The sequence below is a fragment of the Streptomyces sp. NPDC058534 genome (genome assembly GCF_042717365.1).
Lineage (GTDB): Bacteria > Actinomycetota > Actinomycetes > Streptomycetales > Streptomycetaceae > Streptomyces.
This window is the reverse complement of sequence record NZ_JBHXNW010000042.1, coordinates 1-54,100: the sequence shown is the minus strand read 5'-3', so window position 1 is coordinate 54,100 and position 54,100 is coordinate 1. Positions and strand designations below refer to the sequence as shown.

Genomic DNA, 54,100 nt, shown 5'->3' with positions numbered 1-54,100 from the left:
GCACCAGCAGCAGCAGCGCCAGACGATCCGTCGCCGCCCCCCGACCGGTACGCGTACCGATCAGCCCGGCCGGGGTCACCCGGCCGTCGCGGTGCTTCCAGCCCGGCGCCATCACGGCCTCCAGCAGCCGCTGCAGCGTCGCGTACTCCTTCTTCCCGAGGTTCAGCGGGTGCCCGACGACATCCTGCGCCGCCCACAGAGGCAGCACCCTGCACTCCAGGCCGATGTCCTCGCGGTACTCGCCCTTCTCGGTCTCCACCGACACCACGCCCGAGCGGCGCAGCATCGGCACCACGTCGGAGGCCGCGTAGGACGCGGACATGCCGATCCACCGGCCCAGCTCGGAGGTGTGGATCTTCACCACACCGGTCTCCGACGGCGTCCGCGACGCCAGCACCAGCACCGCCAGGCGCACCGCGTCCGGCGCACCGTCCAGGCCGGCCAGGTCCAGCAGCGTGCGCACCGCGCCACCCAGACGGGCGCGGGCATCCCGCCCGAGCGACAGCGGATGACCCGCCGCCCGCTCCGGGACCGGCCCGGCCGGTACGGACAACTCCGTACGGGGGCGCGTGAACGCAGCGGCCCGTGCCGCCACGGCGCTCATCGGCCCACCGCCCCGAGAGCAGTGGGCACCACCAGGGCCGAAGCCGTCTGCATCGTCATCGGGCCGGTGTACACGCCAAAGCGGACACCCCCCTGAGCAGCCGGAACACGCGATTCGTCATCCACCCACCGACCCACCACCGAGCGGCCTGTGGACAGAGGACGCAGAGCCCCGATCACCCCCGGCGCTCCCGCCCGGCGGGCAACAATCTTGGAAACCGTCCCGCCACACGGGAAGCTGCCCCTGCGGGCGCCGCCGTCGACGGAGTTGTTGAAAACCTCCGCGAGGGGGTGCATGAGCGGGGCAGCCAACGCCGCGACCGAGACCTTCGAGGACGCTCTGAAACCGCTGCTCTTGTAGCTTCCTACCGGAAATCCAACTTCCGGTACGAACCGCGTAAAGGTGGGCGAACTGTACGCCGATCCCGTCACACGGGACGACCGCCGCGCCTGAACTGGGGTGAAACGGACAGGGTCGAGCTGACAGGGGGACACCACTTCGGGCACTATGAGAAACGACCTGCTCTCCATATAGCTGGACCGACCCGAGCCCCTCCGGGCTGGATCTGCCAGATGTGTGGATGTGTCGGGTAAGCCCCCTTCGTGAGAAGCGGGCGGACTCCGATCGGGAGGGGGGAGATTTCTCCTCTTCTCTTGGTCCTGGTGAATCGCGAAGCCCCTGTGGTGGGGGCCCGCGATGGAACGGGTAGTGCGCCGGCCTTACGACCGGGGTGTTGCTCGTCACCGGCGGAGCCTGGTGTGGCTGTGGTGGCCGCATTGGTGACTTCGGGTGGCCCTGATAAGGGGCCGGGTACAGATGAGCGGCTTGATAGGCCGCGGCTCAGGACCAGCGCTAACTGGGATCTGAGCGACCGACTCGGGTTATGAGCCCGGTCGGAGACGGGCCGCGCGAGGCCAGCGGGAGGTTAGCCCGCTTCTTGGCGCGCGCGGCCGATGGCCGCTAGGTCATCCCGACCCCCCTTCGGAGGACGGCGTCGCGCTGCCCTCATTCGCTTTTGCGGCCTCGGGAAAGCGCTCCGCGAGGCCCTTGAGGAGGCGCAAGTAGTTCTCGCGGTGCGGGCGTCGAGGACTGGTCTGGCCCAACTCCCAGCGCGTGACCGCGACCCTCTTCACACCCACGGCGTCCGCGATGTCCTGCTGAGTGAGGCCGGCCGCGAGGCGCAGCTTCGCGCGCACACGCGGAGACGGCAGAGCCTCGGGCAGGCCGTTCAGCAGAGCGTCGACCCGCTGCGAGCGGTCCGAGTCGGACATAGCCAAGCCTTCCATGATCGTTGTAACTACGAAAGATACACGATCTGATCTCCGTTTGGGAGAAGCGGTCGGCGCGAGCTGAGTTCCGTTCCGCGCCCGGTAGGGTCCGTGCCCGTGTCCCGCTTCGCATTCTTCGACCTGGACGGCACGCTGGCCGACCGGCAGTCGGCGCTCAGCGACGCTGTGAGCGGCCTGTGCCGGGCCCACGCCCTGGCCCTGGACGCTGAACAGTGGCTGCGTACCGAGCTGGTCGACCGTGCGAACGCGGCGGACTTTGTCCGCCTGCGGGAGGTCTTCGGCCTTGAGGCGTCGGCCGCGCAGTTGTGGCAGGACTACGTCAGTCTCATGGCGGTCGCCGTCACCTGCCGCCCCGAAGTCCTCGAGGGACTTGCCCGTCTGCGCGCAGCCGCATGGACGATCGGCGTCATCACCAACGGGGCTGGCGACATTCAGCGCGCCAAGCTCGCCGGAACCGGCCTCGCGGGCCTGATTGATGGCGTCGCAGTCTCGGGTGACCTGGAGATTCGCAAGCCGGACCTGCGCCTTTTCGAACTCGCGGCGACCCGTTGCGGGGTCAGCCTCGCGGCTGGCGGCTGGATGGTCGGCGACAACCCCACTGGGGACATCGGCGGTGGCCACCAGGCTGGCCTGCGCACCATCTGGTTGCGCGGCCGCCCCTGGCCCGAGGGACTCTCCCCCGCGCACCACGTCGTCGACGACGTCACCGACGCCATCACCATCCTGCTCAACGAGACCTCGGAGTAGCACCTTGGACCAGCCGACCGTCGGAATCCTCCACCCCGGCAGCATGGGTGCCGCCGTCGCCGCCTGCGCCGCGACCAACGCGGACGCGGTCCTTTGGTGCGAGACGGGGCGCAGCACCGCGTCGGCGGCGCGCGCTGTCCGGTTCGGCCTGACGCCGGTGGTCGAACTAGCCGAGCTGCTGGACCGCAGCGACATCGTCGTCAGCCTCTGCCCGCCGGCCGCTGCCGAGGACCTGGCCCACGACGTCGCCGAGCACCGCTTTGCCGGGGTGTACGTGGAGGCGAACGCCGTCAGCCCCGTGCGGACCCAGCGGATTGCCGCCCTGCTCTCGCCGACCGCAACCGTCGTGGACGGCGGCGTCGTCGGCTCCCCGCCAGTCGGCGGCAAGGCGCCGACCCTGTATCTGTCCGGGCCCGCTGAGGTGACCCCCTGCATCGAGGCGCTGTTCGCGGACACCGCGGTCCAGGCCGTGGTTCTGGGCACGGAGGTGGGGAAGGCGTCCGCGCTGAAGTTGTCGTACGCCAGCTTCCAGAAGACATCGAGGCTGCTGGTGGCGCTTGCGGTCGGCATGGCACGCGAGCACGGCGTCGACCGGGAGCTCATCGAGGTCGCTTCCCGGCGCACTGACTCGTACCTTGCGGAACCGGAGTACGTCGCCAAGACAGCGGCCCGCGCTTGGCGCTGGGGCCCGGAGCTGGAGGAAGCTGCCGACACGCTCGCGGCCGCCGGCCTTCCGCCGGAGATGCTGCGCGCGGCCGCGTCCACGCTGGCACGGTGGAACGACGCCAAGGACGACGGCTCGCTCACGCTCACCGACGCCTTGGACCGACTCGCCCAGCCGTAGCCCGCACTCATGCCGTCGCCGCTCCCGCCCGCTGCACCAGCAGTTGGTCGATAAGCCGCGCCGCCTCCTGCGGCCCCGACGCCGTGGTCTCCACGGTCAGGTCCCAGACCATGCCCGGATGCGAGTCCAGGTCCTCGCGGGTCGCGTCCCACGCCGCCAGGCGTGCCGCGGTGTCGCTGTCGCCGCGCCCCGCTGACCGCTGCTCGGTCACCTCGCGCGGGCACCACAGCAGCACCACCGACCAGTCGGCCGGGCAGCCGTCGACCAGCGCGCGGATGCCGTCGATCTGCCCGAGGTGCACTACCGGCACCCCGGCCGCGAACGCTGCGTCGACTCCGGGCCGGTCGATCGCGTACGTGTTGCCGTACCGCGCGTTCGCGTAGACGACGTCGCCCGCGGCCTCCAGCTCGTGCAGCTGCTCAGCGGTGCCCATCCGGTAGCCGGCCGACTTGCCCGTCCCGACCTTGAGCCGGGCGAACTGCGCGTACTTCGAGTGCAGCTCGGTGAGCGCAGTGGTGACGGTGTCCTTGCCCGACGCTGGCGGGCCGTACAGGATCACGCCCTGCTTCGGATTCACGTGTACATCGCCCCCATTGCCTGCCGGGCCTGGTCGGCGAGGCTCACGGCCGTGCCCAGTCGGTTGTCCACCACCAGGTGCGGCACCGCCGGGCGCAGCTCGAGGTCGATGGTCGCCATGTACTCGTCCCACCGCTGGAGTTTCCACGCGTCACGGGCAGCGGAGCGGAAGGTGATGTACTCCCGCATCGACTCCTCATCACAGCGGACCCACACCGGGAAGACGTCCACGCCCATAGCCGCGGCCTTGTTGGTCAGGCGCTGCATCCAGGCTGCGTCGGTCAACTCCGCGATGAACGGAGCGGAGAGTACGGTGCTGATCCCGCACTTGATGTTCGCCATGGCTGACTGCATGAGGCAGTCGTACTCCACCGACCGGACACGCTCCCGGTAGAGCTCGGTATGCCTGTCGTTCGGATCGCCGCCCAGCGCGACCAGGAGCCGTTCCACCAGCGGCCGGGTGAGCGGGTCCTTGTCGAGCAGCGGCCAGCCGGTGAGCTGGACGAAGAACCTCGCCAACTCTGTCTTGCCGCTCCCGGCGTAGCCCCCGACCAGGATCAGGACAGGGCGATGCGGGTCGCCGCCGGTGTGCCTCCGCTTCCAGGCGTCGATGATGCGCTGCTGGAGAGCGAAGTGCCCGGCGTCTTCGCTGCCGGGCGAGATGCGGTGGATGGCCCGTTCGACGGCCAGGACGTGCGCGCCGTTGAGGTGGTCTTCCATCGGCGTGAGCTTGAACGACGTCTCTTCGCCGGGCAGAGCGGTTCGGAAGCCCAGGTCCGGCTCGGTGGCCCGGTAGAGAAGGCAGTAGGCGCGACGGTAGTGCGGGCCCGGGTAGACCTCGCCCTGCTCGTGCTGCCACAGAGTCTGAGGATTCGCGGCCGGGATCCCCTTCAGCTTGGCCTGCTCCGCGACCTCCCGCAGCCGCTCGCCGGCCTTCTCCAGGGTCAGGCCGTGAGCCTCACGCTGTTCTCGTAGCCGATCCGGCCGCCACCCCGCTCGCTGCTTCCCCACCCCGTGCCCCTTCGTCATCGTCATGGCCGCGAGCCTAGGGCTCGGGCTCCAAATCCCATGTGTACGCGGATGTTGAAAACCCGTGAATGAAGCTGTGTACGGGCTTCGACAAGCCTCTGTGATGTTCCATCTCCGCCGCCGCCGGTGTGATTGCCCCACACAACGACGCGGTTGGCAGGGGGTGCACACCAGTGGTTATCGACCACCACGGCGACGGCCGGAACGGATCGGAACTAGTCCAGGGCATCAGCTCTTTCGGCGAGTTCCAGCAGCTCACGCGACGCGTTGGGCCCCGCCACCAGGACGAGCTCGCGGATGGCTGCGCGGGCGGCCTGATGGGTCTGGATGATCTCGGGGGCGATGGCCTCAGCGCGCAGCAGGCAGTCGAGAGCTTCGCCGCCGTGGCGCCTCTGCGCATGGGCGCGACCCAGGTCCATCAGCAGCCGGCCCTGCCGCTCGGGCGAGAGTTCGGCGGCGTCGATGGTGAGGCCGATGTCCAGGGCCTCGCCGGCGTCTCCCAGGTCCACAGCGGTGCTGACCGCCTGAATCTCCACGTTGACCGGGCCGAACTCCAGATTGAAGTCGTTGCGGTTCTCCCTGAGCTGCGCGGCGATGGCGCGGGCCTTGGCGATTTCCTCCTTGGCCTCCGTTCGCGCACTGGCACGGGCTCTGACGAGAGCCAGGGCCAGATGCAGGGATCCGAGGACGGACAGGGATTCCGGCGATTGGCTGGCCTGTTCATTCAGCGCGCTGATCGCGGTCTGCGCAGCATGTTCGGCCTGTCCGAGGCTGCGAAGTCGTACGAATGCCTGAACCATGCGGAACACGCTGGCGCAGACGTGCAGAGGGTCGCCGGATCGCTCGGCTGCGAAGACCGCGCGGTCGGCGGCTACCCAGGCGGCATCCGCCTCATCCTGTCGTACGAACGCGGCGGACAAGGCCTGGTAGGCCCGGGACAGCAGCAGGTAAAGCTCCGCCTGGTGGTCGTTGGGAGCTGTCCGAACCGTCCGCTCCAGCTCGGGGAGCAGCTGCACCGCGAGGGTGCTGACCTGCGCGAGCTGACCTGCATGAGTCAGGTCCCAGAGGTCATCGACGTCGCTCCGCAGGGATTCGACGGCGCGCGTCGCCCCGGAGTCGTCACGGCCGACAGCCAGCAGAGTCTGAAGCGCCGGGTGACCGGACAGCAGTCGACGGGTCTCGTCCAGATCGTTGGAGAGCGACTGAGCGGTGGGTGCCTGTGATGGCCCATCTGACGGAGCGCTGGGACGCAACTGCTGTACGGACACGCCCAGTTCGTCCGCGATCTGCTGGAGCAGGTCCATGCGCTGGACGGGCTGAACACCCCGCTCGACCTGGGAAAGCCAACTGCTGGTCTTCCCGAGCGCTGCCGCGAACTCAGCTTGCGTTCGCCCTCGTTCCTTCCGGAATCTCTGGACGCGCTGCCCAAAGGCACGATCCTGCGGATCGACGTCCTTACCGGTCGGCTTCACGACGGCTCCGTTCCGGGGCGCTTGCTCAGGCCCTCCAACTCGTTGAGGAACGTCACTTCGACGTTGCTCAGGAGCGCCTCGCGGGCCGCGAGAAAGCGTCGCGTGTGGGCCTGGTCCTCGTGCGCCTGGAACGCGTCACGGTCGGCGTACAGCTCGTAGAAGACCCGGACCAATGGCTCGTCCACCGGTGTGTGCACGGCGTAGACGAGCGTGCCGGCCTCGGTGCGGATGCCCTCGATGGTCTGGGCGACCAGGTCGTCGAACTGCAGGGCTGCCGAGCTGTCTCGCAGGGTGAAGCGCACCACCAGTGCGTATCCGCTGGCCACGAAGTCTCCCTCTCCACGTCGCGTAAGCATGCACACATTCTCACACCTAAAGCTGTGGTGCTAGATAGCAGTCAAAGTGTTGACTCGCACTGACAGTGCTACTACTGTCCAAAGTGTTCCACCCCGCAAGGGACGGGCTGCCAGAAGGCACCTATTCGGCCTGCTCGAACGCACTTGACCCGCCTCTGCGCGGGCTCCTACCGAAGGGAGCTCCATCCCATGAACACCACCAGCCGCCCCACCGCCGGCCTCACCACCGAGAACTTCGACGCTGAGACGCTCGCGCTCCTGGAGGCGGTGGAGGTGCCGCTCCCCGACTTCGCCGGCCTGGACTTGGACGTCGCCTTCGGCACGCCGCTGGAGATGTACGAGGACGGCCCGCTCCCCCACGAGCAGCTGGACGGCCTGGACATCACCGCCGCCATCGCCGCGATCGAGGCCCGCGAGAGCCGACTGCTCGCCGCCCGCGACATCGTCGCCACCGACCCGACCGCCACCGAGCTGGTGCGCGAGCGCCTGGTCGACGTGCTCCTCCCCTACGCCGCGCAGCTGCGCACCGCGCCGCCGGCCACCGCCGCTGAGCCTCTGCCGCTCGCGGCCTGATCCACCGCCGGGTCCTCACGGACCCGGCTCCCCCACCCGGAACCGCCCCCAGGGCGGCGCCGGATGAGGGAGCCGGACCCTCGGTCCCCGATGTACCGCCCGGACCCCCCGATCTCGGGGCCCCGATCTCGGTCGGGGTGTGAAAGGCAGCGGCCGTTCTCTTGAGAACTGAATAGTGATCATGCGGGGCTGGCGCGAGAGGCACGCCTGCTCTCCCCCTACGCGAGGCAAAGCCGTTTCCGGGCGACCGGGAACGTGGGGAAGGACCGGGAGCTGACCAGACCGATGCACCACCGGCTGGATGGCAAGCGGATCGACCAGCGTGGCCCCAAGCATGTGGCGAGATGAGACAGATCGCCCCCGAGGCAAGCCGGGTGAAGCCTTGTCCCCGCGGCCCGACCTTGCCAGTCGCACCCACCAATCCGGTGGCGTGAAGCCGCAGCTGAGGCGCCGTACAAACCACGGCGCGCGTCACAGCTCGACATGACGCACCGGGAACCGACCCGGCACCGCCTGCAGAAGGCGACAGGCGCGCTACCGCGCCCCTTAGATCCAGCAGCCCCGCGCTGCCCAGTCGCTCACCGCCCGCTTCGGCGGTCGGTGAGCGGTGGAGAGCGCGGAGGACGATCCCGCTCTAACAGCACGACAGCCCCGGCGACTTGGAACCCTCCGGGGCTGTCCAGGACCTGACTGGAGGACCTGATGCAGCCCAGCATCGCACGCCCGCTCGGGAACACCGACTCCGACCCGGACATGGACGAGGCCCTGCGCCGCGTCCGGCAGGGGAAGTGAACGGCATGGACTGGCGACACCGCGCGGTCTGCCGCGAAGAGGACCCGGAGCTGTTCTTCCCCATCGGCACCACCGGACCGGCACTCCTCCAGATCGAGGAGGCCAAGGCCGTCTGCCGCCGCTGCCCCGTCATGGAGCAGTGCCTGCAGTGGGCGCTGGAGGCCGGACAGGACGACGGCGTCTGGGGCGGACTGTCCGAGGACGAACGGCGCGCGATGAAGCGCCGTGCCGCCCGGAACCGGCTCCGGTCCAGGAAGGCGGCGACGGCATGACGGACGCTGACCAGAAGCGCCTGGAGGACGAGCTCCGCCGGACCAACGACAACCACGACTTCGGCCGCCGCGCCCACGGCTGACCGCCCCGCTCCGCAGGACGGGAACGCAACTTCCGTCCCGCACCGCGCTGTTCCACCAGGCCGGGGCCGCGCCCCCCCCCCCCGGGACGGGGCCGAGGAAGACCGCCGAGACGACCGCGACGGAGGGGCGCCCCCCCCCCACCGCGCGCCCGCGGGCGCGGGGGTGCCCCCCCAGCGGGGCGCGAGCGGCGGTGGCGACCGGCGCCGCGGCCCGCCGGCGGCGGCGGCCGGCCCTTTCGCACGCCTCCAGCCCGAGAGAGTCTCGGGCCCGCATCCCCGCAGGAGAGCCCATGCGCAGCAGCACCCAGCTCGACACCGCGACGACCGCCACCGGTTCCACCCGGCTGCCGGACTCGCTGTGCACGCACACCCCGAAGTGCCCGTCGGCCGACAGTCCGGACCGCGAGGCCGCCGTCGTCGTGGCCGGCCACCCGGAGCAGGGCTGGAGCCTGCTGTGCAACGCCGTCGTGCTCTTCGAGGACACCGGCGAGCTGCTCCCCGACGGCAAGGTCGTCGCCCCGCACCGGCCCCTCGCGGTCGCGGCCTGACTGACGGCTGCCTGATCCGCCCGCACCGACCGCCCATCCCGTGGCGGCCGGGTCGGGCGGTGACGGGGAGCCGGACAGTCCGGACCGCGTGATCCGTGAGGAGCTACGGATGCCCTTCTCCACCCCGGCCGCCACCGCGGCGGCCACCGCGTTCAAGGTCGACGACTTCGTGCTGTACCGCGACCCCGAGCGGTTCTGGCGCGGCGAGCCGGGCCACACCTTCGTCTGCCGCGTCAGCGCCGTCCTGCGCTTCACCAACGGCGGGTGCCGCTACAACCTGCTGCCGGTGACGGGAGGCCTGGTCCGTGAGGTCCAGGGCGACTACATGCGGCTGCTGCCGCCGGCCGACGCGATGCGCGACATCGACACCGCCCCGCTGAACGGCGACGCCGCCGCCGACGACATGACCGCGGCCGCGATGGCCTGGCTCACCCAGAAGGCCGCCACCGCCAACCGGCGCCCGGAGCTGCCGCCCCACTGACCCCGCCCCCTCAAGCCCTGCCGGGCCGCCGCCTTCCCCAAGCGACGGCCCGGCAGGCGCACACCAGAAAGGACCCCGCCTGTGAGCACCCGACGCCAGCCCGCCCGCAAGGCTCCCGCCAAGAAGACGACGACCAGGGCCAAGACCACCCCGGCCACCAAGACGGCCGCGACGGCTGGCCCGAACGAGGCCGCCGACACCACGGTGACCACCGAGCCCGCCCCCACCCCGGCGCCGCTGCCGGAGGTCGACACCGAGGCGATCGTGACCGCCGCCCGCGCCGAGGCCGACCAGCTGCTGGCCGCCGCGCGCACCGAGGCGGAGGACCTGATCGAGCAGGCCCGCCGGAAGAGCGCCGACGCAGAAGGCACCGCGCAGAAGGCGCAGGCGGAGGCGGACAGCATCCTCGCCGTCGCCAAGGACCAGGCGATGCGGATGCGCAAGCTCACCGAGGAGCAGATCGCGTCGGCGGAGGAGACCGTGCAGCGCGCCCGCACGATCGCCGACGGCGACCTGGCGGCGGCCGAGCAGACCCTCGCCCGCCGCCGCCAGGCCGCGGAAAAGCTCCAAGCCGAGGCCGAAGCCGAGGCCGCCCGGATCGTGGAAGCCGCCCGCGCCCGCGCGGCGCAGCTGCGCACCGAGGCCGAGCAGGACAAGGACCGCGTCCAGGCCGAGGCCGACGCCACCGCCGCGCACGCCGCGCACCTGGTGGAGGAAGCCAAGCAGCGGGCCGCTGATCTGGTGGCCGCTGCCGAGGACGACGCCCGCGCCCGCCGCGAGGCCGCGACCGAGATGCGCCAGCAGGCGGAGAAGGACTCCGAGCAGCTGCGCACCCAGGCCCGCGAGGACGTCGCCACGGCCGAAGAGGATGCGGCGAGGATCCTGGACAACGCCCGCGGCCAGGCCGCCGAAGTCCTCCGCGAGGCGGAGCAGGACGCCGACGACACGCGCGGCGACGCGCAGCAGGTCCTCGAGGCCGCGCAGGCCCGCGCCGAGGAGGACGTCCTGAAGGTCCGCTCGATCGCGGAGGCCAAGGCGGCCGGCGCCATCTCCAGCGCGGAGGCCGCCGCATCCGAGCGGATCACGGCGGCGGAGAAGGAAGCGGGCCGCCTGGTCGCCGACGCCAAGCGGGAAGCCGAGCAGGTCCGCAACCGCGCACGCACCGAGCAGCAGTCGGCGTGGAAGGAGCTGGAGGCCACCCGCGAGGAGGTAACCAAGGCCCAGGCGCTCATCGCGAAGCAGGAGAAGAGGAAGAACTTCGTCAACACCTGGGGGCCGCGCGTGGCCCTGGGCGCGACGATCGTCCTCACCGCCTCCGGCGAGTTCGCCCTGGCCAAGCTGAGCGGCTGGCCCGCAGAGGTCGCCTGGGCGCTGCCGCTGGCGATCGACGTCTACGTCGTGCAGGCGTTCCGCCGGCACCGCGACGTCGCGGGCGCGCTGATCCTCATGGTCGCCGCGAACGCGATCTACCACCTCGCGTACGCCGGCCTGGTCGGCGTCGACAAGAAGGGCGACCCGCTGTGGTGGCTCATCGTCGGCGTCGCCGCCATCGCCCCGTGGGTGATGTGGCGCATCCACCAGATCACCAAGGAGCCCGGTGAGACGGACTCCGGTGAGACCGGCACCACCGGCGGCGCCGGGCCGGATGAGACCACGCGCACCGCGCCCGCCGGTGAGACCGAGCACACCCGGGCCGCCGATCTCACCGGCTTCGGTGAGACGGTTCCCCACCCGCGCACCGCCCCGGCACTCGTTGCTGAGACGGGTGAGGGTGAGACCCGCCGGGAGCTTGAGACCGGTCCGGCTGAGATGAGCGGCCCGGTGAGCCTGACTGAGACGACGTCTCACGCGAGTGAGACGCGCAGGTCAGACGCTGAGACGGACTCCTCCGGCAACGGCGTGACTCCGGTTCCGCTGCGCTCCGGTGAGACCGGCCGCCCCGCTCTCGCCCGGGACGCTGAGATCGAGGGGCAGATCACCTCGCTGCTCAGTCTCATGTACCGGCGCCAGGGCGCGGAGACCGTCTCAGTGGACGAAGCCAAGGACGTCCTCGGTGTCTCACGCGCCACCGCCGGCCGCCGCCTTGAGATCGCACGGACCCGCTTCCGCGACGTCTCGTGAGATCGCTGGGCGTCAACCGGCCGCCGGTGGGCCTCGCGCCCTGACGCACCGCACCACAGCGGACCGCCGGAAAGGCCGGCGCACCGCACGGTCCGGCACACACCAGTGAGGGCCAGCCCGCGGGATTCGGGCTGGCCCTCGCTGCGACTGCCGGAAGCAGTCAACAGCCCCCCGAGTACAGCAGATCCGACCCCCACGGAGGACCCCGTGAGCACCGAAGACAAGCCCTTCTTCGACGACCCGAACGCGGCGCTGCGCGAGATCGCGCAGAACCCCGCCGCCTACGCGCACTACCTCGCGGACTTCAACCGGGTCGTGCTGGACATGCAGGCCAAGCTGGAGATCCTCCAGCGCGAGACGCGCCTGCACTGCCGTAAGACCCGCGTGGAGGGAGACAAGTGGGGCCAGGCTTTCCTGCGCTCCTTCCCGGTGGAAAAGTCCCTGAACGACGTTCTCAACGACCTCAAGAGCATTAGTTCCGGGCTGGAAAAGAGCGCCCATAGGCGCCACGCCCACGACGAAAAGGTGCAGGAGGTCAGGAAGAACCGAAAAGAAAAGGCGCAGCTCAAGGCGCGTAAGAACAACCCGCCGCTCCAGGCGGCCCCGGAGAGCTCGGGACAGCAGGGTGCACAGAGCCCGAATATGGGTTATGGTGGTCCCACGTCGATTTACAACCTGGACCGCAGGGAGTCGGCGTGAGTGCCGGTCGCCCGCTCACGAAAGCGGAGCGCAAGGCGTTCAACCGTGCGAAACATGAGCAGAAAATCAAGCAAGAAATGATCGCTCAGCACGGTAACGACCTCGGCAATTTCTACGCCTGGCTCCGAGTTGTGAGCATCAGGGGAACACAGGCTTACCGCGGCGGGGACACGGCGTTCATCCGTGAGGTCGTGCGGGCCCTGCAGAACGTCCACAACCGCCACGTCGGCTAGCTACCTCGCATCTCATCACGAAGGGCCGTCCCCGATCCCGGAGACGGTCCTTCGGCGATCCCAACGCGTGCCGCGCGTGACGCGTGCCGCGCGTGACGCGCACGCGTGTACGCGAGGCCGAGGCCGACTGTCAAGCCCAGGAGGAGGGGTCGCGTGTCCGACGACACCGACAGCAACGTGATCAACCTCCCCACCCGGGACAGCGATTCCGACGAAATGCCGGACGCTCCCGACGGCGGGGAACTCTTCTATTCCGAACCGCCCGACAGCGGCTCGGGCGGTGTGGTCCCTCCGGAGTCCCCTGCGGAGACGACAATGGAACTCCCGGCTATTCGCGGGCCTATTTCCCCGGAAGCCGCTTTGCGGGAAACGGGGATGCCGGACGCCCCGGATTCCGACGACGGAGAATACGAGGAAGACGAATACGAGCAGCCTCGTTCTCTCGCCGATCGCCTCGGTGACTGGCTGGAACACCGGCTGGAAGTGGCGCGGGACCGGCACGCCGGGGAAGCGCCCTTCCGTGAGGCTGAAATAGCGCGTAAGGCTGCGCTTTTGGAGGCCCGCACCGCTGAGGAAACCGCGATGATGGAGCAGAACGCCAAGCTCCACGCCGCACAGATGAAATCGAAGGCCGACAAGGCGGCGGCGCGCGGCAAGGCCGACGCGGCGCGGTCCTCCAGCTCCGGGATGGGCGCCGACAAGGGCGGCCGTTCGAAGGCCGGCGGCGGGGGCGGCTCACGCGGCGGCGGCAACTCCGGCGGCTCAGGCCGGGGCGGAACCGGCGGCGGCCGGGGCTCGGGGACGAACGGGTCCGGTGGCACCGGTCGCGGTTCCGGGGGCGGCAACTCCCCCAAGGGAACCGGGAAGGGCTCTGATCGCTCCGCTGGTGGCCGTGGGGGCGCCTCGAAGGGCAATGAGTCGTCCGGTGGCCCGAAGGGCCGCCAGAACGGCTCTGGAGGCACCGGTGCGGGCAAGTCCGGCACAGGCAAGGGAAGTTCGGGCGGCTCGGGCAAGAACGGCTCGGGCAACTCGGGTTCCGGCAAGGGCGGCTCGAAGGGCGACGGCGGCAAGTCGAAGGACTCGCCGGCCGCCAGTCCCCGGGCCGAACGGGCCCGCGGCCGCCAGGAGCGCGCCGCCGCCCGTCAGGCCGCTCGGCAGCAGCGGCGCAGTGCGAACCAGGCGGCCAACCTCGCCGACCGCAGCAAGGACCGCGACCAGGACCGCGCCGCCAACCAGGCGGCGCGCGAGGAGCGCCGCCGGGCGAAAGCCGAGCGGAAGGCCGCGAGGCGAGCCAAGCGGGAGGCCGCCAAGGCCGCTGACGACCGCACCACCCTCGGTGCGGCCGTGGCGGAGGAAGCGCAGCGCCGCTGGGACAAGCGCCGTGGAACCGAGAAGGGCAAGTCCGCGAAGGACGACACCAAGGACGCCACCGGGGACAAGGACGCCAAGGGCTCCGAGGCCACGACCAAGAAGATGCCCAAGGACGGCCCTGAGTCGTCGTCTGACGGGCCGAAGGACGGCTCCGCGACCAAGGAGCCGGACGACGGCAAGAAGGGCGGCGAGAAGCCGTCTGACAGCCCCGGCGACAGGGACGCGAAGGACGGCGCCAAGCCCGACGACGTCAAGGACCCGCCGGGCACGGGTGACAGCGGCGACGACCGCTCGTTCAGGGAGAAGATCAAGGACTTCTTCGCCAAGCCCGAAGAGGATGCCACCCCGCCCGAGGCGGAGGAGTCGTCACGGCTCCGGCCCGAAGACCTGAAGGTCACGGTGGACCGCCCCGGCGGCCCGACCCGCTCCCCGAAGTCCGAAGAGGCTGAGGAAGTCATCCCGGACGCGGTCATCGTCGAAGACGCGGCCGACCCCTTCGGAGCCACCGTCACGAACACGGCGAGCCTCCCCCGGGCCCCCGAGCCCCACACCCAGCGCCCCGGCACCACCCGACCCACCGCACAGGAGGACCCCGTGGCATCGGAGGTCAGCAAGCCCACCTCGGGCCAGACCGGCATGGCGGCCAAGCACCGTACCGACATCACCTTCGGCGAGTACCTGATGGAGATCGTGAACATCGCGATCGCCGCCGCGCTCGACAAGGACCGCGCCCAGGAGCTGGCAGTCGCGCTCGGCAAGGTCGCCGACGCCCTGCGGGACATGGCGGCCGACCTGGTCGGCGACCACAACATCGCCACCGAGGTCGTCGACCAGGTCACGGACCTGGCCGACGCCGCGGACCGCATGAAGCAGCTCGCCGAACGGTGCGCCACCGAGTGCGAGATCGCCTCCGAGGCCGCCCGGATCGCCGCCGTGTCGGTCGGCCGCGTCTACGGCGAGGACATCGCGGCCATGGACGACGCGGGCCTGGCCCACGCCTCCGCCGCCGCCCACCACGACTAGGAAGGAGGTTCGCCGTGAGCGACCTCGCGCCCACCACCGGCGGCGGCGCTGCCGCCGCGACCGACGGCGACAACCGCTACAAGGCCGTCCAGCAGAAGCTCAAGACGCTGGGCACCGCGATGGACCTGGCCGGCGACGAGCTGGAGCAGTTGCTGCGCCGCATGCGCCTGAACGCCCAGCGCACGGAGGGCTTGGCCGTCGACATCGCCAACGCCGAACTGGACCGCAAGTTCATCGAGATGACCAACCAGGTGGCCGTCGCCCTGGGCGGCGCCGCCACCGAGGTCCAGAAGCTCCACGAGACGGCCCAGGAGGTGTCCGGCCTGGCCACGGAGGCGCGGCGTACGCACGCGCGGCTGTACGAGGGCCTGGACACCGTCCGCTCCGGCAGGCGGGAGCGCACTCCCAAGCCGGGCTTCTTCGCCCACTGACCCCTCACCTCGCCGAAGTCCCCGATGGGGGGGGGGAGCCCCAGCGCGGGGGGCCCCACCACGCCCCGCACCGGGACACGCGCCAGCAGGCGAGGGGGCCCCCCCCCCCCAGCCCGCCCCCCTCACCTCCGGGCGGCCGGGGTGGGGGGCCGCGCCCCCCCCGGGGGCCCCCCAATCGTCACTCCCGAAGGAGAACGTCCCGTGTCCGTGCCGCGCAGCGCCGCCCTGGAGCGCACCCTCTACACCCTGGCCGCCCCGGTCCTCGCCGCGGCCCCGAACCTCTACCCCGACAGCCCCGTCAACACGGTCGTGCAATTGGCGGGCGCTGCCGGCGTCGGTGGCTGGTTCCTCGCCTACAAGAGCGACGAGCCCGGCACGGGCCGCAAGATCCTGCGTTGGTCCCCGCTCGTGGCCGCCGCTGCCATCGACGTCGCGGCCCGGCACACGGTTGGCTTCGGCCCCTACTGCCTGGACGCTCTGCTGGCGGCCGGGTGGGCGGCGGCCGGTCTGCTCGTGATGCCGTTCTCCCGGCACACCCGCAGGGGCCACCGGCCCGCGCTCGCCGCCCCGGCCCCCGCCCCGCAGCTCCAGCCCGCCGCGCCCGAGCCGTCCCCTGCGCAGCCGGACGACGGCGCCGACGCCTTCACCCGGCAGGTCCGCTGGCTGTGGGAGAACCGCGGCATGCCCGGCCGCACCATCGTCATCAAGGCCACCCCGCACCCCGGCATGCCCAACGACCTGTCACTGCTGTTGCGTGCCTCCGAGGCAGGCCGGGCCATCTCCGGCCTCAAGGAGGACGACATCGCCGCCGCGTTCAGCGTCGACGTCACCGACGTGACCATCAGGGAGGTCGTCCGGCAGCACGGGCGCGAGGGCGGCCCCGCCTGGCGGGAGGTCGACGTCACCCCCAACGCAAACGACCGGCGCCGCAAGGCCCCCACCGCCCGCGAGTGGTGGGCCGACCGGATCGGCGCTGCCGGCGGGGCCGTGCCCGGCTCGGAGTTCGTCAAGGAAGTCCGCGACAACGAGCGCAAGGTCACCCACTACATCGCCCAGGTCCCTGACGAGGCGGGCGAGCCGCGCGTCAACCAGCACGCCCTGGCGGCCGCGCTGAAGACCAAGTACGACGAAGGCCGGCTGTTCGTCACCGTCGACGGCAGCCAGGTCCTGGTCTCCCTGTGGGACAGCTCGCCGCTCGCACGGTTCTTCCCCGCCACCCGGGAGCTGCTGACCCCGGACAAGGACGGCCGGTGGGTGACCGGCTACCTCGGCAACGGTCAACCCGCCCGCAACCGCGTCTACACCGACCGGGGCGCGGCTCACGGCCTGTTCGTCGCCCCGTCCGGCGGCGGAAAGACCCAGCTGATGGGCCTGCACGTCGCCGCCGACGCCCTGTTCGGCGCGGTGGTGTGGCTGGCGGCGGAAGCCCCGGACGAGAAGGCGGCCAAGCTGGGCGAGTACACCGACCGCTACGGCGTCGGCGCGCTCTACATGATCCGGCTCCTGCGGGCGCTGGACGCGCTGATGGAGATCCGCGGCGAGATGGTGTGGGAGGACGGCAGGGTCTACGACTGGGACCCGAACATGCCGGGCTGCCCCTACCGGATGCTCTCCGCCTACCTCGATGAGTTCCTCTCCGCCGCCCGCCACGGCGACTACGGAGCGGAGATCATGGACCTTGCCGAGAAGGTGTCGGTCAAGGGCCGCAAGTACGGCATCGGCATCAAGGTGGCCGGCCAGTCCATCTACGTGCAGGACGGGTTCACGCAGCTGCTGTGCGAGAACCTGCGCGAGAACTGCATCCCGGTCGTGCTGAAGGTCGCGCCCGGCAAGGTGGGCGCGATGTTCAAGGCGCTGGGCATCCCGTCCGAGAACACCCCCGACCCCCTCCCTCGCTCCTTCTCCCCCGAGGAGGCGGGCCGGATCGAGCGGGTGATGCGCGGCGAGCCCGAGCCGCCCGCCAACTCCAACACTGGCGGCGCCGGCTGGATCGTCGAAGCCAAGCAGCCCGAGGTCCTGCGCACCCTGTACATGGACTTCAAGAAGAGCCTCGACGACTACTTCCCCGACGTCATCGCCACCCTCACCGACCACGAGATCCGCGAGCTCGAAGCGCGGGACCTGTGGTTCGACTGGACCGAGCCGCCCCGGCCCGGCGAGTTCGGCAAGGAGCCGGGCGACGACGAGGACGGCGACGACGACGGTGCGCCCAAGAAGGGCGGCGGCAAGCGTCGCGGCGGCGGGAAGTCCGCCGCGCGCCGCGACGCGGTCACCTCGCCCCGCCAGGCGCTGGAGGCCATCAAGAACCTCTCCGGCGTCTGACCCACCCCCGCACCCCAACCCCCGCAGGGCCCGGCCACACCGGCCGGGCCCTGCTCACACCTGGAAGGACACACCGCCCGTGGCCGTATCGATCTCCGCCGTCGTCCTGCTCGGCATCGTCGTCTTCGTCCTCATCCGGGGCGGCTCCGTACGCCTCGGACCGGCCCTGGCCTGCGGCCTGTTCGGCTTCTTCCTCGCCTCCACCGGCGCCGCACCGCTCATCACCGACGCGATCGGCACCGTCACCGGCTGGATCTCCAGCATCTGAAACCGCCCCGGCCGCCGGCGTCGAAGGCGCCACCCCGCCCCGCGCCTTCGACGCCTCCAGGGAGCCCCGATGCCTCAGACCCGCCCCGCCACAGACCAGGCCACCCCGACCACCGCACCGCCCGCGCCGCCGACGGCGCTGTCCCTCGAGGAACGCCTGACGTTCATCAACGCGGCGATGAGCGTCAGGCTGGACGAAGCGAAGGTCGCCTACGAGGTCAACACGGCGCACATCGAGACCGAGCCCGTGGACCTGGCCGACGTCGTCACCGTTCCGCTGACCCCGACGCTCCAGCCGCCGCCGGAGTCCTACCCGACCCCGGTCGCGGCCCTTCTGCAGCGCGCGCACCACCGGCTGCTCACCGGCGGATGGTGCTCCGGCGCCCTGGTCGACGAGGACGGCGCCCGCTGCATGCTCGGAGCCATCCGAGCCGAGGCCCGCGGCGACAGCGGCCTGGAAGCCGACGCGGCCTCCGTGCTCCTGGACGCGATCCGCCGCAAGTTCGGCGACGACGTCGACTCCGTGCCGTCCTTCAACGACGCGCACGGATCAGCCCGCACCCCGCTCCGCATGGTCGACCAGGCCGCCGGCCTCGCCGACGCCCGCGGCCTCTAACCCCCTGCTCCGGACCACCTGCCTCGCACCCGAACCCTCGCGGTCGGGTGCGGGCCAGGCCGTCCGGCCTGCGCACCACCGCCCATCACACGAACCCGAGCGAGGGAGTCGCCCCGCCATGCAGTCCGACGACAAGCCCGTCAACGGCCAGCCCATCAACGGTCAGGACAACCCGAGCTTCCTCGACCTGTTCAGCCAGACGCCCCCGCCGCCCGACGAGAAGGACTGGCCCCGCCCTCCGAAGCGTTTCGCCGGGCTGCGCGAGGCGTGGGACGCGTCCTGGAAGCAGGGCGGCTTCCTGTACGAGCGGTGGGAGGACGTCCGGCACGCGCGGTTCGCGGGCTGGCACGGGATGGCCAACTGGATCAAGGCGGCGCTCAGCCTCGCCAGCGTGTGCGCGTTCATCATCGTGCTGGACGCCGCCGGCGACATCGTCTCCGCCGTGGCCCACCGGATCGCCACCGCGACCCCGGAGACACAGCTGGCGTCCGAGACCTCCAACAGCTTCTGGGCAGTGATCGACACTCCGATCCGCTCCTACATCGCCCAGCACACCGGTGACCTCGCCGTCAGCGGATCCGCCGTTTACGCCTTCTGGCAGGCGGTCGGCCTGTTCGGCCTGATCGGCGGCTTCTTCCACAGCACCGGCGCCCGCATCACCTACAGCCTCTGGGGAGCGGCCAGCGTCGGCATGGTGTGGTCCGCCTCCCCCGCCGACGGCCGCACCGTCGCCACCGGGATCGCCGTCCTCGCCTGGACCATCGCCTCCGTCTTCGCCCTGCGCGGCCTGAGCCTGCGACCGGTCATCCACACGGCCTTCCAGCCCCACATCGACATCCGCCCCCAAGTCCACGTCCCGCCGCAGCCTGTCCCTGTCCACGACGACCTGGACGACGAACCCGACAACGTCCACCCCCTCCAGCGCTGACACGGCACTGCTCCGCACCCGCAGCGCCCGCTGAGCCCTGACGCCCTGCCTGGTCCTCGCCCGCCCGTACCCCGGGCTGGCGAGGGCTGGACAGGCCGCCCGGCCACCAACTCCCGCGCCCCGCCGACGCACCGACGTCAGCGGGGCGCGGTGACACCCACCCAACCGCTGGAGGAGAACACTCGTGCTTATCCCCCGCCCGCGCCGCCGGATCGGCCGGCCCCGCCCGCAGCGTCCCGGCCCCCGCTACCCGGCCCCCCAGCGTCGACTTCCCGGCTCCTGGAGCAGGTGATGGCCGACCAGGACGAGGACCTGGTCGACGTTGACCCGTACGACCCCGGCGACGGCTCCTTACCGGTCTTCCGGTGGAGGCAGGCCGGGCGCGCGAGCCTCGCGACCCGTCGCCAGCTGCGGGAGATGGGACTGCGCCCGGGCGGACACGAGCCCGTCGCCCGGATCGAATGCCGCGGCGGGAAGCGGTGGGCGTGGTTGTACCGGATCGACTTGGCGAAGCCGAAGCTCCCGATGACGCTCGCGAAGGAGGCCGCGCTCGATAAGGCGATGGCTGCTCGCCAGACGTGTCCCGGCCCCTGTGGCCGGCGCTATTTCCACTGCCTCCCTCTGAAGACCTTGGGGTCCTGCCTGGAGTGCTTCGACGGCACGCCCGCCGGCCCCGCCTCCTACATCGCTCCCCCGGCCAAGCACCTGCTGGCCGCCTGATCCGAGAGGACACCAGCCCATGAGCACCGCCACCCTCGCCGCCTTCACCGAACCGGACCGTCCCAAGAACCTGCTGATCAGGTTCATCACCGTCGGCGGCTCGTACGTGGACGTCACCGGCCCCGGCGAGCACTCCGACAAGAACTGCTGGAACTGCCACGGCTGCGGAGAATCCTCCCAGTTGCCCGACGGGGACTTCCTGTTCTGCATCCGGCCGGACGCCAACACTCACGCCGCCACCTGCCGCGCCATCCCGCTGAAGTGACCGCCCGCCACCTGCGCGGCGCCCTGCTGCTGGCCGCCGCCGTCCCGCTCGCCGCGGCGACGGCCGCCGCCGCGCTCAGGGCCGGCCACCTCAAGGTCTACGCCGACCGGCACCGCATCGAGATCACCGCCCGGCCCCGGCCGGGTTGCCCGCGCTGCCACGGCGAGGGCGGTTGGTGGACCGGTGGCGCCTTCCCGGAGATGGAGGCGTGCGGCTGCTGGTCCGACCGGCGCGAGCTGCGCATCCGGCTCCTGCCCATCCCGGCCTGGAACGAGCCTCCGTTCTGAGCACCACCGCCCCCGGCCGGAGACCGGCCGGGGGCGAAGGCACCACGGGGCGTCCGCAGCATCGGCAAGAGGCCGGCCGCCCCGCACCCCACCCCGAATCCGAGATGAGGAGCACACCCAGCATGACCGATCGCCTCCGCGCCATCGAGGGCCTGGCCCTGGTCGCCGCCCTGACCGCCGTCTTCGACGGAGTCCACGCACTGGGGGACCAGTTCGTGCAGAACTCGCACGACGCTTCGACCAAGGGCATGTACGGCTCGCACTTGGTCTACAAGAACGACGGCTCCCCGGTGGAAGAGAACCCCTGGCGGCACGGCAAGGAAGGGCGCACCTGCACCGCCAGCGCGTACGGCCGCCGCTCGGTGAGCCGACACGTCGCCTCCTATTCGGCCGTGCAGCTCGCCTCCACCCTCGCCGTCACCCGCACCCTCGGCTACCGCGTCCCCGCCAGCGCCCTGCTCACCGGCGCCGCAATCAACGCGATCACCCACGGAATCCTGGACAGGCGCGAACCGCTGCTCTGGCTCGCGGAGAAGGCCGGCAAGGCCGGCTACATCAAGCACGCCACGGTCGTCCGCAAGGCCGGCGGCGAGGGCACCGAGTACCCCGAGGCCGTCCAGGACGTCTCCGGTCCCGGTACCGCGCTGATGGAGTTGGACCAGGCGGCGCACCGCGCGATCGGCGTGGCCGCCGCCCTGGTCACCACCTGGATCACCCTGCGCAAGGGCGACCGCCGGTGACGCCCGCGTGCGGCTGGGACCAGGCCGTCTTCCGGTGCGGACGGTGCGGCACCGAGCACACCGCCACCACCGAGGACGACTACCTCAAGGCCGTCGGTGCTCACCGTGACGCCCACGTCGTGTGGGACCGGCTCAACCCCATCGAGCGCGACGGCTTCGCCTCGATCCTGCGCACCATCCTGTCCGCGCCGGACCTGGCCGTGGAGTTCTTGGCCCTCGCCGACCGGCAGGCGACGGGAGGCGACAGCCGGTGAGCACCCCCGCCATCTTCTTCGCCACCTACACCAGCCTCGCCGGCGCGCTCATCACCCCGTTCGTGATCGCCGCCGCCCGCCGAACCATCGCCCGCATCCACGCCCAGGCCGACCAGAAGGAGCAGTAACCCCATGGCACTCACCCTCTTCTCCCGCACCCGCACCCGCACCCGCACCGCCACCGAGCCGGAGCCCACCCAGGAACCGTGGCCGGAGATCGGCGAGACCTGGAAGCCCGAGGGCGTGATCGTCACCCAGCGCTTCCTCGGACTGGCCGGGGCCGTCGTCCTCGTCTACACCGCCGACGCCGGAATCAACGGCACCTACTACGCCGTCGCCTGCCTGGGCTGCTCGTACCGCACCCGCTCCAAGACGGACCGCGACAACTACATCGCCTCCGAGCACGCGGGCGGGGAGATCGCGAACGCCCACGCCGCCCAGTGCCGGGCGCTGCCCCGCGACCTGCCCACCCGCCCCGACGACGACACCGCCCGCGAGATCGTGCGCCGCCGGGTGAACGCGGAGCGCCGCTCCGACTACGACTCCACGGTCTACCTCACCGCCTTCCACCTGGACCGCCTCGCCCTCCAGCGCTCCACCGAGTGGATCGAGGAGGAGCTGCAGCGCCTCGCGGACGAGGAGCCGGAGTTCCTGACCGCCAAGCCGCGTACCTACGGCACCGGCACCGAGTTCACGATCCTGCGCCGTCCCAAGCGCTGACCGGACGCTCTCCGTACGGCCCCGCCGCACCGCCCCCGGGCGGGCGACGGCGGGGTCGTGCGGTGTCCGTCCGGTCAGCCGAGACCGGACGACCGGCCCTCCCCGGAGGTCACCGTGCCCCTCGCCCGCCGCTCCCTCATGGAAGCCGCCGCCGCCCGCTTCGGCTGGCGCCGCGCCTACGGCGACACCACACAGGTCGACGCGCTGCTCACCGAGCAGACCGAGACCGCGTACACCGAGGCCGCCGACCACGCGGCCCTGGCGACCGCGAAGAACGACGACGTCCTCACCGTGCAGCCCTGCGTCCTGGACGTCCGCGGCCGCGTCCTGGCCGACGTTCTCTACCTGGAGGGCGTCCTGACCGGCGCCCGCAACCGCAGCCTGCCCCTGGAGCTCATCGAGCGCCTGGAGGACGCCGTCGGCCACGGCCACGAGCTGACCGTGCTGCTCGCGGACACCGTCCGCATCACCGCCGTCCACGCGACCGGCCACTGAGCGCCGGGTCACGACCAGCGACGGAGGGAGATGGGCCGTCATGCCGCTTCGCTACTTCGAGGTTGACGTCCCGATACACCACACCACCAACCGCCAGCTGAAGGGCGTACACGTCTTCACCGGCGAGGCGTCGTCCAAGAGCGAGGCCCTGCGCATCGCGCACGAGGTGTACGACGCGGCGCTCGCCGCGCAGCAGGCCGGACACGAGGTTCCCGGCAGGCAGGCCGGCGGCTGGGGAGCGCGGGGGCTTCGGCCCGACTGGGCGCTCGACTGGCAGGCCGCAAAGGCCAGCCCTTGGAACGACCCCTACAGCTGGCTCAGCCACGAGCCCTTCGAGCTGTAGGTCCGCCCCGGGACGGCCGCCAAAGGCCGGAAAACCAGTCGGCCGCCCCGGGCCACCCATCCCGTACATGACGAGAGGGAGAGACCAGTATGGCCTCCACCGTGCGCGTACAGGCCCCGATCGGGCAACGCGCCCTGTTCATCACCACGCTCGCCGTGCCGCTGACCGGCTGGACCGTGCACGCGGTCAGCCTGCACAGGAAGCTGTCCGCCGCCCGCCGCGACCCGCTGACGGGTCTGCTCGGGCGCGACGGCTTCACCGCCAAGGCCCGGCAGATCACCGACCGGTACGGCGACCGCGCCCTGGTCGGGATCGTGGACCTGGACCACTTCAAGCAGATCAATGACGGACCGGGCGGGCACGCCGCCGGCGACCGCGTCCTGGCCGTCACCGCCGCCCGGCTCACAGCCTGGGCGGGCAGCCGCGGGGCGGTCGGCCGACTCGGAGGGGACGAGTTCGCCTTCGCCGTGCGGATCGGACCCGCCCGCCGCGAGTTCCGTCTCGCCCAGCTCACGCAGCTGCTCGCGCAGCCCGTCCAGGTCGACGACGGCGCCCTGGTCGACGTCGCCGCATCCGTCGGCGCCGCCTGCCCGGCCATCCTCGGCACCCGCGACCTGTCCCCGCTTCTGCGGGCCGCCGACGCCGCGATGTACGCGGGCAAGCACACCGGCCGCGCCGTCCTCGCCGGACCGCAGCACGCCACCGTGCCCTCCATCAACGGGCGCCGCGCCGGACGGCCGGGCACCAGCACCCTGGGGCGGGCGGCATGAGCGAGACCACCACTGCCGACCCGGGCACCTGGATCCGGGGCATCACGATCCGCCAGCCCTGGACGACCTGCATCCTCGCCGGGAAGGACGTGGAGAACAGGCCGGCCCCCTGGTCCTGGCGCGGCTGGCTGCTGCTGCACGCCGGCCAGGCCACCGAACGGGCCCCGATGCGCGACCCGCTGGTCGCCACCGCGATCCGCGGCCGCGCCCTGCACACCCGGGCCGTCATCGGCGTAGCCCGCCTCACCGACTGCCACCAGGACGCCGCCGGCTCCGCCCCGTGCTCCCGCTGGGCGCAGCCCGACGCATTCCACCTGGTCCTCTCCGACGTCCAGGAGCTCGCGCTCCCTATCCCGTGGCTGAACGGACAGCTCGGGCCGTGGCGCCCGACGCAGGACCTCGTGGACCAGGTCCTCCTCCAACTCCCCCACCTCGCTTCGGAGGGCACCTCATGAGCGGCAACCGCACCGGCATCGCCAAGTTGCCGGACATCGTCCTCGCCGACGACCGGATCCCCTTCCCTCACACCGACCAGGCCCTGAGCTGCCGCACGGAACCCGGCCTGTTCGCCATCGAGGACATCCACAACACCGACGAAGACCCCCGCGCCCGGGAGAAGGCGCTCGTCAAGGCCAAGCACGCCTGCTCCGGCTGCCCGATCGTCACGGGCTGCCTGAAGTGGGCGCTCGCCAACGCCGACCTGACGAAGAACGGGGTGTGGGCGGCGACCACCGCCCGCGACCGCAAGCAGCTGCGCAAGCAGCTCGTGGCGCGGCTCGGGGACGACTGGGTCGGCGTGGTCGCCGAACAGGACCGCCGCCGCCGTGAGCGGCAGCGCGCGCCGCGTGCCGTGCCGCCGACCGTCCGCGAACTCGCCCTCGCCCGCCTCGAGCTGGAGGGCATCCCCACCCGGCCCGCGCCGTACAACCGCTGGAAGGAACCGATCACCCCCGCACAGGCCGCGTCCAACCGGCGCGTGCTGGAGCTGGTCGCCAGCGGTAAGGCCGCGTGATGTTCACCGACTGGACCGAAGCCCTCGAGGCCGAAGCGCTGCCCCTGGACCCGAACCCGGCACAGCAGCTCGCCGCCGCGGCCCGGGTCACCGCCCGCAGCTCCCGCGACAAGGACGACCTCGGGCTGCTCCTGGACGCCCTCGGGCTGCCCACCGACACCGACACCCTCACCGCCCTGCTCCCCCTCATCCCGGAAACCGGAGACGCACCCACCATGACGAACACCCCCGCCGCCCCGGCCCTGTCCGCGCACGAGGCCATGGCAATCTCCATGCACAACAACGGCGACACCGAGCAGGCCATCCGCGAGGCCACCGGCCTGAGCGAGACCGAACTCAGCGGCCTCATCGCCAACCAGGTCCTCGGACTGCCCCGCCCGGCCGCCGACGCCCCGGCCACCGACGTCCCCGTCATCCCGCTCCCCGTCTCCAACGCGCTCCAGGAGCTGATCGACTGGGCGGCCGCGCACCCGACCGCCGGAGTCCGCAGCCGCGCCGCCCGCATCACCGCCGACCTCTCCGAGCTGACCGACCGCCGCGACAGCGAGGCCGCCCAGCGCGAAGCCGAAGCGAAGGTCGTCAAGGCCCGCGCCGAACTGGAGAAGGCACAGGAGGAGCTGCGCACCGTTAAGGCCGGCACCCGCACCACCACGACGGCCGCCACCGCGCCCACCCCGATCCGCTCGGGCCTGGGCAGCGGACGCACCCGGGAGGAGCTCGCCGCCATCAGGACGTGGGCCCGCGCCAACGGCCACCAGGTCGCCGACGCCGGGATGGTGCGCAAGGCGGTTCTGGACGCCTACGACGCCGCCCACCAGACCCCGGCACGGAAGGCCGGCTGACCGTGGCCAACGACGACGCGATAGCCCTGGACGGCTTCCTGGACGAAGAGACCGTGCCCGGCGACCTGCACGGAACGACGGCGAGGTTCCGCCTCACCATCTCCCCCACGGACGAGCGCACGGACGAGATGATCCTGCCCTGCAGCGTCACCGACTCCGAGCTGGCGCACGCGGTCATCCACGACCTGGTCCCTGGCGACAAGCTCCGCGTCACCGGCCACCTCCGGCTGCCCCGCACGCCGGACGAGCCGATGTGGCTGGTCGTCACCACGCTCGCCGTGCTGGAGACCGCACCGCAGCCCTCCGACCCGGCCACCATCGCCACGGCCCTCATCGAGCGCTACGGGCCGTACGTCTGCTGGTTCGACGCCGACACCACCGACGTGGAGGTCTTCACCGAGACCGGCGCGTGGGTCGGCACCGCACCCGAGCCGAACGACCTGGGCGAACTGCTCGAAGCCTTCGAGTACCGCCAGGCCGCCGGCGGCGAGTAGCGGATCCGCCGTGCCTATCCGTCCCGAGAACCAGCACCGCTACCCGCGCGACTGGAACGAGATCAGCGCGCGGATCCGGTTCGAGCGGGCAGGCGGCCGCTGCGAGTGCACGGGCCAGTGCGGCCTGGCGCACCCCGGCGGCCGCTGCCCCGCCGTCCACGAGCAGCTCCACCCCGACACCGGCTCCGTGGTCGGCCTCACCACCGCCCACCTCAACCACACCCCCGAAGACGTGCGAGACGAGAACCTGCTCGCCGCCTGCCAGCTGTGCCACCTGCGCATCGACCACGGCCACCACCGGGTCACCCGCTCGATCACCCTCGCCGCCCGCGCGGCCGCCGCCGGACAGCTCGGCTTCCTCGCCGACGCCGACCTCGAGCGCATCGAGCCGCCGGCCCCGCCCCGGCCGTCCGCGCCCCGCAAAGGACGCCCCGCACTCCAGCTCTCCTTCACCGACCAGGAGGCATCCTGATGCCCGACCAGTCCACGCGCACCGTCCTGGAGCGCTTCCCCGCCGGCGCCCCCCGCGGCTCCTGGCCCGCCGACGAGTACGCCGCCGCCCAGCGCGCCCAGGGCACACCGGCGCAGGTCGTGATGGACCTCGGCAGCGACCAGTTCCTCGTGGTCACCGACACCGCCGCTCAGTAGCACCACGGAGTTCCGCGCCCGCCCGGCGCGGAGCTCCGCCCGTCTCGCCCTTCCACCACCGCGCAGGAGGCACCCCCTTGCATCCGATCCGTCTGACCTCGTTCGGCTACCTGCACCTGCCCACCAGCCCCGACGGCGTCCCCGTCCCGCCCGCCGCCGACCGGATCGAGGACGTCCGCGACCGGCTCCGTGACCCCGCCGCAGCCAGTGACATCCTCGACCTCGACGGCCTCGACCCCCGCGTTCAGGACGTCGTCCTGAACACCCCCGGCGCCCGCGAGCTGCTCGCCAACCTCGCCGACTATGCCAACCTCCCCGCCGGCCCCCACCACATCGCCATCGGCTGTGCGGGAGGCAGGCATCGTGCCAGCGGTCTTACCGAACTCCTTGCCCGAGCAATCGGGGACCGCGGCCGCGAGGTCGTTGTCGAGCACCTGCACGTCCATCTGCCGCGCGTTCTCAAGACGCCCGCCGGCCCCCACACCGCCCACGCTGAGCAGGAGACCGTCCGATGATCCGTCGCTTCCGCCGCTGCGGCCACGCCCCCGGCGCCATCTCCCCCGAGGACCAGGCCGTCGTCGACCAGTTCCGCGCGACGCTCACCGCCCTGCGCAGTCCCGAGCCCTGGGCGCCCGGCAGCGCCCGGGACATCGCCGTGCGGATTGGCCCGTTCGTGGAACGCGCGCACACCCGGCCCGGTGACGACCACGGCCCCGACCTGATCGCCGTCGCCCTGGTCCACCCCGACACTCCGCACGCCGCGGCCTACCTCCACGGCCGCCAGCTCGGCTACACCGAATGCGGCTGGCTGCGCTGCAAGACGAGCACGATCCTCGGCTTCTGGCAGCCCGGCTACGCGATGCTCACCCACGCCGCCGCCGATCTTCCCCTGCCCGCCGACATCGGCATGGAGCTCGCGCACTACGCCCTCTACATCGAGGCCCGGAAATGCGACGACAGCCTCGACGGCTACACCCTGCTGCGCCTCGGGCCGTACACCCAGACCCGGCACGCCCAGCAGGACTACGACCGGCTCACCGCCGCGCTGGACGGACGCGAGACCACCATCTCGCCCGGGTTCCGCGTCACCGCGCGGTTCGGGCCGTTCGACGTCAGCGACCACCAGCTGTTCGCCGACCCGTACGAGGCCGACGCCGTGGCGCTCCTGGACGCCGCCCTCGCGGGCGTGAGCGCATGACCGCCCCGGCCGCCATCAGCCTCTCCAACCCTGACTCAGGCGCACCCGCGACCTGGGCGGCCTGACAACCGAAGGCCCGGCACCCCCGCAGATCGATCGCGGGGTGCCGGGCCTTCTTGTGTTTCAGGGGCCCTCCGGCGAGTCGTTCGCTCCAGCCGGACCGCGATGGCTTTGCTGTCCGAGTGGACACCAGGAACCTCATGGACTATCCGGACGAACTCGCCGACCTGCTGCGTGAGCGGTTCGGTCCGCAGAGGGAGCGCAGCCAGCCCACCCGGTGCAGGGCGGCGGTCTACATGACCAAAGCGATGGCCGGCCTTCTCGGTGAGGACGACTTCGCGGCCTTCCTCCAGGCCGCGCTCCGGGCCGACATTGCCAGCCAGCAGCAGGGAACCGTCTCCCCGATTCCTCAGCCGTTCATTGATCATTTCGCCCGTGAGCTGAGCACTCACCTCGGACCGCTTGAGGGAGCGGAGGGCCGCCAGGAGGCGTGGCACATCCTGCTCGCTCTTCACGCCATCCTTGAGCCGGACCTGGTCGGCCCGTTCATCCGCTGCGCGTCCGATGCCCTGGAGAACGTCCGGCAAGATGCGCGACGCCTGGCTGGTGCACAGGCAAGATGAAGGCGCCGCGCAAGATCAAGGCCCCAGGTCACAACCCTCCGTAGGGTGAGGACACGGGTGCTTCCCAGATTCGGGAAACGGTCCACGGAGCATGGACCGAGCCCTACCGACTCCTCACCCACGCCCTCGCAGGACGCGGTCTCCCACCCGACATCGACCTCAGTGCCTGAGTACACGAAGCGGCCCCCACCGTCCCGGATCTTGCGGTCCGAGCGGCGGGGGCCGCTTTTCGTGTTTCTGGGGCTGTCAGGCCGCCGTCGACTCCGAGACGGGCGCCTTGATCTCCACCTCTATGCCGACTGAAGCCGACAGTGCCTCGATCAACTCACGCACCATCGTGCGGGTGCCCTCGGGGTTGCGCTCCATCGCGGCCTGGAGCGTGCCCGAGTCCAGCTTCTTCGTCACCCGGGTCAGCGCCTTATAGGGGTCGCGGGCAGCGGGGAGCTCGGTCTTGCCTTCGATGCTCGCGAGGTAGGCGAGCACGGCTTCCTCGGTGGCCTTCTTCTTGCCGGCCGCCTCGGGGGGGAACGACTGGACGGCGCCCTTCACCATGTCTGACGTGACGCTCAGCTGCTTCACCTGGATGAGGGCCAGGTAGAGCAGCGCGGCGGCATCGACGCCGTGCTCTTCAGTGAGGGAGACCAGCTCCCGGGCCTGAGCGATGCCCAGCTTTTTGGAAACTACAGTTTCCAAATCGTTCGATTTTCCGTGGACCAATTCGAACAGCTTCTCTGTGATCTTCCACGTCTTGATCAGCTGGTTCGCGTACTGCGGAGTGATGTCCCACAGCTCGTTGCAGTAGTCCTCGAACGTCTTGCGCGTCGCCCGGTACAGCTTGCCGTCCCGAATCACCTGAAGCGCTTTGCCAGCCGCCCAGTACGCGATCCGCAGGTTCTCGAGCGCGGCCTCGCAGCGCACCAGGAGCTCCCGCTCCTGAGCGATGAGGACCGGGGTGTCGGAGAGCTGCTTCGTCGGCAGGTGGTCGATGGAGCGGGCCAGCGCCACGGCCGTGTCGGGCTTGCCGGGGCCCTGCGGGCCGCCCGTGTTGATCTGTCGTCCCATCAGAGCATCTGTTCCATCGTCAGGGCGACGCGCATGAAGTCCTCGCGGGCGTTCAGCGCGGTGCCGCTCATCCTGTACTCAGTGACGAGCGTGCCGTTCTCGTAGGCGTGCTCGTGGATGGTGTATCGGCGGATCGGGTCGGTAACGCGCGGATAGTTCCGCTCGTCAACCCACGCCTTCACCTTGTTCAGCTGCACTTCTTGTCGGTCCTTGCCGGGGTCGTGCATGTTGATCACAACAAGGAACGGGATACCGCGCGGCTTGAGAACCCGCTCGATCGTGAACTCGCACTCATCCCAGGTGATTTTGGACGGAGTGATAGGCACGATCGCCAGATCTGCCACCTCCAGGACCTCGCGTAGAGCGTCGGCTGTCCGGCTCTCGCCGAGAGGGTCCGCGCCCCACTCGGCATCAGGATCGACGTCCAAGAAGCCGGGGGTATCGACGATGATGCGACGCCGCTCGGGGTCCTCCACGATGCCCGGGATTATGCCGAGCTTGCTCTTGGTGACGACGTAGTCGAACGGCAGCGCCGCCTCGCGCACACCTGCGCACCACTTCTCCAGGGTGCCCTGGACGTCGATGCCGGCCGCGACGACGGGGGAGCCAGCGTCTTCGTCCCCGCTGGGCATCACCGCCGACCTGCCTGCACAGGCGGCCGTGTTCACCGCGATCGTGGACTTGCCCGCGCCGCCCTTCTGCTGAATGACGACGATCACCTTCGCCCGGCCGTTGCGGGCTGCGGTATCGGTGGCGCGTTGCGCGACTGTGGATGTGGTCATCCGGGGGCCTTCCAGTCGTCCGTTGATTTCACCGCCCAGTGCGGCTACTCGGACGCGGCACAGCTTGCCAGACGGACAAGATCACACGCGGGCACCCCGCCGAAAGGTCACCTGCGGGTGGGATGGGCGGCCATGGTCTGGCATCCGAGGGATCTCGGATCCACACAGCGGGCCGGGGTCAGGCGAGGGCGTCGTGTCGGCCATGTCGTGGCGCAGTATTCGCACGGCTCGTTCGGAGCGGCACGCCCACGTAAGGAGCACATGGCCAGTTGGCGATCGGCAGCGCTCTACGGTTCGGGGTGGCATGTCACGAACGCCTACCGCCGCCGCAGCGCCCACGCCGCTTGTGACCCAGTCCGGCCAAGGCTCCCCCGGCATCCGCCGGCACGGGCCCGTGCAGACTTCCCGCCGCCAGACTCGTTCGGCTGACCCGGGAGGAGCGTGGGTTCCCTGGAGAAGCGCATGACGAAGAACGGCTCCAACGCCCGCAAGGCCCGCATCCGCGCCCAGGCCGACAAGGCCGGCACGACCTATCGTGAGGCCTCCCGCGCTGTTGACGATGACCGCGCCGCATGGATCGCAGCGTCACGCGCCATCCATCACAGCCCGGAGAATCTCCGCGACGCACGCGACATCTACCTGTTGAGTCTGTCCGAGGACGGAGCCGACCTCCCCGAGACGGTGAAGATCTGCCTCTACGCCCTCACGGATCGCCTCGGCACCGGCACGTTGATCGATCCCCGGGGCGTGAGCTGCACCGTAGAGGAGTTGGCAGCGGCCACCGGTCTGACGCTGTATGCGGCCGAGCACAACATTTACCTCGCGCGAGCCCATGGCTGGATCGCCAACGCTGGCAGCCAGGAGTACACCCTGACCGTGCCGGGCGAAGACGTCGACATCTACGAGTCCCTGCTGCAGAAACTGAAGAATCAGGTCCGCGATGCAACCGTGTACCAGCAGGCAAGGGACCGACTCGACGCCGCGTCGCGTCGCTGAAAGACGCCCACCAGCTTGCTACTGGCGGCCCGCCTGGCGGGAGTCACGGTAAAGACTCAGTGATGGCCTCCCGCCCGGCGGGAAGTACCTCGGATCTCGCTTTTGCGCAGGTCAGCGCCGGGGTTCCATGTGGCGATGATCAGCATGTCGCCAGTCCGCCCGGGGAACGGGTGGCGCTACCTCTTCCGTGGAGTGATGGTCGGCGACGGCCACCGCCGGGCGGGCACACCGCTGCGCGCCGCCCAGGACGAAGCCGGTGTCCCACCCGGCGTCTGGAAGGGCCGGGGCCTGGCCGCGCTCGGTCTCAAGGACGGGGACGTGGTGACCGAGCGGCAGGCCGAACTCCTCCTGGGGGAGGGCCGGCACCCCGACGCCGACCGGATCGAGCGCGAGCTCCTGGCGCAGGGCAAGACCCCGGAGCAGGCCCGGCGGGCGACCGTGCTGGGCAGGCCCATCGAGCACAACCGCTCACCGAAGACCGACAAGGCCAAGGAGCGCACGCCCTGGCTGGCCTTCGACCTGGTGTTCCGGCCCCCGCCGACGGCACACATCGCGTGGGCCCTGATGGACGACGAGCACCGCCGGGTGCTGGAGCTGTGCAACGACATCGCTCAGGACAAGACGCTGGCGTGGTTGGAGGAGTCGGTCGCGGAGATCCGCTGGAAGGCCGGCGGCAAGGAGCGCGACCGGGTCAAGGACGGGCTGGTCGTCGCGGTGTTCCAGCACTACGAGTCCAGGGCCACGGAATCGAGGCCGCTGCTCCACGCTCACGCGGTGGTGTCGGTCCGCGCCCGGCGGCCGCACGACGGGAAGTGGGGCAACCTGTCGGCGGACTCGCTGATGACCCACATAGTCGCCGCTGACACTCTCTACATCCTGTACTTCATGGAGGAGGTGTCCGCCCGGCTCGGGTGGGCGTGGGAGCCGCGCGAGGTGACGCCCGGCCGCAGGCCCGTCATGGACATCGCGGGCATCGACCGGCGTCTCATCGGCTGGCAGTCGACCCGCCGTCAGCAGATCGAGGACGCCCTGTCCGTCCTCACGGACAAGTACGAGGAGCGGCAGGGGCACGCGCCGGGGGAGAAGGCCGGCTACGCGCTGGCCTGCCAGGCCGCCGACCAGACCCGCTCACCGAAGCGCACCGAGCTGCTGTCGCTGACCGAGCTCCGCAGGCGATGGCGGGAATCGGCGATCCGGGCGTTCGGCGCCTGCACCGTCTACCGGCTCGCAGAGCGGGCGCGGGCCGCAGCTACGGCGGTGTGGGTGCGGGTGCGGCCGGTGGTCGACATAGCGCTCGCGGCCGTCGACGTCGTCGCCGTGGTGTACGTGATGCGCGGCGCGTTCAAACGCCACCACCTGCTCGCCGAAGCCCGCCGCCACCTCTCCTACGTCCTGCGTGGCCGCCCCCACGAGCCGGGCCTGGACGAACAGATCGTGCAGACGGTCGTCGACGACTACACCCGCCCGGCGAGCCGGCGGATGATGACCGCCGACCTGCGCGCCCTGTACCCGCGTGACACCGAGGACCAGGCCGTGCTGCGCCCGCTGACCCGCAAGCGGACCGCCCCGCCGTACGAGCGAGCCCGCCTCGCCGCCGACGCCCTGGCCGCCCGGGTCCACGCGGTGCGCCGTGCGGAGCGCCTGCGCTCCCGTACCCGGCCGCGCACCGTCGCCGTGCCCACCGCCTCGAGGTCGCACCCGCGGCCGTTCCGCACCGGCCCGAAGAACGGCCGCCTCCTGGAGCCGGAGACCGGCGTCGACACAGTGGAACAGACGCGCCAGACCTTGGAAGCCGCCGCTGCGCAGGTGGCCGCCACGCTCCAGGACAGCCGGCGGGCACGCGAAGCCGCCCACGGCCCCCGCCCGCAGCCCACCCCGGCGACGACCCCGCCGCCGCACACCCAGCAACCCGGCACCCAGCACACGCCGGACCGAACCACAGGAGGAGTCGCATGAGCACCCCGGAAGAACGCCCCGACGACGCACTCGCTCGCGCCCGTGCCGCCCGCGAGCAGATGGCCGCCGCGCTCGACGAGGACCAGGAGCCCGAAGTCGACGAGCCCGTGGGGTGGCAGCCGATCTGGAAGCGCCCGCGGAAGCCGAAGTCGAAGGCGGCGAAGAAGGCGGAGCTGCGCAAGCAGCGCAAGCGACTCCAGGACGCCGCCAAGCGCCGCCTCGCCGCGGGAAACTCGCGCCGGCCTCGCGCCCGGCAGAGCCGGATCGGCAACGCTGCCGCGCGCCGCGATGCCCGCGCCCTGTCCCGGGTGCGGCACTCCAACGCCTGGCTGTGGTGACGATGCCGGGCACCGTCCACTGAGTGGAGTCCACCCGATGTCGCGCATCGCCACCGGATGCAGAACACCGAGTGGGCTCCACTCAGTGGGCTCCACCGGGTGGGCTCCACCGGGTGGGCTCCACCGAGTGGACTCCACCGAGTGGACTCCACTCCGGTGCGCCGGACGACGATGGACGCCACTGTGGTGCGCTCCGCGGTGGTGCGCCACCGCACCCGGTGCGCCGCACCACCCGACTATGCCCGGCACCCTCGCGCGCGTCGGTGCGCCGCACCCGATGCTCCGCACCGCACCGGTGCGCCCGCAGTCGGCCACCCTTGTCCGGGTGCGGCCGGACGCGCACGACCCCTTGTCCGGCTCCGCTACACCCCCTTGTCCAGCTCTGCTACCGCGACGTTTTCCCTTGACATCGCCGGTTTCGGCTCGCGATCAGGTCGCGGTCAAGGGGGTGTGTGATAGAGGAGCCCGCCCGGCCGTGGCGCGCCCCGGCGCGGTGCGGCGATGCCGGGGGACCGCACCGCGGCTCCCGGCGGTGTGGTGCCGTGGCGCGGTGGAGCGCACCACGGTGGTGCGGTGGTGCGCCGGGGATGCGCGCCGGACCGCACCACCGCCGTCCCGGAGGTGCGCTCTACGCGGTGGTGCGGTGCGCCGGGTGCGCCTCCATCGCCTGCCGCATCCCCGCGGCCTCCAGCTGGCGCAGGACGCCGGCGACGTCGCCGTCCTCGGTGAGGATGTTGTCGGTGAACAGGATGATGGTCCGGGCGACGCCCGGCGCGTTGGCCAGGCACACGCCGTGGCACAGGAGCTCCAGCAGCAGCCGTCCGAGCGCGGCGGCCAGGAAGGAGTGCGCGCACGGCTCTCCGTCGTGGTCGTCCGCGGCGGTGACCGGGATGAAGACGCGCGCGGCGACGTCCACGAGCAGCCGGTGCAGCTGCTCCGGGCCGGTGTCGTCGGCGATCGCACCGGCGGCGTCGATGTCGCCGACGAGACGGGCCCGGATGTAGGCGAAGGCGTCGGCGACGTCGTTCGGCTCCATCGGGGCGAGCGGCATGGTGATGGTCTCGGGCATAGGTTGCTCCTCATGTACGGGCCGTCTCGTTGCTCGGAGGGCCCCAGGACGTGATTGCTGGCGGGGAGATGAGCGCGGGCTCACCTGGTGCGCGCTACGGGGTGGTGGTGTCCACCGGGTAGGCCGCGGCCGATGCGGCCCGCGCGTCCAGGTGCAGCTGGCCCTTCGCGCACAACTCGTAGACGTCCAGCTCGTGGGCGATGTCGTAGTGCTCTTCGCAGAGGATCGCCGTGGCGAAGTCGATGACCGTCTGGGCGATGCCCGGGGCGGCGTCCGGTCCGGCCTGCTGCCAGCGGCGCAGGGCACGCAGGAAGACCTTGCCGAGCGCCTCCAGGGCGAAGGAGTCCCATGTCGGCGCGTCGTCGTCCGGGCCGGGCAGCGAGGTGCCCGCCTCGACGATCCCTTCGGCGATGCCGGTGAGGAAGGCCGGCATCCGCGGCTCGGCGACGAGGAGGTCGCCGGCGGTCCGGGCGTCACCGGCCTGGACCGCCCGGAGGTAGTCGAAGGCACTCGCCACTGCTTCCCTGGTCAGCGGTTCGGACAATGCATCAGCGGGGTTCTGCGGCATGACAACTCCTCATCGACGGGCCGCCACGCTGATCGCAGCGGCCTCGAGGACAGGCTCGATCTGCGGCCCTGTGGACAGAGGCCGCGCTCCTGGAGGCGGTGGGGAGTGACTCCGGTCACGGACAAACTCGGACTGCAAGGGGCGGTCAAGGAGGAATCGGGCGCAGGTTGTTGGTGGCCGTCAGACCGCGGTCAAGGGGTGGCTTCACACGGTGGCTCCGGCCCGTGCGCAGATCCGCGCGCGGGCCGGACGACTGCCGACCCGGCCTTGTGCGGCCGGAGAAACCCGAGGACGCGATGACCACCGCACCCGACCCGCACACTCCACCGGCCCTGGCGGACACCGCTGCGACGGCGGGCCCTACGACAAGCCCCGCGACAAGCCCCGCTCCCAGCCCCGCAGCTTCCAGCCGCCGACTGACGGTTGTCGCTGATCAGACCCCCGATTCGCCTGCTCCGGCCGGTTGCAACTCCTCTTCTCTAAGTACTGATGTACCTGGAGAAGCGTCCCGGGCGCGGAAGGCGGCGGCGGCGAAGGCCGGCGCGGACCTCCGCGGCGAGGTCCTGCTCACCCTCGCGCAGCTGCGCCTGGCCACACCCCGCCAGCTCAAGGCGCTGCTGCTGCCGCGTCAGCAGGGCACCGACCATGTCCGCCGCGCGCTGCGCAACCTGCTCGCCGAATCCCCGGCCCTGGTCGGCCGGACTCACCGCGCCCAGCAGAGCTACTGGTACTGCACCTCGGCGGGCTTCGCCGAAGCCGCCGCCTCCGGTGAGCTCGCGCCGACGACCGGCCGGACGACGGGCAAGCGCATCGCGGCCAGCAAGACGGGCCTTCGGGAGCACGGCCTCGCCCTGGTCGACACCGTCATCGCCTTCCACCAGGCGGAGATGGCCGACCACGCCGACTGGCGGGTGGAAGTTCCCCACCCCACCCCGGCCGGGAACCTTCTGCCCGACGCCGTGGCGCTTCTGGCCGACGGCTCCAGCGCGTTCGTGGAGATCGACCGCACCATGTCCTACGCCCGCCTGCTCGCCAAGCTGGAGCGCTACGACGCCTACCGCGGCGCCCCCGCGTCCGGGCGCGGAAACGCCGCCCGCGCCCCGCGCAGCCACTGGCAGGAGACCTACGCCGGGCCGTCGCTGGAGCGGCCCTTCCCACCGCTGCTGTTCGTCTTCGCCCCCGCCCCGCGCCGGGCGGCCCCAGACACGAGGGAGGCCACCTTCCACGACCGTGCCCGGCCGAACTGGCGGATCACCGTGGCAACGACGACCCTGCATCAGCTCACTCACGACGGGGCCGACCGGCCCGTGTGGCGGGTCGTCGGCCACGGTGAGGACCGGCGGGCGCTGACCGCACTGCCCAAGCCGCGGTGAGCACAGCGGGCCCGGCCGCCACCCAGGCCGGGCCCGCCGCTGCCGGCCGCGCTGTCGGTGGCGGCTGGGAGGCTGGTCGGATGAACGCCGATGACGAGCAGCTGCTGCGTGGCCGGGTGTACGGCCACGACCACGACGGCCCCAACCCGGGCCCGCTGCCGCACCAGACGTACGCCGTCCTGGTCGGCGGGCCGTTGGACGGACTGCTGCTCGACATCACCGGCTGGCGGCCGGAGGAGATCGAGGACGGCGTCGCCCTGATGACCGAGCTGGGGCGGTGGCCCGGCGGCCGCGCGCTGTACGACCCGCGCCCCGACGAACCGCGCCCGCCGGGCGGGCCGGGTGTGGTGTGCCGCTTCCACTACTCCGGCGATACACCCTGACCCCCGCTGCCTACGGCCTGCCCTCGGTCAGCTGGGCGGCGGTGTTCTCGATCCACAGCAGCGTCCACTCGACTCCGGCTTGCCACCCGGGCTCCGCGCTGGCGTAGCGGCCTTCGGCGTCGGCGCGGATGTTCGCGGCGAGGGCGCGCAAGTCCTTCTGCAGACCTTGCCGCTTGGCCGCGTCCATGGCCTGGATCATTTCGTCAGTGATGTCACCGGGTCGAAGTCCGCTCATCGCCCCACCTTGAACGATCACCCCCGCCGGTGGCCATACATCGAGGTCACCAAGGTCGGAGCCGGACGGCGAAGCTCTGGTCAGCCGGTGATCTCCCGTGGCAGGCTCGTGGCTTTCCAGGCGAGGGGAGCATGGCGATGGAGGGTTTCGCAGAGGCGGAAGGCGAAGTGTGTCCGGACTGCAAGGCGGGGCCGGCCCCGGAGAACGCCTGCGTGGGGGTGGGGATGCCGATCCAGATGTGGCATACGCCGGACTGCCCGCAGTGGACCATCATGCAGATCGGCTGGGAGGCAGGCTCACGGCGCGTCAAGGAACAGGACGCGTGGGCCAAGGACGTCTTCCCGGCCGCGTGTGAACGCTTGAAGCAGGCCGCCGCCGCGATGCCCCCGGGCATGCCCGCCCAGCCGTTCGTCGACGCGCTGACCGAACTGGTCCAGGCGCAGGCCGACACCACCGGCTTCGTGGTCCTGCACCGATGGGTTGAGATCCTGGAGCGGCACTTCCCGCCCCACCTGCCCAGCCCCGACAACGTGGCCGATTAGCCCGGCCCTCACCACAAGGCAGACTGCACGCCCGTGATCCGTCCCGAGATGGGCTGGGGCGTTGGCCGGTCGACGGCCGGTGGAGCGGGCTGTCGCTCGTTGACCAGACGCTGGGCCAGCGCAGCTCCCAGACGGTGCCCACCCTTGATGTAGGCGCGCGCACGCTGGCGGGTGTCGTCGGGCCACGACATCAGCGGCATCAGGTGCTCGACCACGATGCTGGCGGCCGTGAACGGGTCTGCCAGGTACGGCACGGTCACGTCGCGATCCCGGGTCGGTGCCAGCGGTTCCTCACGTACCCGCACCACGATCCAGTCGGGCCGGTGGTGTTCCACGTCCTCCGCCTTGAGCCGATCGCGTTCCTCAGCGTCGCGATGCCAGTACGAGCCGTCGAACTCCACCACCACGGCCTGGTCATGGCCCGTGGGGAAGAGCATGTCGAGCCGGTAGCGGCCATGCGGCGTCTGCAGCGGGTACTGCTGCTCTCCGCCCGTGAGGACGAGCTGGAGTTCGGCGAACAGTTCCGTCTCCTGCCGGGAGACGCTTGTCCGCTTCCGGCAGCGCGGGCAGCCCTGCCTGCCCATGAACACGTGCGCCACCTGCGCGGACCAAGGCTTGTGTCCGGCGGGGCACAGCCACCAGATCGGCACGTTGGCCCCGGCGGTCACCTCCGCCGGGGTGAGGGCCCCGTTCAGGGACGGATGCCACAGCGCCGCGAGCTCGGGGCTCTCGCTCGACAGCGCCTCGTAGCGCACCCGGCCTGAGCAGGTGGGACAGGCGGCCACGCCGCGGACGCGGTGGAACACTTTGGCCCGGAAGTCGCCGGCGCACACGGTGCACTTCCACCAGACCAGGCGGTGCGAGCCGGCGGTGACGGCTTCGGCCGTCAGTCCGTCGTTGCGCGCGGGGTGCCACTGCGCCACCAGGTCCGGCCGCGCCTCGGTCAGAGAGGGAGCACGCTTACGCCTGGCGCAGGCCGGGCAGCCCGACCCGCTGACGGTCCGGTGGCTCACCTTCGCCTCCCAGTGGTGGCCCTGGGAACAGTGCCATCCCAGCCGTACGCGGGAGTTGACCAGAAGTTCCGCCACGTCGGCCGGTGCGGTGTCGGGGTCCACTTGGGCGAACAGCTCGGGCAAGTCGGCCAGACGCCTGGTCGGTGCGTCGCGGCCGGCCCTCGCGCAGGCCGGACAGCCGGTGCCGCGGCTGCGGTTGGATATTCGCGCTTGGTAGTCGTGCCCGACCGGACAGCGCCACCAGACCTTGCGCTGCGAGCCTGGCCCGAACCGGTCCGGCGGGGCGTCGTTGCGCGGGTGCCACTCTGCTACCAAGAAGGGCGAGTGCTCGCTGAGCGTTGTCCGGCCGCGGGGCACATACCCGGCGCACCGCGGGCAGCCGCTCCCGGCGACACGGGAATGGACCTGGGCCTGCCAGACGTGCCCGTCGTCGCACCGCCAGAAGACAGCCCTGTGAGAGCCGGGGCCGATCTGCGCCAGGTCCAGATCGGCATTCAGCTCCGGGTGCCACTGGGCGGCGATGCCCGGATGCTCGTTGACCAGGAAACGGGTACGACGTGTCATGAGCACGCACCGTAGGACGCGCCACTGACATGCCCGTGCCTAGGTCGCCGGGCTGGAGCGCATCACCGCAACTCCCCGCCCGTTGTCAGTGGGCGAGCGGAGAATCATCGGATGGCCCATGAACCGACGGAGGCCGGCGAGTCCGAGATCCTCGCCGTTTCCTTACGCACGTACCTGTCCGAGACCGGCTTCTCCCTCACCGGCCTGACCGGCAAGGAGACGACCCAGTCCATCACCCGGGCGGTGGTGCAGTGGGTGGGAGCGTCCGGATGGAGATGCAGGACAGAGGCGCAGATGCGCTACATCGACCCGCCCCGCCTGACGAACGGCGGCTGCATCGCCTACTGGTCGCCGTCCTGGACTGCCTACCTCGACCTGCGCGTGATCCGCAAAGACGGCCCGCCGGTCGCCGTGGAGATCGACCGCGCGGACGAGAGCACCGCCGTGGACAAGCTCCGAGACGAAGCACTCCGCGGGCGCCCCGCGCTGTGGATCCGCTGGCACGGAGCGCTGCGTGCCGAGCTCCCGGCCGGTGTGGCCCGTCTCCATCTGCCCACGCGGTCCAGCAGAGCGCCCTTGCGGTACTCGCTGGCCCCGGTGACCGGCACCGCGGCGATCACCCTCGGTCCAGTCGTCACCCCCGAGGCCCGAGCGGACGCTCTGCGGCGAGACCAGCAGCGGATCACGGACGAGAAACGCGCTGCTGCCCGCCCCCAGGAACCGGGCCCCACCCGCTGCTACCGGTAGAGCGGACACACCACGGGCCCCGGAGGAAGCCATGACGTCCCGGGGCCCGGCTCTGACTCAGGCTGCTCAACACCAGTGCGCTCGCCTGGAATCGGTCAGGGCAGGAAGTTCTGCTGCCACTGGAGTGAGTCCATGCTCAGCGCGGCGTCCGCGAGGGCTTTCGCGGACGGGGTCTTGAGCGAGGCGAGGCTGGTGTCGATCCAGTTCTGGGTGAGGCTGTAGCCCTGCTCCCGGTACTCCACCGCCTGGACCAGACATTCGAGCTTGTCGGCGTCGCGGGCGACGATCGCCTCCGGCGTTTCGGCGGCCTCGTACTCGTCGACCGCGCTCTGCACGCCGGTGCGCACGGCCGGGTGGGCGTTGGCAACCTGGTCGGCGGTCACCTCACCGTTCGGGGCGGCCCTGATGTACTTCCGGCCGATGTGCGCGATGTCCCCGATCCGCGTCTCCTGGGAGTCGTGGAACAGGCACATCAACGCGACCCGGGCCGGATCGACGCCCTCCATCATGGCGAGGACGGAACCGATCACCCCGACACGGAAAGAGTGCTCCGCCACGGATTCGGGAGCCTTGTTGCCGGTGAACCACCAGCCGGTCCGGGCCACGCGCTTGAGCACACCCATCTCGGAGATGAAGCTCGCGGTACCCCTGGTGGTGTCGTCGGTCATGCGGTCCTCCGGTGTCAGCGGTTGTGATCGAAAACGTAGTGGACGTGGGTGAGCTCGCGCCGGGATCTCGCCGTTAGCGCTGTCCCGTCAAGGAGTTGGCCGGCCTGCTCGCGCAGCAGGTCAGAGAGCGGCCCGGCGGCCTGCGGCAGCCACGGGAACGCGGTCAGCAGCGCCCACAGTGAGTGCGCGTACAGGTCGACGTAGCCGGGCGCGAGGTGCAGCCCGTGGGCCAGGCCCCGCAGTAGGGTCACCGGATCCCAGCCCGTCAGGTCCCGGTTGCGCATGAACGCGTCGTTGGGCTGCGGTAGCGTCAGCGCGCCCAGCCACAGCGCCCAGTAGTTGAGGTTCGCGGCCTCCGCGGTGTCGTCGTCGGCCAGGGCGCGGTCGATGAAGTCCAGCAGCGGCTGCGGATCTCCGAGCCGGGCGAGCGCGGTCGCGGTGGAGCGGGCTTCCGCCCAGTGCGGCGACCAGCCCCGTCGGGCCAGCACGTCACGGCGCCGGTGAAGGGTGTGCGCGGTCCACGCGGCCGCGTCCGGCCCCCGGTCGTACGAGGCGAGGTAGAGCGCCTGGCGGTGCAGCAGCACCCCGCCCTCGCCCTGGAGTGCCGCCGCCTCGGTCGTGCCACGCAGACGGTCGAAGAACACCGTCCGGTCCGCAGCCGCCAGCTGCGGCGCGACGGCGACCGGACCGCGCCGGGGCCGGGGTAAGCGTCCGGCGAGCGCCGGCGGGACGGTGCCGTTCAGCGCCCAGGCCAGCATGTGCGCGGTGTCCCGGGTATGGACCCACCCGGCCAGCGGGTGCGGCCCGCCGACCTCGCCGTCCAGTCCGGCCGCGATGATCCGGTCCGCGTCCATCGCCGCGTCCAGCCACGGCACCAGCGCCACGTCCGCACCGAGCGCCGGCAGACGGCGGCGCAGCTCCAGCAGCGCCCCGGCCCGCATGTTCGCCAGCGGGCGCCGTCCCGACTCCCATCCCTGGAGCGTGTCCACGTCCACGCCCAGAACCTCCGCCAGGGCGGCCTGCGTGCACGGGACCGACTCGCGGATCAGACGCAGCACGAAGCCGGTCACCACACCTGATGTCGTTCGCCTGGGCCTGCCCATACCGGCCTGCTCCCCGATTGCCCTGCGCACCCAAACCCGTACTCACGGTCAGTCCTACCGCATCGGGTCCGCCCGTACGGTCGGGATGCGGTCGACGTCCGACGAACGAGACCGTGCCGCCCGCGACCCACGACCCGGCGAGGCACCGATGAGCAGCACACACGTGGTCGTCCACGACCCCGAAGGACGCCTCGAAGCGGAACTGGAACTCCCCCTGGACCGGGAGCTCCACAAGGGTCTGGTCAAAGCCGTGCTCGGATGGACCGGCGACCCCGGCCTGCCACCTGACGACCTGAAGCAGATCACCCTCCTGCTCACCGGCTCCGCCCGCGCCGTCGCCGCCGACGTCCGCCGCGCCGCCGACCTGCTGCCCCACGACCACGCCGCTCGCGCCCTCGCCGACGTCGTCCTCGAGGAAGCCGACCGACGCCTGTCCGTCCCAGCGGAAGGCACCGCGCGCTGCACCCAGCGCCACGCCCGCCTCGTACGCGCCCTGTACGAGCGCCTGGACCGCCTCGTCAGCGCCGCCCCCGAGCCAGCCAAGGTCCCCTGAGACCGCCGCGCACCCGGGCGCGACCCCAACGACCCCGGGTGCGCGGCACACCAGCACCACACCCCGGACCATCCGGACGGGGCGAGCACCACTTGACACCGAGAGGGGCACCACCATGAGCACCGCAACGACCGAGCTGCGCCGGTTCCTGACCATCACCGGCCAGCGCTTCAAGAACGGCCAGAGCGCACCCGAGATGTTCTCCCCGGCCGTGGACAAGGAGTGGCACGAGCAGCTCGGCACCCCCGCCTACGCGGCCCTGTGCCATGAGACCGCCGGCCAGCCCATCCGGCACGTCGCGAACAACGGCCACGGCCCGATCGCCTGGGTCACCGCCTACGAAGAGGCGTACGGACCGCTGCCGGAGATCTGGTTCACCGACGCCCACGGCAACATCGACCAGGCCGCCATCGCCCGCTACCAGGAGAGCGGCATCGTGGTCGCCGAGTGGGACTGCGGCCCCGCCGGCGGCGACGGCGACATCGTGCCCGACCAGCCGGAGACCGCCCGCCGGTGACCACCAGCCGTACCAGCGCAGCGTCCCGGCTCACCGCCGGGGCGCTGCGCCTCGTTGAGGCCAGCACCACCCGGCCGAACTCCGTGGACATCAGCGACTACGCACGCCGGATGACCGCCCACTGCCCCTACCTGGCCCCCTCCCTCCAGCAGGGCCTGACGACCTGGACGGTCTACCGCGTCGACGGCGACGCCGAAGCCGTCCAGGCGGAGCTCTTCCACGCGGGCGCTCAAGCCGCGGAGTGGCTGCGGCCCTTGCTGAACCGGCCCCACGGCCTTCTGCGGTGCGAGAACATCGTCCTGGTGGGCCACGTGTCTGGCACTGGGCACCGTGACCTGCTGGCCTGGCCGCACTGGGTGCTGAAGAACCTCTACGGACCGGTCGGGGTGATGTTCGGCAAGTTCTACGCGGGAGAAGAGGAAGTCACCGGGGCCGGCCACCGGATCCCGGCCGCCCCCGCCTCGTTCCTCCCCGTGAGGGCCGCCGTCCGTCGCCGCGACCCACGCTTCCTGCACGCGACCCCCGACCTGGCCGCAGCCCTCGCCGCGGCCGACGACGACGGCCGCGACGTGTTCGAGCACCTCCCCACCGAGTGGAAGGACATCCGCACATGGGCCAGGAACCTCCTCCCCCCGCCGAAGCCGTCGCCCTCCTCACCGGCCACACCGGCGAACCCACCACGGTCCAGCTCCTGAGCGACCGGCGCGGCTCCCGGGCCTGGAAGGTGCAGGGCCCCAAGGGAGCGGTCGCGGTGAAGACCAACACCCCCGACGCCGACAACGCCCGCGAGAAGGCCGCAGAGATGGCCCAGGAGGACGACCACCTTCTTCGCCTCACGGCAGCCGGAGCCATCAGCCCCGACTACCGGGTGAGCGCCGGGGCGTGGGAGGGCGGCCGGTGGCTGGCCGTCAACTGGATCGATGGCGCGCCCCTGTGGCGGGCCTTCGCCCTCACCCGCGGGCCCGAAGGAGACCGCGCCGCGGTCCGACCCTGGCTCACGGGCATCGCCCGCAGCTGGTCGGATCGCCTCGCCCGGATGCACACGGCAGGCTGGGCTCACGCCGACGTCCAGCCCACCAACACCCTCGTCACGAACGACGGCCAGGCGGCGGTCATCGACTACGCCCTCGCCTGCGGCCCCGGCGACGGCCGCCCCGTTCCGTACCGGGGCGCCCTCACCCACACCACCGCTCCCGAGATTGCCACCGCGATCCTCTCCACCCCCGCCGACACCCACATCCAGGCACATCCCGCCGCCGACATCTGGAGCCTGGGCGCCTCCCTGTTCTGGTGCTGGACCGGCCACCGCCCCGTCCCCTACGACGACGCCACCGACCGACTGGAGAAGCTGACCGCCATCGCCAAGGGCACCACCACCGCACTGCGCGACGTCCGGCCGTGGCCATTCCCCGAGTTCGAGGACGCCATCACCGCGTGTCTGGCCCCCGATCCCGTAGACCGGCCCACCGCGAAGGAGCTGACCACCGCATGGTGACCCTGCGCGCCCTGGTCCCCGACGACGCCCCCGCCCTCACCCGTGTCTACAGCGGCGCCTCCATCCGGCACACCACCGGCAAGCCCCTCACCCTCGACCAGGCCCACGAGAAGATCCGCACGGCCCTCGCCCGAGCCGCCGAAACCCCGCGTGCGCAGTGGAGCTGGGCCATCCTCAACGGGGACGACTTGATCGGCTTGATCTCCCTGCGGCGGCGAACCCTGGCCATGGGCACCGTCAGCTACATCCTCCGCGAAGACACCTGGGGCCACGGCTACGCCACCCAGGCCGCCCACCAGGTCGTGGCCGCCGCCTTCACCACCGCCGGCCTCAACCGGCTGGAGGCCATGCACCACCCCGACAACCCCGCCTCCGGCCGCGTCCTGATCAAGGCTGGGTTCACCCACACCGGGACGTCCGACCGGCAGGCCGACGGCGGAACCACCGTGCCGTACCAGGTGTACGCCCTGCAGAACTCATGACGACTGCCTCTGCCAGCCCACAGAGACAACGTGGCATCCCCGGGCACGCACCGATGCGCGGAAGAGATCGACATGGTTTCGGCCACTGCGTGCGATTACCCGACGGGGCCCGGACAGCTGTGGGTACGGTCGATCGGTTTGACGGCTGGCGGTGTCCGCCGGCGGGGGAAGTGTCCGGTCGGCGTGTCGTCGCATTGCGGGTGGGGGTGGTTCGGTGAGCAGCACCGAGCAGCAGATCGAAGAGCAGTTGGCGCAGCTTCAGCAGAAGGTCGGCGCTCGCCGTGCCGAGGTTCTGAAGCATGACGTCGATGACGAGCAGTTCGCGGTGGAGTACGCCCGACTGGTGAACGTCACCAGCAGGCTGGTGGAGTTCGAGAAGACGATCCCCGAGCGGCTGGCCGAACCCGAGCGCAGACGCAGTGAGCGCATCGTGACGTGGTCCTGGCGCGGCCAGGCGGCCATCGGGGCCGTGCTGATCGCGCTCGTCTTCATCCTCGACCACTCGACCTGGTGGCTGGTCCTGCTGGGCCCGCACTTCATGGGCACGGTGGCCGGCTGCTTTCAGAAGGTCGATGCCGAACAGCACCGTGACCGCCGCTTCGGAGCCGTCGCACTGCACGTGGTCGCGCTCCTGATGGCCCTCATCAGCCTGAGCGTGATCAGCCGGTGGTTCATCATCGCCGCCGCCATCGGCTGGGTGCTTGTCGCCGGGTCCTCGATGGACAGCACGGGCGCCGACCCGAAGGAGGCGCGCCGGTGAGCGACGACCACAGCTATCAGGTCCGCCGTCTGGAAAGCCGGACCGGCGGAGTGGAGCACGAGCTGCACTCGCTGCGTACGAAGCTGGGGGAGGTCGAAGACCTCGACTACGAGCTGAACGACATCCGCGGAGATGTCCGTCGCATCGAGGACGACCTCAGCACCGTCCGCACCGAGCTCACCGAGCTGGACGACGACGTACGCGGCGACATCCAGGACACCGAGCAGGCCCTCAAGCGACTGACCGGCCGCGTCCAGGCCCTCGAAGCGCACCTGCTCGCCGCGGGCGGCGCCCCGCTCGCCGACCTCGACACCATCGACCCGGAGTGGCAGAAGCTGGCCAGGACCGCCAACCATGGCTGGAACGTACGCTCCGGCCTGCTCCCCGGACACCAGCGCGAGGCCCACCGCCTCAACATCCGCCACTACGAAGGGGCAGTCGAAGAGCGCGACGAGCACCGAGACAAAGTCGTGGAGGCCGCCGGCGTCCTGGCCAGTCAGCCGCGCACGTCCCGCGAGTTCAAGCAGGCCGTCATGGACTTCGGCATGTCCCGCACCCTCGCCGAGAGCCACGGTCAGCGGGCTCAGAAGCTGGCCAACACTGCCCAGGCCGCGCGGGCCGCACTGGCCCAGGACGACTCTCTGCGGCAGGCGAAGGCGTCGCTGATCGAGCAGGGCGACAAGGCGGAGCGGAAGCTGAACTGGCTGCTGCGCGGCCGCCTGGCCGACGCGATCCGTGACCGCGCCCTGCTGCCCATGTGGTTCGTGACCGTGCTCGGTCCCGTCCCGCCGGCGCACAAGACGCAAGAGTGGATGGACCATGCCACCCAGTTCCTGGCCTACCGGGTCACCTACGGGATCACGGACCAGGCCGTCGCGCTCGGTGCGGCACCCGATGAGTACGTGCCGCGCCGCACCGAGTGGCACCGCGAACTCACCAAGGACCTACGCCGCTGGTAGCCCTGCCGGGCGGCATGGCACGCCCTGACGCCCGGCAGGGTGATTCGCTCCTTGGGGGCGGGGGAGCGTGAACGCCACACGGTGCCGTCTGCCCGCTGATGTACTGGCCTTTGAACCAGAACAAGCAGGCGGAGGGGCGGGCGGCGGTGGCACAGGACGCGAAGCAGGCGAAGCACTGGGAGGACTTCGACTGGGTGGTCTGGAAGCTGGAGGTCCAAGACCCGCAGCAACTCGCCGGTGAGGACCCGGACCTGGACGAGCAAACCAAGGAAGCGATGACCCAGCTTGCCGCTTCCCTCGGCTGCGTCTACGAGCTGTGCGTCGACTGCGACTCCGACGACAGCGGAACGCCCTACTACGCGTGGTGGGTCCGCCTGCTCGCAGCCGAGCACATCCGACGCGACAAGGACGGTGTGCCGCTGGTCCTCACTCCGATCCGCGAGTACCTGGACGGCCACGTGCCCTCCGGACTGGAGTGGGAGATCATCCCGGACCGTGAGCTGACGGTTGACAACGCCGCCAGCGAGGCTCTGCGCACCGCATACGCCGATGTGATCACCCCGTTCGAGCAGGCGCTGATGCCGCTGCGTACCGACGGTGCCGCCGACCTCGAACCGCGGGCCAAAGTCTGGAAGTGGGAGGAACATCTGCTGGCCGGCACGTTCGACCTGTGGCTGTGCGACGACCCGGACCGCCCCCACACCTGGCTGGTGGTCAGCGTCGGCCTGTGGACCGAGCCGCAGTTCCTCGACCAGGAGCCCGCCGCCCGTCTCGGTCACTTCGACTTCACCCCGCACCAGCCGCTGCTGTTCCTGCCACGCCCGCCGGGACCGGTGACCCTCACCGCCCGGGTGACCGGCGGCGCCTTCCCCCACAAGACCTCCTCGCGCACCAAGGCCGCCGACGCGATCGGCGTGACCCACCAGTGGACCGCGAACGACCCGGCCGTCCTGGCGGAACGTGTCCGCAGGGATCTCACTACGCTGCTGCCCCACCTGCCCACCCCGCGCTGAAGGAGACCCCCGGTGCCGTCGTACGCGAAGGACCCGCGCTGCATCGCCATGTCTGAGGCCCTCATCCCTCTGCTGCGCCGGGCCTGCCCGGACGGCGCCGGAGGATACGGCGGCTACTACCAGGTGAACCTGGACGATGAGGAGGCCGTGGGGCTGGGCGGGGTGGAACTGATTCGGGCCGCGATGCGCAAAGCGGCCAAGCAACTCGGCTGGAAGGTGACCACCCTCGGGTGGATCGGTACCCGCAACGGCACCATGGTTGCCGTCCAGGACACTCGCGAGGTGCCCGACGAGCACCGGGCCGTGGTCGATGCGGCGATGAACGACAAGCTGCGCGCGGCGCTCCACAAGGTCTGGGGCGAACCGGGCCCGGCACCGGTGCAGCGTGGCTCGGTCCCGCTGATGACGCAGGAATTCCGCGCCGCCGTCGCCCCAAGCGCCATCTGACCCCGGACGACGCCGAAGGGGTACAAGTACCGGTATGGCGTCAGAGCGGATCCGGTGGCCGGCCGTGGTGGACCGGGCCCGGGAGATCGTGGAGAGCTACGAGGGCGGCGTCACGCTGCGCCAGGTCATGTACCGCCTGGTCTCCGAGGGCGCGCTGCCGCACACCGCGCCGATGTACCGACGGCTGTCCGCGCAGCTCGCCCGCGCCCGCCGCGAGGGCCGCTTCCCCGACCTGATCGACACCGTCCGGGAGATCCACGCCCCGCCTGTCTGGCCGGGCGTGGACGCGTTCGTACGGGAGATGCCCGGCTGGTTCGGTCTGGATCGCACGAGTGGCCAGTCGCATGCCCTGTACGTCGCTGCCGAAAAGGACACCCTCCGACAGCAGCTGACCGGCTGGCTCGCGTACGCGGGCATCCCGGTCCTGGTGGTCCGCGGCTTCGGCTCGCAGTCGTACGCCGACATCGTCCACGACCGCGTCACCGCCGACCCTCGCAGTGGGGTTCTACTCGTGGTTGGTGATTTCGACTGCTCGGGCGAGGACATCGAGCGGGACTGGGTAGCGCGCACGGGATGCTGGAGCCGAACGGAGCGGATCCTGCTGACCTACGAGCAGGTCCGCGCCTACGAGCTGCCCGCGACCGAGGGCAAGCGCGGCGACCCACGTTGGCCGGCCTTCGCCCGCCGCTACGGCTTTGACCCGGCACGCCCGGTGCAGTGGGAGGTGGAGGCGCTGGAGCCGGCTGAACTCCAGCGCCTGGTCCTCGATGCGGTCGGCCCGTATGTCGACCGCGACGTCCTCGCCCGGCAGGTCGCCCGCGAGGAAGCCCAGCGCCGCGCCCTGGAGGAGTTCGTCGGCCGGTGGGGCACGGCGCCGGAGGGGCCGTCCTAGCGTTGTACGGGGGCCTGCGCGGCCTGGGCGAAGTGCAGTACGACCGCCTTGGCCCCGGCGGCGAGTTCGTCCGACAGGTCGCTGCTGCGCGGGTGGGTGGGGTGGTTCTTCACCCAGATCATGGAGAACTTGATGATCTGGTCGATGTCGCTGGGGCGCAGCAGGATCGCGTCGCCGGTGTGGAGCGGTTCGGGCTGCCGGTGCTGCCACAGCCGGTAGAAGCGGCCCTCCACGTCGTTGAATCCGAGGTGCCGGTCGCCGTGCGGGTTGATCAGGTGGGTAGTGAAGGGCAGATCGTTCGGGCCCGGCTGCCAGGGCTGCTCCTGCTGGCTCAACGCGTCCTCCGTCGACGGTGGGTGATCACTGCACGCCCGAGTCTGTCAGCGCCGCTTCCTGGGGCGCAGAGCTTCCACCGAGCCAACTGCAACACCCGGTCCCGCACTGAAACACCGCCTCTGAAACGCTGCCCCGCGTTTCACCCCTGACCTGGGGCGATGCCGCGCACATGGCCTCTCGCGTTCCGGTGTTGCACCCCGTGTTGCAGGGCTGGTGCCCGGCCCCGGCCCGGTCCGCGGCCCCCACGCAGCACGAGACCCCGGGCATCAGCCATGACATCCCGGGGTCTTGGTGCACTTCACTTGACCTTCAGGCCCAACGACCGGCCGCGGCCCCGTGTCACGCCCACTCCACGCCCAGCTTCCGCAGCGAGTCCAGCTGCTCCGCCGTGAGCTTGTTGCGCCTCGACTTGGTGTTCGAGACCCATACGCCCAGCTTCACGATCACCGGCTCCGTCTCGCCGTCGACCGCGATCGGCTCCCCGTGACTTCGCGGCACCGCCCGGCCCGCGCCTTCCCGCTCCACCCACTGCGCAAGGGCCGCCAAGCCCCGCTGGAACGCCTGCTGCGCCTTGCCCGGCCCCTTCGTCGCGGGCGTCGCTGCCGGGGCGGGAGACGGGGCCTCAGCCTTGATGCCCAGCGCGGTCAGCCGCTCGCGCTGCTCGGGCAGGAGCTGCGCCCAGGTGCCCACCTCCTGCTGCCGCCACCTCCAGGTGCCGATGTCGTCGCCGTCGTAGACGACGCCCGGCGCGATGTAGGGCAGGACGCCGTCGGCGTCGACCAGGTCCGCGAGCACCCGGTAGTGCCGCTGCCAGCTCAGCGGCCACGGGCAGTCCCAGTCCGCGTCGATCTCCGTCAGCTGCTGCGCGCGGGCGGCGGCCCGCTGCGGGTCCTTCCCGAGACCGCCCTTCCTCCGGAGGTTGGCCATGTGCTGGCCGATCGGCACCATCGCCTCGCCCTCACCCCACACCGCGTCCTGACGCGGCGCGAGGTGCCCGGTCGCCCGCCGGAACGAGCGGAGCGCGGCCAGCTTGGCCTCCCACGCCTCCTCACCCGGCTCCCAGAGCATCCCGGCTTCTGGGGCGTCCAGCAGCGTCTTGCGCCGGTCCTCCAGCTCCCCGGCCCGCAGCGCCTTGCGCTGCTGGTGCACCCACCGGCCAAGCGGAAACGACTTCGTCGCCCCGACCTCGACCTCGACGTCATAGGGCACGGCGTGCACGCCGGTGATCTCGTTCTCCGCACGCCACCGGATGAGGGCCTGGTAGCCCTCCAGCCACACCAGCGACTCCGGCCGGTACACCCGCGTACGGAGGAAGGCCGCGATGGTCGCCGCGTCGCGCGGGCTGGAGAAGTGCAGCAGCGCGGACTCGGCAGCGGCGTCGGTGTCGTCGTCGTGCTCCTGGTCCTCGCCGTCGCTCTCGCCGCCGGCCCCGATGATCCGACCGTCCTCGTCGCGCTGCACGTGGACCTTGCGCTTGCCGCTGGTGAGCGCGCGGGAGGCGAGCTGCTCCACCAGGCGCTCATCGTGGCTGCGCAGGCCCTGGAGGACCGCTACGAGCGGCTTGAAGCTGGCGCTGGCCACCATGTCCGTCGGGTCCTCGTTCGGCTCCAGGAACACCGGCACGATGATCCTGGCCACCTTCGTGCTGCCGTCGCGGTTGAGACGGAGCGCCCGGCCGATGTTCTGCACGATCTCCACCTGCGAGCCGCGGGTGTCCGCGAAGCAGACCGCCTCCACGCCCCGCTCGCCCGTGATGTCCACGCCCTCACCGAGCACGCGAACCGAGGCGAGGAACGCCCGGTGCACCCGGCGTCCGGCCGCGTCGATGCCGTTGGCGAACTGGCGCAGCGCCTCCCGGCGTTCGGCCACCAGGTGGTCACCGCACAGCCACGCCGACCACACCCGGTCCGGCGGGACGTGGCGGCCGGCCTCCAGCTCGTAGAACTCCGCGTCGATCGAAGACTTCGGCAGCTTGTCCGCGGCGGCCAGGTCGGCGTCGGACGCGTCGTTGACGTACAGCTCGGCTGCCGTCTCGGGGAGCTTGTCCGCGAACGCCTGCGCCTCCTCCACCTTCTGGTGGAACGTCATGACCGTACGCAGGTTGTACGCGGCGGCGTGCTCCAGGAGCGCGGTCTGCAACAGGGCCAGGCGCCGGCCCCGCCGGGCTTCCTCGGACTCCCCGATCACGGGGGAGGGGTCACGGATCTCCAGCACGTCGATCTCGAACCCGGCAAGGATCTCCCGCTCGATCGCCTCGCTCAGTCCGAGCTCCGCGAGCCACGCGCCGTACGTGCCGTCCGGGTCGTCGGCCATGGTCGCGATCTCCGCCTCCTGGCCGTCCGCACCCTTCTGCGGGCGGGCCGCGGCGAGGATGCGCGGGGTGGCGGTCAGGTACAGCCGGAAGTCCGCCGGAATGCGGGCGTTGTCGTGGATCGCGGCCCACGGACGGCCAAGATCACCAGCGGTGCCGTGGGCCTCATCCACGATCGCGAGGTGGAAGCCGTCCATGCGCTGGCCGTAGAGCCGCTCCCCGCCCGCCAGAGCGGCCTCCAGCGGCCCGCGAACCTTCCGCTGGCCCTCGGGTGCGTCGATGTCCTCGCGGTCCACGAGAGAGGCGTACGTGGCGAACACGACGACCGGCCCGTGCCCGGCCCACAGGGCCAGCTGGATCGGATTCGTGGTCGTGCGCACCCCGAGCGAGTTGAGGACCGCGTCGTTCTCCAGCGAGCACACCGCGACCATCGGGGCCCGGTGGCCCACCGCCCGCCACGCCTGGGCGGTCTGCGCGAGCAGGTCCAAGGTGGGCACGGTGACGAGGATCCGGCCGTCCGCGAAGCTCTCCAGCGCGCAAGCGGCGGCCGTGATCGTCTTGCCCGAACCGGTCGCTGACACGATCGTGCCCCGGGCACCCTGCGGGGGCACAGATGACCTTGCAGGGAATCCCACCCACCTACGAAACGCGGACCGCTGATCTACCTGGTGTTCCTTGAGCCGAATCGCTGACATTTCTTGCCTCCCCGAGCGCTGAATTCGTGTGGTGATTCAGAGGGCCGCGTGCGGAATACAGGCCGCGCCCAGGTCGTTCCAGATCGACGCATCCGCCTTGTGCCAGCCGCCGGGCTTTCCGTCCCTGAAGGGCGGCTTGTCGTCCGGGTCGTAGTGACCGGCATCGAGCGTGCAGACGATGACGTCCCCGTCGCTGTTCCTCGTGCGGGCGGTGCACAGACCGCCGGCCTCACCCAGCACCTCCAGGACCTGGCGGCGTGCCGTGGTGTGCGGGTAGGTGGCCGGCAGTACGGCTTCCCGGACGTACCTCTCCAGCCGCACCAGGTCGGCCCGCTCACGCTGCCTCACGTCCGCGATATGTACAGCCAGTTCAGCGGCCCCGGCCGACCGGCCGCCGCGCCGGGACCACTCCCGGTCCGCGATGCCCACCAGGGCCTCGCTCACAGCCGTCACGCCGTCATCCCAGCCGTCCCCGAACTCCGGGCCACGCGAGCGCGGCGCCATGCCCTCCCGCTCCACAACCTCGCTCTGCGCCCCGGCGACCGCTCCGGCCTCCAGCGCGGCCACCAGGTCGTCCGCCTCGCTCGCAGGCACGCCCTGCGCCTCCAGGAGTGCGAACAGCCGGAGCCGGGCATTGACGCCCGCCGTCTGATACTGGCCCACCCGGCGGATGGAATCGCTGCTCAGCGCGGGATCGGGTCCGGTAGATTCTTGGTGACCGGTCATCTGCGGTCGTTCCTCTCGGAATTCCGGGGAGTTTCCCGGGTGGTTGGGGGGTGTCCCGTGTTTCCGCCAACGGTACATGCTGCATCTACCGGATGCACGCGGTACACTGGAACCCACACGAACGAGCGACCCCCACCCTCACAGCCAGCCCGGCCCGCGCCAGCGGGCCCCAAGGGACTGGAGGCGCAGCCGGAAGGACCGTCAGGCGGGGGAGCGCAGCGGACCCGCCAGGAGCGCCCCGCGCTCCCCAACTCCCCTACTGGAGGCCCCACTAGCCGCACCTGGCACCCCGTCAGCCACGGCCGCGCGATGCGCGGCCAGCCGGGCGCGCAGCGGCCGGCCCCACTGCCTCCAGGAGCGCAGCGGAGGGAGGCGCCCACGCGCCGCGTGGACGAAGGGAGAGGAGGGGCCGCGCCCCGTTGACATC

The 54,100-nt window shown here is 71.3% G+C and carries 68 protein-coding genes (1 of these 68 cut by a window edge); 51 read left to right on the top strand and 17 right to left on the bottom strand.

All coding sequences use genetic code 11. The features are described 5' to 3' along the window. Positions 1-604 carry the beginning of a hypothetical protein gene (locus ACFWR9_RS24875; RefSeq protein WP_383845845.1) on the bottom strand. Its footprint begins 1,952 nt before the window's first position, so only the first 604 of its 2,556 coding nucleotides appear in the window; it begins with the start codon at positions 602-604; its stop codon lies off the left edge, out of view. Between the two features lie 965 nt (positions 605-1,569). Next, the gene (locus ACFWR9_RS24870) at positions 1,570-1,875 is read right to left on the bottom strand and encodes a helix-turn-helix transcriptional regulator (protein ID WP_383845887.1); all 306 of its coding nucleotides are present in this window, start codon (positions 1,873-1,875) and stop codon (positions 1,570-1,572) included. Between the two features lie 114 nt (positions 1,876-1,989). Between ACFWR9_RS24870 and ACFWR9_RS24865 the strand changes: the two genes are divergently transcribed. Next, on the top strand, positions 1,990-2,640 hold the full coding sequence (locus tag ACFWR9_RS24865; protein ID WP_383845843.1) for an HAD family hydrolase: 651 nt from the start codon (positions 1,990-1,992) through the stop codon (positions 2,638-2,640). Between the two features lie 4 nt (positions 2,641-2,644). Then, complete coding sequence (locus ACFWR9_RS24860) at positions 2,645-3,484, top strand: DUF1932 domain-containing protein (RefSeq protein ID WP_383845841.1); 840 nt, start codon at positions 2,645-2,647, stop codon at positions 3,482-3,484. Between the two features lie 7 nt (positions 3,485-3,491). Here the strand turns inward: ACFWR9_RS24860 and ACFWR9_RS24855 are convergent, their stop codons facing one another. The 4 genes from ACFWR9_RS24855 to ACFWR9_RS24840 all read right to left on the bottom strand — a co-directional run bounded on the left by ACFWR9_RS24855 (position 3,492) and on the right by ACFWR9_RS24840 (position 6,887). Next, positions 3,492-4,061, bottom strand: a complete 570-nt coding sequence (locus tag ACFWR9_RS24855; protein WP_383845839.1) for a guanylate kinase — start codon at positions 4,059-4,061, stop codon at positions 3,492-3,494. Beyond that, positions 4,058-5,095 (bottom strand): AAA family ATPase, encoded by a 1,038-nt coding sequence (locus ACFWR9_RS24850; protein WP_383845837.1) that lies wholly within the window; start codon positions 5,093-5,095, stop codon positions 4,058-4,060. Before ACFWR9_RS24850 ends, ACFWR9_RS24855 begins: the two co-directional genes overlap by 4 nt. 209 nt (positions 5,096-5,304) lie before the next feature. Further along, the gene (locus ACFWR9_RS24845) at positions 5,305-6,561 is read right to left on the bottom strand and encodes a helix-turn-helix domain-containing protein (protein WP_383845835.1); all 1,257 of its coding nucleotides are present in this window, start codon (positions 6,559-6,561) and stop codon (positions 5,305-5,307) included. Then, the gene (locus ACFWR9_RS24840) at positions 6,558-6,887 is read right to left on the bottom strand and encodes a putative quinol monooxygenase (RefSeq protein WP_383845833.1); all 330 of its coding nucleotides are present in this window, start codon (positions 6,885-6,887) and stop codon (positions 6,558-6,560) included. Before ACFWR9_RS24840 ends, ACFWR9_RS24845 begins: the two co-directional genes overlap by 4 nt. A gap of 219 nt (positions 6,888-7,106) precedes the next feature. Here ACFWR9_RS24840 and ACFWR9_RS24835 point away from each other — a divergent pair, with 219 nt between their 5' ends. The 32 genes from ACFWR9_RS24835 (at position 7,107) to ACFWR9_RS24680 (ending at position 29,088) form a co-directional block, all read left to right on the top strand. Further along, on the top strand, positions 7,107-7,490 hold the full coding sequence (locus ACFWR9_RS24835) for a hypothetical protein (protein ID WP_383845831.1): 384 nt from the start codon (positions 7,107-7,109) through the stop codon (positions 7,488-7,490). A gap of 797 nt (positions 7,491-8,287) precedes the next feature. Beyond that, positions 8,288-8,554 carry a WhiB family transcriptional regulator gene (locus ACFWR9_RS24830; protein WP_383845830.1) on the top strand — a complete coding sequence of 89 codons (267 nt, stop codon included), beginning with the start codon at positions 8,288-8,290 and terminating at the stop codon, positions 8,552-8,554. A 439-nt stretch (positions 8,555-8,993) separates the two neighbouring features. Continuing rightward, entirely contained in the window at positions 8,994-9,185 is a 192-nt protein-coding gene (locus ACFWR9_RS24825) for a DUF5999 family protein (protein WP_383845885.1), read from the top strand. Between the two features lie 109 nt (positions 9,186-9,294). Further along, the gene (locus ACFWR9_RS24820; RefSeq protein ID WP_383845828.1) at positions 9,295-9,666 is read left to right on the top strand and encodes a hypothetical protein; all 372 of its coding nucleotides are present in this window, start codon (positions 9,295-9,297) and stop codon (positions 9,664-9,666) included. Positions 9,667-9,747: 81 nt separating this feature from the next. After that, entirely contained in the window at positions 9,748-11,787 is a 2,040-nt protein-coding gene (locus ACFWR9_RS24815) for a hypothetical protein (protein ID WP_383845826.1), read from the top strand. Positions 11,788-11,994: 207 nt separating this feature from the next. Further along, positions 11,995-12,486, top strand: coding sequence for a hypothetical protein (locus ACFWR9_RS24810; RefSeq protein WP_217246113.1), 492 nt, complete (start codon positions 11,995-11,997; stop codon positions 12,484-12,486). After that, positions 12,483-12,719 (top strand): hypothetical protein, encoded by a 237-nt coding sequence (locus tag ACFWR9_RS24805; RefSeq protein ID WP_383845824.1) that lies wholly within the window; start codon positions 12,483-12,485, stop codon positions 12,717-12,719. Before ACFWR9_RS24810 ends, ACFWR9_RS24805 begins: the two co-directional genes overlap by 4 nt. A 153-nt stretch (positions 12,720-12,872) precedes the next feature. Beyond that, complete coding sequence (locus tag ACFWR9_RS24800; RefSeq protein ID WP_383845822.1) at positions 12,873-15,113, top strand: ATP/GTP-binding protein; 2,241 nt, start codon at positions 12,873-12,875, stop codon at positions 15,111-15,113. Positions 15,114-15,127: 14 nt separating this feature from the next. After that, complete coding sequence (locus tag ACFWR9_RS24795) at positions 15,128-15,544, top strand: conjugal transfer protein TraB (RefSeq protein ID WP_383845820.1); 417 nt, start codon at positions 15,128-15,130, stop codon at positions 15,542-15,544. Between the two features lie 201 nt (positions 15,545-15,745). Continuing rightward, positions 15,746-17,866: a chromosome segregation protein ParM gene (locus tag ACFWR9_RS24790; protein ID WP_383845819.1), complete on the top strand. Its 2,121-nt coding sequence runs from the start codon at positions 15,746-15,748 to the stop codon at positions 17,864-17,866. 79 nt (positions 17,867-17,945) lie between these two features. Then, on the top strand, positions 17,946-18,134 hold the full coding sequence (locus tag ACFWR9_RS24785; RefSeq protein WP_199579408.1) for a hypothetical protein: 189 nt from the start codon (positions 17,946-17,948) through the stop codon (positions 18,132-18,134). Positions 18,135-18,203: 69 nt separating this feature from the next. Beyond that, positions 18,204-18,749: a hypothetical protein gene (locus ACFWR9_RS24780; RefSeq protein ID WP_383845816.1), complete on the top strand. Its 546-nt coding sequence runs from the start codon at positions 18,204-18,206 to the stop codon at positions 18,747-18,749. A gap of 118 nt (positions 18,750-18,867) precedes the next feature. Further along, positions 18,868-19,677, top strand: coding sequence for a hypothetical protein (locus ACFWR9_RS24775; RefSeq protein WP_383845815.1), 810 nt, complete (start codon positions 18,868-18,870; stop codon positions 19,675-19,677). A gap of 291 nt (positions 19,678-19,968) precedes the next feature. Further along, positions 19,969-20,397, top strand: a complete 429-nt coding sequence (locus tag ACFWR9_RS24770) for an RRQRL motif-containing zinc-binding protein (RefSeq protein ID WP_383845813.1) — start codon at positions 19,969-19,971, stop codon at positions 20,395-20,397. 19 nt (positions 20,398-20,416) lie between these two features. Then, positions 20,417-20,662 carry a hypothetical protein gene (locus ACFWR9_RS24765; protein ID WP_383845811.1) on the top strand — a complete coding sequence of 82 codons (246 nt, stop codon included), beginning with the start codon at positions 20,417-20,419 and terminating at the stop codon, positions 20,660-20,662. Further along, a complete protein-coding gene (locus ACFWR9_RS24760) occupies positions 20,659-20,949 on the top strand; it encodes a hypothetical protein (RefSeq protein WP_383845809.1) in 291 nt (96 codons plus the stop codon). The genes ACFWR9_RS24765 and ACFWR9_RS24760 overlap by 4 nt, the downstream gene beginning before the upstream one ends. 122 nt (positions 20,950-21,071) lie before the next feature. Continuing rightward, positions 21,072-21,689, top strand: coding sequence for a hypothetical protein (locus ACFWR9_RS24755; RefSeq protein WP_383845807.1), 618 nt, complete (start codon positions 21,072-21,074; stop codon positions 21,687-21,689). Further along, complete coding sequence (locus tag ACFWR9_RS24750; protein ID WP_383845805.1) at positions 21,686-21,943, top strand: hypothetical protein; 258 nt, start codon at positions 21,686-21,688, stop codon at positions 21,941-21,943. The genes ACFWR9_RS24755 and ACFWR9_RS24750 overlap by 4 nt, the downstream gene beginning before the upstream one ends. Then, entirely contained in the window at positions 21,940-22,071 is a 132-nt protein-coding gene (locus ACFWR9_RS24745; protein WP_383845803.1) for a hypothetical protein, read from the top strand. The genes ACFWR9_RS24750 and ACFWR9_RS24745 overlap by 4 nt, the downstream gene beginning before the upstream one ends. 4 nt (positions 22,072-22,075) lie before the next feature. Continuing rightward, complete coding sequence (locus ACFWR9_RS24740; RefSeq protein WP_383845801.1) at positions 22,076-22,663, top strand: hypothetical protein; 588 nt, start codon at positions 22,076-22,078, stop codon at positions 22,661-22,663. Positions 22,664-22,777: 114 nt separating this feature from the next. Then, entirely contained in the window at positions 22,778-23,158 is a 381-nt protein-coding gene (locus ACFWR9_RS24735) for a hypothetical protein (RefSeq protein WP_383845799.1), read from the top strand. A gap of 40 nt (positions 23,159-23,198) precedes the next feature. Beyond that, entirely contained in the window at positions 23,199-23,501 is a 303-nt protein-coding gene (locus ACFWR9_RS24730; protein ID WP_383845797.1) for a hypothetical protein, read from the top strand. Positions 23,502-23,590: 89 nt separating this feature from the next. Further along, entirely contained in the window at positions 23,591-24,271 is a 681-nt protein-coding gene (locus ACFWR9_RS24725; RefSeq protein WP_383845795.1) for a GGDEF domain-containing protein, read from the top strand. Then, positions 24,268-24,726 carry a hypothetical protein gene (locus ACFWR9_RS24720; RefSeq protein WP_383845793.1) on the top strand — a complete coding sequence of 153 codons (459 nt, stop codon included), beginning with the start codon at positions 24,268-24,270 and terminating at the stop codon, positions 24,724-24,726. Before ACFWR9_RS24725 ends, ACFWR9_RS24720 begins: the two co-directional genes overlap by 4 nt. Continuing rightward, positions 24,723-25,283: a WhiB family transcriptional regulator gene (locus ACFWR9_RS24715; RefSeq protein WP_383845792.1), complete on the top strand. Its 561-nt coding sequence runs from the start codon at positions 24,723-24,725 to the stop codon at positions 25,281-25,283. Before ACFWR9_RS24720 ends, ACFWR9_RS24715 begins: the two co-directional genes overlap by 4 nt. Further along, a complete protein-coding gene (locus ACFWR9_RS24710) occupies positions 25,283-26,125 on the top strand; it encodes a histone-like nucleoid-structuring protein Lsr2 (protein WP_383845790.1) in 843 nt (280 codons plus the stop codon). The genes ACFWR9_RS24715 and ACFWR9_RS24710 overlap by 1 nt, the downstream gene beginning before the upstream one ends. A gap of 2 nt (positions 26,126-26,127) precedes the next feature. After that, positions 26,128-26,619 carry a hypothetical protein gene (locus ACFWR9_RS24705; protein ID WP_383845788.1) on the top strand — a complete coding sequence of 164 codons (492 nt, stop codon included), beginning with the start codon at positions 26,128-26,130 and terminating at the stop codon, positions 26,617-26,619. Between the two features lie 10 nt (positions 26,620-26,629). Next, complete coding sequence (locus ACFWR9_RS24700; RefSeq protein ID WP_383845786.1) at positions 26,630-27,091, top strand: hypothetical protein; 462 nt, start codon at positions 26,630-26,632, stop codon at positions 27,089-27,091. Continuing rightward, on the top strand, positions 27,091-27,267 hold the full coding sequence (locus ACFWR9_RS24695) for a hypothetical protein (RefSeq protein WP_383845784.1): 177 nt from the start codon (positions 27,091-27,093) through the stop codon (positions 27,265-27,267). The genes ACFWR9_RS24700 and ACFWR9_RS24695 overlap by 1 nt, the downstream gene beginning before the upstream one ends. Positions 27,268-27,344: 77 nt before the next feature. Beyond that, on the top strand, positions 27,345-27,782 hold the full coding sequence (locus ACFWR9_RS24690; RefSeq protein ID WP_383845782.1) for a hypothetical protein: 438 nt from the start codon (positions 27,345-27,347) through the stop codon (positions 27,780-27,782). Next, on the top strand, positions 27,779-28,465 hold the full coding sequence (locus ACFWR9_RS24685) for a hypothetical protein (protein WP_383845781.1): 687 nt from the start codon (positions 27,779-27,781) through the stop codon (positions 28,463-28,465). Before ACFWR9_RS24690 ends, ACFWR9_RS24685 begins: the two co-directional genes overlap by 4 nt. Before the next feature lie 182 nt (positions 28,466-28,647). Then, complete coding sequence (locus tag ACFWR9_RS24680; RefSeq protein ID WP_383845779.1) at positions 28,648-29,088, top strand: hypothetical protein; 441 nt, start codon at positions 28,648-28,650, stop codon at positions 29,086-29,088. A gap of 246 nt (positions 29,089-29,334) precedes the next feature. Here ACFWR9_RS24680 and ACFWR9_RS24675 read toward each other — a convergent pair whose 3' ends face one another. Together ACFWR9_RS24675 and ACFWR9_RS24670 are read right to left on the bottom strand one after the other, a co-directional pair. Beyond that, complete coding sequence (locus ACFWR9_RS24675; RefSeq protein WP_383845777.1) at positions 29,335-30,150, bottom strand: hypothetical protein; 816 nt, start codon at positions 30,148-30,150, stop codon at positions 29,335-29,337. Continuing rightward, on the bottom strand, positions 30,150-30,932 hold the full coding sequence (locus ACFWR9_RS24670) for a ParA family protein (protein WP_383845775.1): 783 nt from the start codon (positions 30,930-30,932) through the stop codon (positions 30,150-30,152). The genes ACFWR9_RS24675 and ACFWR9_RS24670 overlap by 1 nt, the downstream gene beginning before the upstream one ends. Positions 30,933-31,394: 462 nt before the next feature. Here ACFWR9_RS24670 and ACFWR9_RS24665 point away from each other — a divergent pair, with 462 nt between their 5' ends. The 3 genes from ACFWR9_RS24665 (at position 31,395) to ACFWR9_RS24655 (ending at position 34,222) form a co-directional block, all read left to right on the top strand. Then, entirely contained in the window at positions 31,395-31,928 is a 534-nt protein-coding gene (locus ACFWR9_RS24665) for a hypothetical protein (protein ID WP_383845773.1), read from the top strand. A 135-nt stretch (positions 31,929-32,063) separates the two neighbouring features. Next, on the top strand, positions 32,064-33,884 hold the full coding sequence (gene mobF / locus ACFWR9_RS24660; RefSeq protein WP_383845771.1) for a MobF family relaxase: 1,821 nt from the start codon (positions 32,064-32,066) through the stop codon (positions 33,882-33,884). Further along, complete coding sequence (locus ACFWR9_RS24655) at positions 33,881-34,222, top strand: hypothetical protein (protein ID WP_383845769.1); 342 nt, start codon at positions 33,881-33,883, stop codon at positions 34,220-34,222. The genes mobF and ACFWR9_RS24655 overlap by 4 nt, the downstream gene beginning before the upstream one ends. A gap of 628 nt (positions 34,223-34,850) precedes the next feature. Here the strand turns inward: ACFWR9_RS24655 and ACFWR9_RS24650 are convergent. Together ACFWR9_RS24650 and ACFWR9_RS24645 are read right to left on the bottom strand one after the other, a co-directional pair. Then, positions 34,851-35,291, bottom strand: coding sequence for a hypothetical protein (locus tag ACFWR9_RS24650; RefSeq protein WP_383845767.1), 441 nt, complete (start codon positions 35,289-35,291; stop codon positions 34,851-34,853). A 94-nt stretch (positions 35,292-35,385) separates the two neighbouring features. Beyond that, complete coding sequence (locus ACFWR9_RS24645; RefSeq protein WP_383845765.1) at positions 35,386-35,859, bottom strand: hypothetical protein; 474 nt, start codon at positions 35,857-35,859, stop codon at positions 35,386-35,388. A gap of 296 nt (positions 35,860-36,155) precedes the next feature. On the opposite strand from ACFWR9_RS24645, the gene ACFWR9_RS24640 reads away from it, so the two are divergent. Together ACFWR9_RS24640 and ACFWR9_RS24635 are read left to right on the top strand one after the other, a co-directional pair. Beyond that, positions 36,156-37,232: a replication-relaxation family protein gene (locus ACFWR9_RS24640; protein ID WP_383845763.1), complete on the top strand. Its 1,077-nt coding sequence runs from the start codon at positions 36,156-36,158 to the stop codon at positions 37,230-37,232. Positions 37,233-37,312: 80 nt separating this feature from the next. Beyond that, positions 37,313-37,615: a hypothetical protein gene (locus tag ACFWR9_RS24635; RefSeq protein WP_383845761.1), complete on the top strand. Its 303-nt coding sequence runs from the start codon at positions 37,313-37,315 to the stop codon at positions 37,613-37,615. Positions 37,616-37,625: 10 nt separating this feature from the next. On the opposite strand, the gene ACFWR9_RS24630 is transcribed toward ACFWR9_RS24635, so the two are convergent. Continuing rightward, on the bottom strand, positions 37,626-37,850 hold the full coding sequence (locus ACFWR9_RS24630) for a hypothetical protein (protein ID WP_383845759.1): 225 nt from the start codon (positions 37,848-37,850) through the stop codon (positions 37,626-37,628). 137 nt (positions 37,851-37,987) lie between these two features. Between ACFWR9_RS24630 and ACFWR9_RS24625 the strand changes: the two genes are divergently transcribed. Continuing rightward, positions 37,988-38,392: a hypothetical protein gene (locus ACFWR9_RS24625; protein ID WP_383845757.1), complete on the top strand. Its 405-nt coding sequence runs from the start codon at positions 37,988-37,990 to the stop codon at positions 38,390-38,392. A gap of 8 nt (positions 38,393-38,400) precedes the next feature. On the opposite strand, the gene ACFWR9_RS24620 is transcribed toward ACFWR9_RS24625, so the two are convergent. Next, the gene (locus ACFWR9_RS24620) at positions 38,401-39,969 is read right to left on the bottom strand and encodes a zinc-ribbon domain-containing protein (RefSeq protein ID WP_383845755.1); all 1,569 of its coding nucleotides are present in this window, start codon (positions 39,967-39,969) and stop codon (positions 38,401-38,403) included. 111 nt (positions 39,970-40,080) lie between these two features. Between ACFWR9_RS24620 and ACFWR9_RS24615 the strand changes: the two genes are divergently transcribed. Then, positions 40,081-40,716 carry a hypothetical protein gene (locus ACFWR9_RS24615; RefSeq protein WP_383845753.1) on the top strand — a complete coding sequence of 212 codons (636 nt, stop codon included), beginning with the start codon at positions 40,081-40,083 and terminating at the stop codon, positions 40,714-40,716. 95 nt (positions 40,717-40,811) lie between these two features. Here the strand turns inward: ACFWR9_RS24615 and ACFWR9_RS24610 are convergent, their stop codons facing one another. Both ACFWR9_RS24610 and ACFWR9_RS24605 read right to left on the bottom strand, forming a co-directional pair. Beyond that, positions 40,812-41,384 carry an HD family hydrolase gene (locus ACFWR9_RS24610; RefSeq protein ID WP_383845751.1) on the bottom strand — a complete coding sequence of 191 codons (573 nt, stop codon included), beginning with the start codon at positions 41,382-41,384 and terminating at the stop codon, positions 40,812-40,814. A 14-nt stretch (positions 41,385-41,398) separates the two neighbouring features. Further along, on the bottom strand, positions 41,399-42,487 hold the full coding sequence (locus ACFWR9_RS24605; RefSeq protein ID WP_383845749.1) for a helix-turn-helix domain-containing protein: 1,089 nt from the start codon (positions 42,485-42,487) through the stop codon (positions 41,399-41,401). Positions 42,488-42,635: 148 nt separating this feature from the next. Between ACFWR9_RS24605 and ACFWR9_RS24600 the strand changes: the two genes are divergently transcribed. The 10 genes from ACFWR9_RS24600 to ACFWR9_RS24555 all read left to right on the top strand — a co-directional run bounded on the left by ACFWR9_RS24600 (position 42,636) and on the right by ACFWR9_RS24555 (position 49,605). Beyond that, on the top strand, positions 42,636-43,040 hold the full coding sequence (locus ACFWR9_RS24600) for a DUF6415 family natural product biosynthesis protein (protein WP_383845748.1): 405 nt from the start codon (positions 42,636-42,638) through the stop codon (positions 43,038-43,040). Positions 43,041-43,155: 115 nt separating this feature from the next. Further along, positions 43,156-43,557, top strand: a complete 402-nt coding sequence (locus ACFWR9_RS24595; protein ID WP_383845746.1) for a hypothetical protein — start codon at positions 43,156-43,158, stop codon at positions 43,555-43,557. After that, a complete protein-coding gene (locus tag ACFWR9_RS24590) occupies positions 43,554-44,252 on the top strand; it encodes a DUF6875 domain-containing protein (RefSeq protein ID WP_383845744.1) in 699 nt (232 codons plus the stop codon). The genes ACFWR9_RS24595 and ACFWR9_RS24590 overlap by 4 nt, the downstream gene beginning before the upstream one ends. After that, entirely contained in the window at positions 44,168-45,052 is an 885-nt protein-coding gene (locus ACFWR9_RS24585) for a hypothetical protein (RefSeq protein ID WP_383845742.1), read from the top strand. The genes ACFWR9_RS24590 and ACFWR9_RS24585 overlap by 85 nt, the downstream gene beginning before the upstream one ends. Then, positions 45,046-45,534 (top strand): GNAT family N-acetyltransferase, encoded by a 489-nt coding sequence (locus ACFWR9_RS24580; RefSeq protein WP_383845740.1) that lies wholly within the window; start codon positions 45,046-45,048, stop codon positions 45,532-45,534. Before ACFWR9_RS24585 ends, ACFWR9_RS24580 begins: the two co-directional genes overlap by 7 nt. Before the next feature lie 214 nt (positions 45,535-45,748). Then, complete coding sequence (locus tag ACFWR9_RS24575; protein ID WP_383845738.1) at positions 45,749-46,294, top strand: hypothetical protein; 546 nt, start codon at positions 45,749-45,751, stop codon at positions 46,292-46,294. Next, complete coding sequence (locus ACFWR9_RS24570) at positions 46,291-47,253, top strand: hypothetical protein (protein WP_383845736.1); 963 nt, start codon at positions 46,291-46,293, stop codon at positions 47,251-47,253. The genes ACFWR9_RS24575 and ACFWR9_RS24570 overlap by 4 nt, the downstream gene beginning before the upstream one ends. A 98-nt stretch (positions 47,254-47,351) precedes the next feature. Then, positions 47,352-48,266 carry a hypothetical protein gene (locus ACFWR9_RS24565; protein ID WP_383845734.1) on the top strand — a complete coding sequence of 305 codons (915 nt, stop codon included), beginning with the start codon at positions 47,352-47,354 and terminating at the stop codon, positions 48,264-48,266. Between the two features lie 12 nt (positions 48,267-48,278). Beyond that, positions 48,279-48,713: a hypothetical protein gene (locus ACFWR9_RS24560; RefSeq protein WP_383845732.1), complete on the top strand. Its 435-nt coding sequence runs from the start codon at positions 48,279-48,281 to the stop codon at positions 48,711-48,713. Positions 48,714-48,747: 34 nt separating this feature from the next. Continuing rightward, complete coding sequence (locus tag ACFWR9_RS24555) at positions 48,748-49,605, top strand: hypothetical protein (protein WP_383845730.1); 858 nt, start codon at positions 48,748-48,750, stop codon at positions 49,603-49,605. Here ACFWR9_RS24555 and ACFWR9_RS24550 read toward each other — a convergent pair. From ACFWR9_RS24550 to ACFWR9_RS24540, 3 genes are all read right to left on the bottom strand, one after another. Next, positions 49,602-49,940, bottom strand: a complete 339-nt coding sequence (locus tag ACFWR9_RS24550; RefSeq protein ID WP_383845729.1) for a hypothetical protein — start codon at positions 49,938-49,940, stop codon at positions 49,602-49,604. The genes ACFWR9_RS24555 and ACFWR9_RS24550 overlap by 4 nt on opposite strands. Before the next feature lie 340 nt (positions 49,941-50,280). After that, positions 50,281-52,947, bottom strand: a complete 2,667-nt coding sequence (locus ACFWR9_RS24545) for a Helicase associated domain protein (protein WP_383845727.1) — start codon at positions 52,945-52,947, stop codon at positions 50,281-50,283. Between the two features lie 36 nt (positions 52,948-52,983). After that, positions 52,984-53,673: a hypothetical protein gene (locus ACFWR9_RS24540; RefSeq protein WP_383845725.1), complete on the bottom strand. Its 690-nt coding sequence runs from the start codon at positions 53,671-53,673 to the stop codon at positions 52,984-52,986. Between the last annotated feature and the right edge of the window lie 427 nt (positions 53,674-54,100).

Coding starts and splice junctions, on each gene's coding strand:
- ACFWR9_RS24870 (WP_383845887.1), bottom strand. CDS start 1,875: ATGTCCGACTCGGACCGCTCGCAGCGGGTCGACGCTCTGCTGAACGGC.
- ACFWR9_RS24850 (WP_383845837.1), bottom strand. CDS start 5,095: ATGACGATGACGAAGGGGCACGGGGTGGGGAAGCAGCGAGCGGGGTGG.
- ACFWR9_RS24835 (WP_383845831.1), top strand. CDS start 7,107: ATGAACACCACCAGCCGCCCCACCGCCGGCCTCACCACCGAGAACTTC.
- ACFWR9_RS24830 (WP_383845830.1), top strand. CDS start 8,288: ATGGACTGGCGACACCGCGCGGTCTGCCGCGAAGAGGACCCGGAGCTG.
- ACFWR9_RS24820 (WP_383845828.1), top strand. CDS start 9,295: ATGCCCTTCTCCACCCCGGCCGCCACCGCGGCGGCCACCGCGTTCAAG.
- ACFWR9_RS24780 (WP_383845816.1), top strand. CDS start 18,204: ATGCCTCAGACCCGCCCCGCCACAGACCAGGCCACCCCGACCACCGCA.
- ACFWR9_RS24775 (WP_383845815.1), top strand. CDS start 18,868: ATGCAGTCCGACGACAAGCCCGTCAACGGCCAGCCCATCAACGGTCAG.
- ACFWR9_RS24770 (WP_383845813.1), top strand. CDS start 19,969: ATGGCCGACCAGGACGAGGACCTGGTCGACGTTGACCCGTACGACCCC.
- ACFWR9_RS24765 (WP_383845811.1), top strand. CDS start 20,417: ATGAGCACCGCCACCCTCGCCGCCTTCACCGAACCGGACCGTCCCAAG.
- ACFWR9_RS24755 (WP_383845807.1), top strand. CDS start 21,072: ATGACCGATCGCCTCCGCGCCATCGAGGGCCTGGCCCTGGTCGCCGCC.
- ACFWR9_RS24740 (WP_383845801.1), top strand. CDS start 22,076: ATGGCACTCACCCTCTTCTCCCGCACCCGCACCCGCACCCGCACCGCC.
- ACFWR9_RS24730 (WP_383845797.1), top strand. CDS start 23,199: ATGCCGCTTCGCTACTTCGAGGTTGACGTCCCGATACACCACACCACC.
- ACFWR9_RS24725 (WP_383845795.1), top strand. CDS start 23,591: ATGGCCTCCACCGTGCGCGTACAGGCCCCGATCGGGCAACGCGCCCTG.
- ACFWR9_RS24720 (WP_383845793.1), top strand. CDS start 24,268: ATGAGCGAGACCACCACTGCCGACCCGGGCACCTGGATCCGGGGCATC.
- ACFWR9_RS24715 (WP_383845792.1), top strand. CDS start 24,723: ATGAGCGGCAACCGCACCGGCATCGCCAAGTTGCCGGACATCGTCCTC.
- ACFWR9_RS24710 (WP_383845790.1), top strand. CDS start 25,283: ATGTTCACCGACTGGACCGAAGCCCTCGAGGCCGAAGCGCTGCCCCTG.
- ACFWR9_RS24695 (WP_383845784.1), top strand. CDS start 27,091: ATGCCCGACCAGTCCACGCGCACCGTCCTGGAGCGCTTCCCCGCCGGC.
- ACFWR9_RS24685 (WP_383845781.1), top strand. CDS start 27,779: ATGATCCGTCGCTTCCGCCGCTGCGGCCACGCCCCCGGCGCCATCTCC.
- ACFWR9_RS24675 (WP_383845777.1), bottom strand. CDS start 30,150: ATGGGACGACAGATCAACACGGGCGGCCCGCAGGGCCCCGGCAAGCCC.
- ACFWR9_RS24670 (WP_383845775.1), bottom strand. CDS start 30,932: ATGACCACATCCACAGTCGCGCAACGCGCCACCGATACCGCAGCCCGC.
- ACFWR9_RS24665 (WP_383845773.1), top strand. CDS start 31,395: ATGACGAAGAACGGCTCCAACGCCCGCAAGGCCCGCATCCGCGCCCAG.
- mobF (WP_383845771.1), top strand. CDS start 32,064: ATGATCAGCATGTCGCCAGTCCGCCCGGGGAACGGGTGGCGCTACCTC.
- ACFWR9_RS24655 (WP_383845769.1), top strand. CDS start 33,881: ATGAGCACCCCGGAAGAACGCCCCGACGACGCACTCGCTCGCGCCCGT.
- ACFWR9_RS24650 (WP_383845767.1), bottom strand. CDS start 35,291: ATGCCCGAGACCATCACCATGCCGCTCGCCCCGATGGAGCCGAACGAC.
- ACFWR9_RS24645 (WP_383845765.1), bottom strand. CDS start 35,859: ATGCCGCAGAACCCCGCTGATGCATTGTCCGAACCGCTGACCAGGGAA.
- ACFWR9_RS24640 (WP_383845763.1), top strand. CDS start 36,156: ATGACCACCGCACCCGACCCGCACACTCCACCGGCCCTGGCGGACACC.
- ACFWR9_RS24635 (WP_383845761.1), top strand. CDS start 37,313: ATGAACGCCGATGACGAGCAGCTGCTGCGTGGCCGGGTGTACGGCCAC.
- ACFWR9_RS24630 (WP_383845759.1), bottom strand. CDS start 37,850: ATGAGCGGACTTCGACCCGGTGACATCACTGACGAAATGATCCAGGCC.
- ACFWR9_RS24625 (WP_383845757.1), top strand. CDS start 37,988: ATGGAGGGTTTCGCAGAGGCGGAAGGCGAAGTGTGTCCGGACTGCAAG.
- ACFWR9_RS24620 (WP_383845755.1), bottom strand. CDS start 39,969: ATGACACGTCGTACCCGTTTCCTGGTCAACGAGCATCCGGGCATCGCC.
- ACFWR9_RS24615 (WP_383845753.1), top strand. CDS start 40,081: ATGGCCCATGAACCGACGGAGGCCGGCGAGTCCGAGATCCTCGCCGTT.
- ACFWR9_RS24610 (WP_383845751.1), bottom strand. CDS start 41,384: ATGACCGACGACACCACCAGGGGTACCGCGAGCTTCATCTCCGAGATG.
- ACFWR9_RS24605 (WP_383845749.1), bottom strand. CDS start 42,487: ATGGGCAGGCCCAGGCGAACGACATCAGGTGTGGTGACCGGCTTCGTG.
- ACFWR9_RS24600 (WP_383845748.1), top strand. CDS start 42,636: ATGAGCAGCACACACGTGGTCGTCCACGACCCCGAAGGACGCCTCGAA.
- ACFWR9_RS24595 (WP_383845746.1), top strand. CDS start 43,156: ATGAGCACCGCAACGACCGAGCTGCGCCGGTTCCTGACCATCACCGGC.
- ACFWR9_RS24585 (WP_383845742.1), top strand. CDS start 44,168: ATGGGCCAGGAACCTCCTCCCCCCGCCGAAGCCGTCGCCCTCCTCACC.
- ACFWR9_RS24580 (WP_383845740.1), top strand. CDS start 45,046: ATGGTGACCCTGCGCGCCCTGGTCCCCGACGACGCCCCCGCCCTCACC.
- ACFWR9_RS24565 (WP_383845734.1), top strand. CDS start 47,352: ATGTACTGGCCTTTGAACCAGAACAAGCAGGCGGAGGGGCGGGCGGCG.
- ACFWR9_RS24555 (WP_383845730.1), top strand. CDS start 48,748: ATGGCGTCAGAGCGGATCCGGTGGCCGGCCGTGGTGGACCGGGCCCGG.
- ACFWR9_RS24545 (WP_383845727.1), bottom strand. CDS start 52,947: ATGTCAGCGATTCGGCTCAAGGAACACCAGGTAGATCAGCGGTCCGCG.
- ACFWR9_RS24540 (WP_383845725.1), bottom strand. CDS start 53,673: ATGACCGGTCACCAAGAATCTACCGGACCCGATCCCGCGCTGAGCAGC.